47 protein-coding genes and 1 pseudogene (2 of these 48 running past the window's edge) are annotated in these 57,671 nt (G+C 71.2%); 13 read left to right on the top strand and 35 right to left on the bottom strand.

Annotated elements, in window-relative coordinates; all coding sequences use genetic code 11:
- Both KIS93_RS60760 and KIS93_RS60765 read right to left on the bottom strand, forming a co-directional pair.
- Positions 1 to 876: the 5' end (the start) of a flavin-containing monooxygenase gene (locus KIS93_RS60760; RefSeq protein WP_080038460.1), read on the bottom strand. Its footprint begins 1,065 nt before the window's first position; the window shows 876 of its 1,941 coding nt (coding positions 1-876); it begins with the start codon at positions 874 to 876; its stop codon lies beyond the left edge, outside the window.
- 29 nt (positions 877 to 905) lie between these two features.
- Positions 906 to 1,700, bottom strand: coding sequence for an IclR family transcriptional regulator (locus KIS93_RS60765; protein WP_080038459.1), 795 nt, complete (start codon positions 1,698 to 1,700; stop codon positions 906 to 908).
- A 180-nt stretch (positions 1,701 to 1,880) separates the two neighbouring features.
- On the opposite strand from KIS93_RS60765, the gene KIS93_RS60770 reads away from it, so the two are divergent.
- Positions 1,881 to 2,504, top strand: coding sequence for a TetR/AcrR family transcriptional regulator (locus KIS93_RS60770; RefSeq protein ID WP_080038458.1), 624 nt, complete (start codon positions 1,881 to 1,883; stop codon positions 2,502 to 2,504).
- Here the strand turns inward: KIS93_RS60770 and KIS93_RS60775 are convergent.
- The 11 genes from KIS93_RS60775 to KIS93_RS60820 all read right to left on the bottom strand — a co-directional run bounded on the left by KIS93_RS60775 (position 2,496) and on the right by KIS93_RS60820 (position 15,995).
- Complete coding sequence (locus KIS93_RS60775) at positions 2,496 to 3,707, bottom strand: CaiB/BaiF CoA transferase family protein (RefSeq protein WP_080038457.1); 1,212 nt, start codon at positions 3,705 to 3,707, stop codon at positions 2,496 to 2,498. The genes KIS93_RS60770 and KIS93_RS60775 overlap by 9 nt on opposite strands.
- On the bottom strand, positions 3,704 to 4,729 hold the full coding sequence (locus tag KIS93_RS60780) for an acyl-CoA dehydrogenase family protein (RefSeq protein ID WP_080038456.1): 1,026 nt from the start codon (positions 4,727 to 4,729) through the stop codon (positions 3,704 to 3,706). The genes KIS93_RS60775 and KIS93_RS60780 overlap by 4 nt, the downstream gene beginning before the upstream one ends.
- A complete protein-coding gene (locus KIS93_RS60785; protein WP_080038455.1) occupies positions 4,726 to 5,877 on the bottom strand; it encodes an acyl-CoA dehydrogenase family protein in 1,152 nt (383 codons plus the stop codon). Before KIS93_RS60785 ends, KIS93_RS60780 begins: the two co-directional genes overlap by 4 nt.
- A 78-nt stretch (positions 5,878 to 5,955) precedes the next feature.
- Positions 5,956 to 6,639, bottom strand: a complete 684-nt coding sequence (locus tag KIS93_RS60790; RefSeq protein WP_080038454.1) for a GntR family transcriptional regulator — start codon at positions 6,637 to 6,639, stop codon at positions 5,956 to 5,958.
- Positions 6,640 to 6,699: 60 nt separating this feature from the next.
- The gene (locus KIS93_RS60795) at positions 6,700 to 7,449 is read right to left on the bottom strand and encodes an SDR family NAD(P)-dependent oxidoreductase (RefSeq protein WP_222108155.1); all 750 of its coding nucleotides are present in this window, start codon (positions 7,447 to 7,449) and stop codon (positions 6,700 to 6,702) included.
- Between the two features lie 31 nt (positions 7,450 to 7,480).
- A complete protein-coding gene (locus KIS93_RS60800; RefSeq protein WP_080038453.1) occupies positions 7,481 to 7,849 on the bottom strand; it encodes a VOC family protein in 369 nt (122 codons plus the stop codon).
- Positions 7,850 to 7,941: 92 nt separating this feature from the next.
- On the bottom strand, positions 7,942 to 10,356 hold the full coding sequence (locus KIS93_RS60805; RefSeq protein WP_080038452.1) for an alpha-L-rhamnosidase: 2,415 nt from the start codon (positions 10,354 to 10,356) through the stop codon (positions 7,942 to 7,944).
- A gap of 94 nt (positions 10,357 to 10,450) precedes the next feature.
- Positions 10,451 to 11,923 (bottom strand): glycoside hydrolase family 43 protein, encoded by a 1,473-nt coding sequence (locus KIS93_RS60810; protein ID WP_080038451.1) that lies wholly within the window; start codon positions 11,921 to 11,923, stop codon positions 10,451 to 10,453.
- A 68-nt stretch (positions 11,924 to 11,991) separates the two neighbouring features.
- Positions 11,992 to 12,987, bottom strand: a complete 996-nt coding sequence (locus KIS93_RS60815; protein WP_080038450.1) for a LacI family DNA-binding transcriptional regulator — start codon at positions 12,985 to 12,987, stop codon at positions 11,992 to 11,994.
- Between the two features lie 48 nt (positions 12,988 to 13,035).
- On the bottom strand, positions 13,036 to 13,986 hold the full coding sequence (locus KIS93_RS64200) for a beta-galactosidase small subunit-related protein (protein WP_222108156.1): 951 nt from the start codon (positions 13,984 to 13,986) through the stop codon (positions 13,036 to 13,038).
- Positions 13,935 to 15,995: a glycoside hydrolase family 2 TIM barrel-domain containing protein gene (locus KIS93_RS60820; protein ID WP_222108157.1), complete on the bottom strand. Its 2,061-nt coding sequence runs from the start codon at positions 15,993 to 15,995 to the stop codon at positions 13,935 to 13,937. Before KIS93_RS60820 ends, KIS93_RS64200 begins: the two co-directional genes overlap by 52 nt.
- Before the next feature lie 310 nt (positions 15,996 to 16,305).
- On the opposite strand from KIS93_RS60820, the gene KIS93_RS60825 reads away from it, so the two are divergent.
- From KIS93_RS60825 to KIS93_RS60840, 5 genes are read left to right on the top strand one after another with little or no spacing between them, the layout of a single operon-like run.
- Positions 16,306 to 17,484, top strand: a complete 1,179-nt coding sequence (locus tag KIS93_RS60825; RefSeq protein ID WP_080038449.1) for a glycoside hydrolase family 1 protein — start codon at positions 16,306 to 16,308, stop codon at positions 17,482 to 17,484.
- Between the two features lie 28 nt (positions 17,485 to 17,512).
- Positions 17,513 to 18,832: an MFS transporter gene (locus tag KIS93_RS60830; RefSeq protein WP_222108158.1), complete on the top strand. Its 1,320-nt coding sequence runs from the start codon at positions 17,513 to 17,515 to the stop codon at positions 18,830 to 18,832.
- Between the two features lie 21 nt (positions 18,833 to 18,853).
- Positions 18,854 to 19,687: a glycoside hydrolase family 3 protein gene (locus KIS93_RS67070; RefSeq protein WP_246005565.1), complete on the top strand. Its 834-nt coding sequence runs from the start codon at positions 18,854 to 18,856 to the stop codon at positions 19,685 to 19,687.
- Positions 19,636 to 21,081, top strand: coding sequence for a glycoside hydrolase family 3 C-terminal domain-containing protein (locus tag KIS93_RS67075; protein WP_246005566.1), 1,446 nt, complete (start codon positions 19,636 to 19,638; stop codon positions 21,079 to 21,081). The genes KIS93_RS67070 and KIS93_RS67075 overlap by 52 nt, the downstream gene beginning before the upstream one ends.
- A 13-nt stretch (positions 21,082 to 21,094) precedes the next feature.
- Positions 21,095 to 23,731, top strand: a complete 2,637-nt coding sequence (locus KIS93_RS60840; protein ID WP_222108159.1) for a glycoside hydrolase family 3 N-terminal domain-containing protein — start codon at positions 21,095 to 21,097, stop codon at positions 23,729 to 23,731.
- 7 nt (positions 23,732 to 23,738) lie between these two features.
- Here the strand turns inward: KIS93_RS60840 and KIS93_RS60845 are convergent, their stop codons facing one another.
- The 9 genes from KIS93_RS60845 to KIS93_RS60885 all read right to left on the bottom strand — a co-directional run bounded on the left by KIS93_RS60845 (position 23,739) and on the right by KIS93_RS60885 (position 32,832).
- Positions 23,739 to 24,836 carry an IS630 family transposase gene (locus KIS93_RS60845; protein WP_222108160.1) on the bottom strand — a complete coding sequence of 366 codons (1,098 nt, stop codon included), beginning with the start codon at positions 24,834 to 24,836 and terminating at the stop codon, positions 23,739 to 23,741.
- A 1,369-nt stretch (positions 24,837 to 26,205) separates the two neighbouring features.
- Positions 26,206 to 27,309: an SDR family oxidoreductase gene (locus KIS93_RS60850; protein WP_080038446.1), complete on the bottom strand. Its 1,104-nt coding sequence runs from the start codon at positions 27,307 to 27,309 to the stop codon at positions 26,206 to 26,208.
- Between the two features lie 15 nt (positions 27,310 to 27,324).
- On the bottom strand, positions 27,325 to 27,780 hold the full coding sequence (locus tag KIS93_RS60855; RefSeq protein ID WP_080046702.1) for a MerR family transcriptional regulator: 456 nt from the start codon (positions 27,778 to 27,780) through the stop codon (positions 27,325 to 27,327).
- Between the two features lie 90 nt (positions 27,781 to 27,870).
- Positions 27,871 to 28,167 carry a WhiB family transcriptional regulator gene (locus tag KIS93_RS60860; RefSeq protein ID WP_281262023.1) on the bottom strand — a complete coding sequence of 99 codons (297 nt, stop codon included), beginning with the start codon at positions 28,165 to 28,167 and terminating at the stop codon, positions 27,871 to 27,873.
- 81 nt (positions 28,168 to 28,248) lie between these two features.
- Positions 28,249 to 28,665 carry an STAS domain-containing protein gene (locus KIS93_RS60865; RefSeq protein WP_186405148.1) on the bottom strand — a complete coding sequence of 139 codons (417 nt, stop codon included), beginning with the start codon at positions 28,663 to 28,665 and terminating at the stop codon, positions 28,249 to 28,251.
- A 73-nt stretch (positions 28,666 to 28,738) separates the two neighbouring features.
- Positions 28,739 to 30,043: an FAD-binding oxidoreductase gene (locus tag KIS93_RS60870; RefSeq protein WP_080038445.1), complete on the bottom strand. Its 1,305-nt coding sequence runs from the start codon at positions 30,041 to 30,043 to the stop codon at positions 28,739 to 28,741.
- Positions 30,040 to 30,939: an LLM class flavin-dependent oxidoreductase gene (locus KIS93_RS60875; RefSeq protein WP_186405149.1), complete on the bottom strand. Its 900-nt coding sequence runs from the start codon at positions 30,937 to 30,939 to the stop codon at positions 30,040 to 30,042. The genes KIS93_RS60870 and KIS93_RS60875 overlap by 4 nt, the downstream gene beginning before the upstream one ends.
- 272 nt (positions 30,940 to 31,211) lie before the next feature.
- Entirely contained in the window at positions 31,212 to 31,871 is a 660-nt protein-coding gene (locus tag KIS93_RS68200) for an alpha/beta hydrolase fold domain-containing protein (RefSeq protein ID WP_080038444.1), read from the bottom strand.
- A gap of 214 nt (positions 31,872 to 32,085) precedes the next feature.
- On the bottom strand, positions 32,086 to 32,832 hold the full coding sequence (locus tag KIS93_RS60885; RefSeq protein WP_080038443.1) for an SDR family oxidoreductase: 747 nt from the start codon (positions 32,830 to 32,832) through the stop codon (positions 32,086 to 32,088).
- Between the two features lie 142 nt (positions 32,833 to 32,974).
- Here KIS93_RS60885 and KIS93_RS60890 point away from each other — a divergent pair, with 142 nt between their 5' ends.
- Positions 32,975 to 33,451 carry a hypothetical protein gene (locus KIS93_RS60890; protein ID WP_080038442.1) on the top strand — a complete coding sequence of 159 codons (477 nt, stop codon included), beginning with the start codon at positions 32,975 to 32,977 and terminating at the stop codon, positions 33,449 to 33,451.
- Entirely contained in the window at positions 33,448 to 34,266 is an 819-nt protein-coding gene (locus KIS93_RS60895) for a carotenoid biosynthesis protein (RefSeq protein WP_080038441.1), read from the top strand. The genes KIS93_RS60890 and KIS93_RS60895 overlap by 4 nt, the downstream gene beginning before the upstream one ends.
- A gap of 113 nt (positions 34,267 to 34,379) precedes the next feature.
- Here the strand turns inward: KIS93_RS60895 and KIS93_RS60900 are convergent, their stop codons facing one another.
- Positions 34,380 to 35,192 carry an SDR family oxidoreductase gene (locus KIS93_RS60900; RefSeq protein ID WP_080038440.1) on the bottom strand — a complete coding sequence of 271 codons (813 nt, stop codon included), beginning with the start codon at positions 35,190 to 35,192 and terminating at the stop codon, positions 34,380 to 34,382.
- A 92-nt stretch (positions 35,193 to 35,284) separates the two neighbouring features.
- Between KIS93_RS60900 and KIS93_RS60905 the strand changes: the two genes are divergently transcribed.
- On the top strand, positions 35,285 to 35,869 hold the full coding sequence (locus KIS93_RS60905) for a TetR/AcrR family transcriptional regulator (RefSeq protein ID WP_080046698.1): 585 nt from the start codon (positions 35,285 to 35,287) through the stop codon (positions 35,867 to 35,869).
- A gap of 3 nt (positions 35,870 to 35,872) precedes the next feature.
- Here the strand turns inward: KIS93_RS60905 and KIS93_RS60910 are convergent, their stop codons facing one another.
- The 10 genes from KIS93_RS60910 to KIS93_RS60955 form a co-directional block, all read right to left on the bottom strand.
- A complete protein-coding gene (locus KIS93_RS60910; RefSeq protein ID WP_080038439.1) occupies positions 35,873 to 38,776 on the bottom strand; it encodes an ATP-binding protein in 2,904 nt (967 codons plus the stop codon).
- A gap of 144 nt (positions 38,777 to 38,920) precedes the next feature.
- Positions 38,921 to 39,886, bottom strand: a complete 966-nt coding sequence (locus KIS93_RS60915) for an alpha/beta hydrolase (RefSeq protein ID WP_080038438.1) — start codon at positions 39,884 to 39,886, stop codon at positions 38,921 to 38,923.
- Positions 39,883 to 43,734: a S8 family peptidase gene (locus KIS93_RS60920; protein WP_155127012.1), complete on the bottom strand. Its 3,852-nt coding sequence runs from the start codon at positions 43,732 to 43,734 to the stop codon at positions 39,883 to 39,885. Before KIS93_RS60920 ends, KIS93_RS60915 begins: the two co-directional genes overlap by 4 nt.
- 196 nt (positions 43,735 to 43,930) lie before the next feature.
- Positions 43,931 to 46,186, bottom strand: coding sequence for an ATP-binding protein (locus KIS93_RS60925; protein WP_222108161.1), 2,256 nt, complete (start codon positions 46,184 to 46,186; stop codon positions 43,931 to 43,933).
- Positions 46,187 to 46,357: 171 nt separating this feature from the next.
- On the bottom strand, positions 46,358 to 46,999 hold the full coding sequence (locus KIS93_RS60930) for a sigma factor-like helix-turn-helix DNA-binding protein (RefSeq protein WP_186405150.1): 642 nt from the start codon (positions 46,997 to 46,999) through the stop codon (positions 46,358 to 46,360).
- Positions 46,977 to 47,687, bottom strand: a complete 711-nt coding sequence (locus KIS93_RS60935; protein ID WP_080038434.1) for an alpha/beta fold hydrolase — start codon at positions 47,685 to 47,687, stop codon at positions 46,977 to 46,979. The genes KIS93_RS60930 and KIS93_RS60935 overlap by 23 nt, the downstream gene beginning before the upstream one ends.
- Positions 47,688 to 47,841: 154 nt before the next feature.
- Positions 47,842 to 48,102 (bottom strand): AfsR/SARP family transcriptional regulator, encoded by a 261-nt coding sequence (locus KIS93_RS60940; protein WP_186405151.1) that lies wholly within the window; start codon positions 48,100 to 48,102, stop codon positions 47,842 to 47,844.
- A 419-nt stretch (positions 48,103 to 48,521) separates the two neighbouring features.
- Positions 48,522 to 49,700 (bottom strand): MFS transporter, encoded by a 1,179-nt coding sequence (locus KIS93_RS60945; RefSeq protein ID WP_080038432.1) that lies wholly within the window; start codon positions 49,698 to 49,700, stop codon positions 48,522 to 48,524.
- A gap of 78 nt (positions 49,701 to 49,778) precedes the next feature.
- Positions 49,779 to 52,532: a helix-turn-helix transcriptional regulator gene (locus KIS93_RS60950; protein ID WP_222108162.1), complete on the bottom strand. Its 2,754-nt coding sequence runs from the start codon at positions 52,530 to 52,532 to the stop codon at positions 49,779 to 49,781.
- Between the two features lie 873 nt (positions 52,533 to 53,405).
- Positions 53,406 to 53,648, bottom strand: coding sequence for a hypothetical protein (locus tag KIS93_RS60955; protein WP_080038430.1), 243 nt, complete (start codon positions 53,646 to 53,648; stop codon positions 53,406 to 53,408).
- A 235-nt stretch (positions 53,649 to 53,883) separates the two neighbouring features.
- Here KIS93_RS60955 and KIS93_RS69595 point away from each other — a divergent pair.
- Positions 53,884 to 53,998: pseudogene (locus tag KIS93_RS69595) on the top strand (transposase); the annotation flags it as partial.
- 47 nt (positions 53,999 to 54,045) lie between these two features.
- Here the strand turns inward: KIS93_RS69595 and KIS93_RS60960 are convergent.
- Positions 54,046 to 55,821 carry a sensor histidine kinase gene (locus KIS93_RS60960; protein WP_080038429.1) on the bottom strand — a complete coding sequence of 592 codons (1,776 nt, stop codon included), beginning with the start codon at positions 55,819 to 55,821 and terminating at the stop codon, positions 54,046 to 54,048.
- Positions 55,811 to 56,500 (bottom strand): response regulator transcription factor, encoded by a 690-nt coding sequence (locus KIS93_RS60965; RefSeq protein ID WP_080038428.1) that lies wholly within the window; start codon positions 56,498 to 56,500, stop codon positions 55,811 to 55,813. Before KIS93_RS60965 ends, KIS93_RS60960 begins: the two co-directional genes overlap by 11 nt.
- 92 nt (positions 56,501 to 56,592) lie before the next feature.
- Between KIS93_RS60965 and KIS93_RS60970 the strand changes: the two genes are divergently transcribed.
- The 3 genes in view from KIS93_RS60970 to KIS93_RS60980 are tightly spaced (at most 59 nt apart) and all read left to right on the top strand, a layout consistent with a single transcriptional unit that may run on beyond the window.
- Positions 56,593 to 57,345 carry a L,D-transpeptidase gene (locus KIS93_RS60970; protein WP_080038427.1) on the top strand — a complete coding sequence of 251 codons (753 nt, stop codon included), beginning with the start codon at positions 56,593 to 56,595 and terminating at the stop codon, positions 57,343 to 57,345.
- 22 nt (positions 57,346 to 57,367) lie between these two features.
- Complete coding sequence (locus tag KIS93_RS60975; protein ID WP_080038426.1) at positions 57,368 to 57,568, top strand: hypothetical protein; 201 nt, start codon at positions 57,368 to 57,370, stop codon at positions 57,566 to 57,568.
- 59 nt (positions 57,569 to 57,627) lie between these two features.
- A protein-coding gene (locus tag KIS93_RS60980; protein WP_155127009.1) for an aspartyl protease family protein crosses the window boundary here: on the top strand, positions 57,628 to 57,671 show its 5' end (the start). 1,282 nt of this gene lie beyond the right edge of the window; only the first 44 of its 1,326 coding nucleotides appear in the window; it begins with the start codon at positions 57,628 to 57,630; its stop codon lies off the right edge, out of view.

Raw genomic sequence — 57,671 nt, forward strand, 5'->3', positions numbered from 1 at the left:
GCCGTCGATGTCGGGGATGGCCGCCGCGTTGAGCACGCCTGTCGCGGTGACCACGGCGTTGGCCCGGTGCGTGCGCACCGAGCCGTCCTTGTGCCGGACGGTGATCTCCCAGATCTGGTCGTCCTCCTGCCAGCGGCAGCCGAGCACCTTGGCGGAGAAGGTGATGTGCGGGTAGAGGTCGTACTTGCCGGCCACGTGGTGCAGGTACTGCAGGTACTCCGGTCCTGTCGGGTAGTACTTCGACCAGCGCGGGTTGAGCTCGAAGGAGTAGGAGTAGAAGTGGCTCGGCGTGTCGACGGCCGCGCCCGGATAGGTGTTGCGCGACCACGTTCCGCCGAGGTCGTCGCGTTCTTCGAACACCTGGTAGCGGAAGCCCGCCTGACCGAGTTCGATCGCGGCGTTCAGGCCGATCATGCCGCAGCCGATGATCGCGACGGTGAAGCCGGCCGGCGGCTTGCGGGTGGCCGGGACGACCCGGCGGGCGGGCTCGAAGCCGCCCTGCTCGCGCAGGTGGGGGACGTACTCCTCGCCGACGGTGTCGTCCACGCACAGCTCGGCCATCCGGCGGAACAGCGCGTCGTCCGGTACGGCGATCCGGGGGATCAGCGGTCCTGCGAGCAGGTGCCGGGCGCGCTCGCGCACCTCGGCCGCGACCGTCGCGGGGTACTCCCCCATGATCGCCTGGGTGCGGCTTCGCTCCTGGTCGAGTCTGGCCCTGAACTCGTCGAGGAGAGCGGTGTCCCCGCTGTGGTGGACCAGCGCCATCAGCAGGGCGCCCGGCTCGGCGACGTCGATGGCCGCGTCGAGGGCCCGGCGGTCGACGTCGGTCACCGGTGCCAGGACGTAGGTGGGCTGGTCCGGGGATATCAGCGTCATGGGTCGGTGGTTCCTTCGCATGGGGGGTTTCAGCAGGCGCGGGTGATCGCTGGGACACGCGCGGGGCGGCGGGTCAGGCCGGAGGCGGCGTACCAGATGTCCATGGCGGCGATGCGCACGGCGTCGCCGGCTTCCTGGACCGGCACCGTCTCGGCGGGCCCGCACAGCGACAGGGCCGCGCGCAGGCTGCCGCCGGATGGGCCGATGGAGGCCGCCACCGCGGTGATGCCCGCGGTGCAGCCCTGGACGTCGACGGCGACGCCGCCGCGGTCGCGCACACGTTCCAGGTCGCGTCGCAGCTGGGTGCGGGTGCGGACGCCGTACACGGTGGCCGGAGGGGGGAAGGTGAGGTCCGGCCAGTCGGCTTCGGTGAGGTGTGCGAGGATGGCGCGGCCCGCGGCCGAGTGCGCGGCGGGCTGGCGGCCCCCGGGACGCCAGGTCTCCCCTCTCTCCGGCCAGTCGCCGATGCGCTCCAGATGCAGGACCTCGCCCGACAGCAGCGTGCTGAGGTGCACCGTCAAGCCGGTGGAGCGGTGCAGGGCGTACATGAACGGAAGGCACGCCTGGTGCAGGCGCTCGCGCTGGACGACCTTGCTGCCCAGCTCGAACATGCGCAGGCCCAGGCGGTACTGGTAGCCCTGCCGTTCCACCCAGCCGAGCTCCACCAGCCGTTGCAGGATCCGGTGCGCCGAGGAACGCGGCAGGTCGGCCTGCCGCGCGATCTGCGCCAGGGTGAGCCGAGGGTGACCGTCGAAGACCTGCAGCAGGGACGCCACCCTGTCGATCATGGTGATGGGTGAGCCAGGGCTCTGTGCCGTGGTCATGCTCCGCCTCCCCGGCCGCATCGCCGGTTGCACATTGTGCCTGCATGGCACAAACTGACACCTCGTGAGCTTACGACCCGGTTGCAGCGGTGTAAACACATTGGATCCAGTTTCCGCATACGAAATGCGGATCGGGATGGTGCCGAGCCTCTGGGAGACTGAGGCTGTGAGGTGTTGCCCATGACCAAGCCCATCCGGCAGAGCTTGACGGAGCGGCGTACCGAAGAACTGCGCATGACGATCGCTCGCAAGGCGGCCGAGATCTTCGTCTCCGACGGCGACACCTCGGCGACGGTCGAGCGCATCGCCGAGGCGGCGGGCATCGCCACCCGCACGTTCTACCGCCACTTCCCGGTGAAGGAGGACGTCGTCCGGCCGCTGTTCCGCCACAGCTCGCAGCTCGTCATCAGGGCTCTGCGGGAGGCCCCCTGCGAAGGGGATCTCATCGAGGTGCTGGTCGGGGTGTGGATGTCGGCGCTCGAGGAGGAGACCGTCGGTCCTTCCGAGCGCCGCTTCCTGGCGGTGATGGCGGCCAGCCCGCAGTACCGGCTGCGCTGGATGGAGGTCGACGAGGAGCTGTCCGAGGCCGTGGCGGAGTTCCTCGGCAAGCGCCTCGGGTGGGGCGAGCGCCCGCTCGAACGCTCGCTGCCCGCCTACCTCGTGGTGCAGGCCACCCGGCACGTCTTCATGCGGTGGATCACCTCCGACTCCGGCCAGGACGTCGCCGACCTGCTGCGGGAGGCCTTCCGCATGGTGCTCGACGGCGTCCGCACGGTCGCCGCCGCCCGGGCCTCGTCAGGGTGAGTGCGGCCCGAAGGCCCCCGAACGGCCCAGCGCCGAGATCCGCTCCGGGCTGTAGCCCAGCCCGGTCAGGACGCGGCGGGTGTCGGCCCCTGCCGCCACGGGGGCACGCGGCGGCGCCGCCGCCGACCGGCTCAGCTTGATCGGCACCCCGATCCCGCGGTACGTCCCGTCCTGGACGACCATGGCGCGGTGGCGGGTGTGCGGCGCGGACAGCGCGCCGTCGAGGTCGTGCACCGGGCTCGCCGGCACGCCGCGCGCCGCCAGCTCTCCGGCGAGGTCGCCGGCATCGCGGCGCAGGAAGAGCGGCTCCAGTTCCGCCAGCAGCTCCGCCCGGCGGCTGACCCGGTCCTTGTTGCGCCGGAAGCGCGGATCGCCGGCCAGGTGCGGGCGTCCGAGCACCTCGGTGAGCGCGGCGAACTGGGCGTCGCTGGCGGCGGCGACGAACAGGCGGCCCGGCCCCTTGCCCTGCCCCTTCGTCCGGAACACCTGGTAGGGCGCCACGGTCGGGTGCGCGGCCCCGGTCCGTTCGGGCACCTGCCCGGACTGCAGGTAGGTGGCGGAGTGCGGGTGGAGGATCGACAGGACCGCGTCGAACAGTGTCACGTCCACGAGCTGGCCCCGCCCGCTGCCGGCGCGTTCCAGCAACGCCAGCAGCACGCCCGCGAACGCCTGGTGCGCGGCGGTCAGGTCCACGATGGGCACCCCCACGCGCAGCGGGTCGCCGTCGCGTTCGCCGTTCAGGCTCATCAGCCCGCCGTAGGCCTGCAGCACGGCGTCGTAGCCGGGCAGGCCGCCGAGCGGGCCGTCGACGCCGTAACCGGTGATGCGGCAGTAGACCAGCCGGGGGAACTCCCGCGCGAGCCGGGACTCGTACCCCAGCCCCCATCCCTCCATCGTGCCCGCCTTGAAGTTCTCCACGACCACGTCCGCCCGGGCGATGAGATCGTGCAGCACCTCACGGCCCGGCGGCGTGCGCAGATCGAGCACGACGTTGGCCTTGTTGCGGTTGAGGCCCTGGTAGTAGGCGCTGGTCGTCTCGGCCTCGTCGACGAACGGCGGGCCCCACCGGCGGGTCTCGTCACCGGCGGGCGCCTCCACCTTGACCACCTCCGCGCCGTGGTCGGCCAGCATCTGCGCGCACAACGGCCCGGCCAGCACCCGGCTGAGGTCGAGCACCCGCACGCCGCGGACGGCGCCGCTCACCTGGCGTCCCCGGTCAGCAGCGGCCACCAGGCGCGGTCATGGAGGGCGGCGGCCAGGTGGTCGTGCCAGTGGCTCTCGTTGCCGAACTCCTCGCGCCAGGCCCACAACCGCGTGGTCACCGCCCCGAGGTGGTGCTCGCTGGAGTAGCCGAGCGCGCCGTGCAGCTGATGGCCGATCGCGGCGACCTGCCGCGCGCCGGCCGAGGTGGCCGCCTTCGCCGCGGCGACGGCCACGGCGGCGTCCGCGTCCTCGTGCTCGACCGCGGCCACGGCGGCCTGCGCGCTCACCTGCATCGCGGTGACCTGCGCGGCCAGCGCCGCCAGGTGCTGCTGCACCGCCTGGAAGCGGGCCAGCGGGCGGCCGAACTGCTCGCGTTCGGTGACGTGGCGGCGGGCGGAGACCAGCACCGCGCGGGCCGCCGCCGCGAGCTGGACGGACCTGGCCAGCGCGCCCCGCCTCAGCAGCGCGGTGGCGTCCAGGCCGGGCGGCGCGGCGGCGGACGCGGCTGCCACCACTCCGTCCAGGACCAGCAGGTCGCGCGGCTCGCCCGCCAGGTTCTCCGCCGTCACCAGCTCCGCCCCGGCATCGCCAGGGATGACGGCGACCAGGTTCTCCTGCGCGCAGCGCGCCATCGTGACAACGTGGCCGGCGTGCCGGGCCCACGGCACACGCAGGCGCCCCGACAGCCGCAGCACACCGTCCTGCCGGTGCCCGCGCGCCTCGTCGAGCGAGGCGACGGTCATGCCCGCGGGCACGGACAACCCCGAGCGGGCCAGCAGCCAACCGGCGAGGAAAGCGGTCTCCGCCACCGGCACAGGCACGGCGTGGAAGGCCGCGGCATCCACCACCACCGCCAGCTCGCCAAGACCGCCCCCGCTGCCGCCGGCCTCCTCGGGAACGCCGACGAGGTGGAATCCGCCCTCGCTCAGTTCCTTCCACGCCCTGCCGGTACGGTCCTCGCCCCGCCGGTCCAGGATGGCGGTCACCGCGGCGCGGATCTCCGCGCGCAGATCGTCGTTCACCGGACCCCCAGTCCGCGCGCCACGACCGAGCGCAGGATCTCGTTGCTTCCGCCGCGCAGGGTGAACGCCGGGGAGTGCAGGATCGCCTCGGCGAGCAGTCCTTCCAGGCCCGGCCCGTGCTTGCGGGGTTCGATGCCCGCCAGCCTCCGCACGGTCTCCACCACGTCGGCCTCGAAGCGGGAGCCGAGATCCTTCACCAGCGCGGCGGCGATCTCGGGCGGCCGCCCCTCGGCCAGGGCCGCCGCCACCGACAGCGACATCTGGCGCAGGGTCCAGGCGCGTGCCGTCAGCCCGCCCAGCTCCCGCTCGGCGGACGCGTCGCCGTGCTGCCGCACGTGCTCCGCCCACGCTCGCAGGAGCGGCACCGTGCTCATGTAGCGTTCCGGCCCGGACCGTTCGTGCGCCAGCTCGGCGGTGACCTGCCGCCAGCCCGCGCCGCGCTCGCCCAGCAGGCTGTCCTCGGCGACGACGGCCGCATCGAAGATCACCTCGTTGACGTGGTGCTCCCCGTCGATCGTGCGGATCGGCCGGATCTCGACGCCCGGCGCCGGCAGGTCCACGACGAACTGCGACAGCCCCGCGTGCCGGTCCCCCGGCGAGCCGTCCGTGCGGGCCAGGACGACGATCGCGTGGGCGAAGTGCGCCCCGGTCGTCCACACCTTCGTGCCGGTGATCTCCCAGCCGCCGTCGACCTGCCGGGCGCGGGTGCGTACGGACGCCAGGTCGGAGCCGGCGTCGGGCTCGCTCATCCCGATGGCGAAGTAGCACTCGCCGCGGGCGATCGCCGGCAGGTAGCGCTCGCGCTGCGAGGGGCTGCCGTGCCGCAGGATGGACGGCGCCATCTGCCGGTCGGCGATCCAGTGCGCGGCGACGGGCGCGCCCGCGGCCAGCAGCTCCTCGGTCACCACGAACCGCTCCAGCGGGGAGCGGTCATGGCCGCCGTAGGCGCTCGGCAGCGTCATGCCGATCCAGCCGCGCGCGCCCAGCCGGCGGCTGAAGGCGGGATCGGCCACCGACATCCACGCGTCGCAGCGCGGGACGAAGGTGCCTGCCGCCAGCTCGCCGTCCAGAAAGCTCCGGACGTCGTCGCGAAGCCGTCGCGCGGCTGCACTGAGGCGGTGCGGGGGAAGATGGATGCTCGTCGTCAACCGGACTCCTCCTTCGGTCCGGTTCACGCTATGGGGCCGGAGCCCGCCCAAGGGGACGATGTTCCGTTGAGCGGACGGTCAGCGTGCCACGCCTGGGGCCAGCATCAGGCTCAGCTGGTCCGACGATCCCGCGCGATGCGTGTCCATCAGCTCCACCAGCCGCTCCACGTCTCCGGCTCCGAGCGCGGCGACCATCTCCCGGTGCTCGGCCAGGATCCGCGCCCGTCCCGCCTCGTCGTGGAGGTAGACCGCGTGATAGGGCAGCGCCCACGTCCAGACGCGCTTGATCTGGCCCACGACGAGGTTCAGCTCGCTCAAGTCGAAGATCGCGAAGTGGAACCGGGTGTTGAGGACGCGCATGCGCGGCAGGTCGGTCTCGGCGGCGGCGCGCTCGACCTCCTCGGCCAGGGCCGCGATGTGGTCGAGCTCGTCGGCGCCGGGCCGGGGCAGGCTGCGGATCACCTCCGTCTCCAGCAGCCTGCGCATGAGATACACCTGGTCGAACTCCGATCGGCTCAGCCGGGTCACGGCGAAGCCGACGTGCTGCTCGTGCACCACCAGGCCGTCGGCGGCGAGCTGGCGCAGTGCCTCGCGCACCGGCAGCCGGCTGACCCCGAGGGCGGCCGCCATGTGCTCCTGCCGGATCTGCTGGCCGGGCAGCAACTCCCCCGACACGATCATCTGGGTGATCTCGTCGACCACCCGGGCCACCACCTGGCCGGCGGCAGGCGCGGCGGTGGGTGAAGTCTTCCTGGACGGCATGGCACTCCTCACGATCCCCTCCACCGTAGGGGTTGAGCCGCCCCGCACGCGCCGCGGGGCTCAGTTCGTGACGCTGCCGCCGTTGAGGTTGAGGGTCTGGCCGGTCATCCAGGAGGCCTCCGGCGAGGCGAGATAGACGACGGCCGCTCCGACGTCCTCCGGAGTGCCGAGCCTGCGGGTCGGGATGCGCCGCGCGAACTCCTCCGTGCTGTCCCCGGCGGCGTTGCTCTGCAGCCCGAGCGCGAGAGAGTTGGCGGTCACGCCGAACGGGGCGAACTCCTGGGACAGGTGCCGGATGAAGCCCTCCACCCCGCTCTTGGCCGCCCCGTACAGCGAGATGCCCGCCGCCGAGCCGGTGCGCGCCGCCCCGGAGGAGATCTGCACGATCCGCCCCCAGCCCGCCTCGCACATGTCGTCGGCGACCGCCGACACGCAGTTCATCGCCCCGAACAGGTTGATCTCCACCGGCGCCCGCCACCGGTCCGGCGCCAGCGTGCGGAACGGCCCCTGCCCGAAGTCGGCGGGGATGCCCGCGTTGTGGACCAGGATGTCGAGATGACGGCCGAACTCCGCGCGGGCCCGCCCGACGCCGTCCCGCACCGCCTCCAGGTCGGTGACGTCGAAGACGACGGGCACGGCGCGTCCGCCCGCGGAGGTGATCTCCTTGCTCACCGCTTCGGCGCGCTCCGGCACCAGGTCGTTGACCGCCACGGCGGCGCCCTGCGCGGCCAGCGCGCGGGCGATGCCCGCACCCGCGTTCTGACCGGCTCCGGTCACCAGCGCGGTACGGCCCGACAGATCGAACATCATGTCTTCCCTCTCCTCTGCCTTTTCTGACGGGTCACTGGTGCTGGAGCAGTTCCACCAGGTGTCCGTCGGGGTCCTCGACCTGCGCGACGGTCACGCCGGCCTGCGGTACGGCCCTGGGTGCGACCCGTACGACTCCCCCGGCGCCTTCCGCCGCCCGCACCACCTGCTCGACGTCCTCGACGACGAAGCCGAGCACGGCCTCACCGGGCTCGGGGCGTGGCTGGTGCGGGCGGTGGAGCAGGATGAGGGCAGGCTCCTCGTGGCCCGGGGCGCACAGGATCACCTCCTCGCCTTCCCCGGCGGAGAGCCGGTGCTTGGTGACCAGGCCCAGGGCCGCCGAGTAGAAGGCCACCTCGGCTTCGAGATCGCCGACGAGGAGCTTGGTGAACGCGAGGGCCATGGTGCCTCCTGACACGTGGTGAGTCCGGGCGCGAAGGCCAGTACACCGGCCGGTGGGCGGCAGCGGACGCGGGTGTTCCACTGATTGGGAACTCACCGCGAACCTTCCAGCACGGTCTCCAGGTCGTTCCGCAGCTCTTCGGAATCACCGGGGACGAAGCCGACGATCTGGTTGAGCGAATATGCGGCCGCCTCGGGGGCGGTGCCGTCGAGGGGGATGCCGGGGAAGTGCTTGGCGAACACCTCCGTCAGCGCCCGCCACACCGCCAGGTCGCCGGCGAGCGTCTTCAAGGGGGTGTCCATGGTGTACGGCTCGCGGGGGCCGTCGCGGCCGGGCAGTTCGCAGTCGAAGGAGTGGCTGCCGCCGGTGATCTCGGCGGTCCGGCCGTCAGGCAGCTCGACCAGGGCATCGGTGCCGTCGGGAATCCTCACGTCGAGGGTGAACCGGTCGGTGACGCGCCAGCCGACGCGGACCTCGCCGTGGGGAGTCGTGTGGGTGAGGGTGGTGTGGGTGAGGCCGCCTCCGGGCTGGGGGGCGATGCGCATGCGCCGGTAGCCGGGTTCGAGCGGGGTCAGCCCGCCGACGGTCTTGTGCAGCCAGTCGCAGACCGCGCCGAGGGCGTAGTGGTTGAGCGAGGTCATGCCGGTGGAGTTGAGGCTGCCGTCGGGGCGGACGGCGTCCCAGCGCTCCCAGATCGTGGTCGCGCCCATGGTGACCGGATACAGGAAGGAGGGGCAGCCGGTCTCCAGGAGCATGAGGTACGCCTCCTCCAGGTGACCGGTCCGGCTGAGGGCGGGCAGGATCAGCGGGGTCCCGGCGAAGCCGGTGGAGATCCTGAATCCGGCCTTGGCGACCAGCCGGGCCAGGCGGGTGCCGGCGTGCGCTTCCTGGGCCGGGTCGAGCAGGTCGAAACAGATGGCCAGCGCGTAGGCGGTGGCGGTCTCGCCGGCGACGCGGCCGTTCCTGGTGACGTATTCGGCGCGGAAGGCCTCCCGCGTCCTTTCGGCCAGCGACGCGAAGTGTGCGGCATCGGCGGTGCCCAGGATCCGGGCGGTGTCGGCCATCTCGCGTGTGGTCTTGGCCAGGTAGGCGGCGGCCACCAGATGCCGGTCGGTCTTGCCGCCGCCGGCGTTCTCCGGGGGCGCGTCGGGGTCGAGCCAGTCGCCGAACTGGAAGCCGCTGCTCCACAGCCCCTTGTCGTCGAGCCTGGTCTCGACGTCGCGGATGAAGGCGGCCATGGAGTCGTAGCCGCGCCGCAGGATCTCCTCGTCACCGTACTCCTGGTACAGGACCCAGGGCAGGCTGACCGCCACGTCGCTCCACAGGGCGGTAGGAGAGGAAGGGGTGGACAGCACGTCCGGCACCACCCAGGGCACGTAGCCCTTCTCCCGCTGCTCGGCGGCGAGGTCTTCCAGCCAGGAGCCGAGAACGTCGCGGACGTCGTACAGGAAGGCCGCGGTGGGGGCGAAGGCGTTGAGGTCGCCGGTCCAGCCGAGCCGTTCGTCGCGTTGCGGGCAGTCGGTCGGCACGCCGACGAAGTTGCCCCGCATCGACCAGACGGCGTTCGCGTGCAGGCGGTTGAGCAGGTCGTGGGAGGTGTCGAGCCAGCCGGTCCGGCGCATGTCGCTGTGCACCACCACGGCTTTGACCTCATCGAAGGGGCCGTCGATCTCGGCGTAGCGGAAGCCGTGGAAGGTGAAGCGCGGCTCCCAGACCTCCTGGCCGCCGCCGCGCAGGGTGTAGCGATCGGTGGCTCTGGCCGTGCGCAGGGTTTCGGTGTCGAGGGCCCCGTCTCGCAGGAGCTCCGCGTGCCGGATCGTCACGCTCTGGCCCGCCTCACCGGTGGTGGTCAGCCGGATCCAGCCGGAGATGTTCTGGCCGAAGTCGATGATCGTCCTGCCGTCCTTGACGGACGTCTCCACCGGGATCAGCTCTTCGACCCGGCGGATCGGGGTGGCGACCGTGGGGACGAGCGTGCCGAGGTCCCAGTCGAGGAGCTCCACCGGCGACCAGGCGCCGGTGAACCCGGGCAGGTTCCAGCCGTCCGGTTCCCGGCGTGCGTCATAGTCTTCGCCGTCATACAGGCTCGCGGCCAGCACCGCGCCGGTGCCGGCCGTCCACTGCTCGTCGGTGGTGACGATGACCGTCTGCTCGCCGTAGATGAGTTCCAGCCGCATGTACAGGGCGGGCCGCTGGGTGTAGTGGTGGCTCTCGCCCTCGTAGCCGAGGCGGCCGGCGGCCCAGCCCTCGCCGACGATCGCGCCCAGGGCGTTGGCGCCCGAGCGGATCAGCGGGGTGACGTCATGGGTGCTGACCTGGAGCCGGTGCCGGTAGGAGGTCCAGCCGGGCGCCAGCACTTCGTCGCCCACGCGGGTGCCGTTGAGGTACGGCTCGACGATGCCCAGGGCGGTCACCTGGAGCCGGGCGTGGTCCGGCGGCCCGCCGGAGGTGAACTCGCGCCGGAAGTAGGGCGCTTCGGCGGGGAACGGCGCTGTGACGAACGACATGAGGCAAGCTCCTCAGCGGACAGGGGTGAAAGACAGGGTGCGGTGGTGATGGAGGGTGGGCGCGGGGCCGGCGCGCTGGGGCGCGAGCCGCCCGTCAGGGGTGGGCGCGGTAGGAGACCTGGTGGAGCACGACTTCGCCGGCGACCGGCTCGACACCGAACGTGCGACCGGTGAAGCCGCCGGCGACTTCCGTTGACAGGTAGCGTCCGTCGAAAGCGCCGAGGACCTGCGGCGTCCCGTCAGCGGCCAGGACCGCCAGCTCCACGATGTCGGGCTGCGGCGGCGGCATGAGGCCGGCCGCCGCGGGCTCCCTTACCGAGATGCGCAGCCTCACGCCGTCGCCCGGGGGAACCGGCACCCGCGCGACGGTCGTGCTCGCGGGCCCGATGACGAGCGTGGCCTCCACCGTCCCGGCGTCGGCTGTGAGCCCGTACCAGTGGGAAGCGTCGATGCCGACGAGCAGGCGCCCGCTGCCCCGGGAGGTGTCGAGCCGGGCCTCCGCGGTCCACTCGGGATCGCGTGCTCGTGCCGCGAGCACCGGCCGCGGCTCGCCTTCGGCAGGCGCTGTCAGCACCAGGCGGCCGGGCGCCTGCCACCTGGCGAACGTGTGCGGGAACACGTTCGGCGACACCCAGCGCGGGTCGAGGTCAGGCGAGTCGAACCGGTCGACGAACGAGTGGTCCGGCGGATCGGGGGTGAAGCGTTCCTCATCGACCACCGGCCAGCCGTCGATCCACTCCACGCCCGCGATGAACGTCTCGCGGCCGTTGACATGGAACATCGGGCTCTGGCCGCGGGGACGTACCCCGAGGTACACCATCGCCCAGGAGCCGTCGGCCAGCTGGACGAGGTCGGCATGGCCGGTGTTCTGCACGCGGTGACTCGTGCTGCGATGGGTGAGGATCGGGTTGGCGGGCGCCGCCTCGAAGGGCTCGTCCAGGGAGCGGGAACGTGCGATGGTGACCGCGTGCCCCCGTTCCGTGCCGCCTTCCGCGAGCATGAGGTACCACCAGCCGTCACGTCGGTAGAGGTGGGGGCCCTCCGGATAGGCCAGCCCGGTGCCGGTCCAGAGCACCCTCGGCGGAGCGAGCAGCTTGCCTGTCGCGGGGTCGATCGGCGCGCTGGTGATGCCGGTCAGCTCGGGTCCGGACGACGCCCAGGTGAGGTGGCATGTGCCGTCCTCGTCCCAGGCGAGGTCGGGATCGATCCCGATGGCTGCGCCCACATGGACCGGCTCCGACCAGGGACCGGCGGGATCATCGGCGGAGACGATCAGCTGGCCGCGGTGGAACTCCACCACGTTCGTGGTGACCAGCCAGAACCTTCCCTCGTGGTGGCGGAGCGTCGGTGCGTAGATTCCTGTGCTGGCCGGGGCGGCGCGGACGTTCAGCTGGCCGGGACGTCGCAGCGCGTTGGTCACCGGCGTCCAGGTCACCAGGTCGGTGCTGCGGTGGATCGGCACTCCCGGCGCGTACTCGAAGCTGGAGTTGGCGATGTAGTAGGTGTCTCCCGCACGGCAGATGGTCGGGTCGGGGTGGAACCCGGCGATGATGGGGGTTGTCGTCATGAGGTGGCTCCTGGGCGGCCTCTGTCGCGAGGCCGCTCTGTCGTCCCCGAGGGGACGAGGGGTGCGGATTACCGCCGGGTGGATTCGCGGACCACGATGGCGGCGTGCAGGTCTGGCGGCGCTTCGGGCAGGGGGCGATCCTCGGCCGCGTGCAGGGCCTGGTCGGCGAGGTAGTGCCCCTGGCCGACGTTGTCGATGCTGACGCTGGACAGCGACGGGTAGAGCATGCCGGCCATGGGCGTGTCGTCGTGACCGATGACCGCCAGATCGCCGGGGACGGACAGCCCGGCCCGCTGCGCGGCGGCCACGGTCATCGCGGCGATGTCGTCGTTGAAGGCGGCGACGGCGGTGATGCCCTGCGCATGCCATTCCCGTACGGCTCGGACGACGCTGCCGTCGCGGTGATCGACGGGTCGCAGGTCGAGCAGCTCGGCGCCGAGCCGGTCGGCTTCCTCGCGTGCCGCTGCCGCCCGTCCTTGGGCCAGCAGGGAGAAGCGCTCGTTGACGCTGGTGGCGAAGGCGAGCCGCCGGTGACCTTGCTCGTACAGGTGCGCGATCTGCAGGTGCGTGCCTGCGGTGAGCGTGGGTGAGGACAGTACGGCCTGCTCCTGCTGCAGCACCGGCAGGATCTTGGTGATGCCGCTGGCCTGCATGGAGGTGCGCTCGGCGGCGCTGATGGCCGTCCAGGCGATGACGACGTCCGGGTTGAGCAACTCCCACAGGGGCCGGGCTTGACCTCCTTCGTGGCGGGTGTAGGTGACCAGGGCGTAGCCGGCCTCGTCGAGGACGTGGGAGGCGGTCTCCAGGGTCAGGCGCAGGCTGTGTTCCATCGGCCAGTCGGGCAGCACCAGCAGGATGATCATGCTGCGTCCGCTGGCGAGGGCCTGGGCTGCCCGGTGCGGCCGGTAGCCCAGGCGAGCGGCCTCGGCCATGACCCGCTCGCGGGTGGCGGCGGGGATGCTCTGCCCGGGGGTGTTGTTCAGCACGTAGCCCACAGTGGCGCGGGACAATCCCAGCGAGCGGGCCACGTCGGTTGCGGTGACTCGCTTTTTGCGTTGCGTCACGGGAGCTTCACCTCTGAGGAGGGCAGGGCTTGCACGCGTAAGTCTTTCTCATGATCTCACGCAGGCCGCAGGTGCGGGCTCGGCGTCGTCTCGGTCGGCCGCTGAGAGCGTCAAGCGCCACTGCCAGCGGTATTCAGGCTCTGACAGCCGGTGCGCGGGCCGGGTGTCGGGGCCCAGCAGCCCCGTGCCGACACCACGGTGCGCGATGTCGAGATGGACGACGGTTTTGGCGCTCGGCCGCAGTTTCCACCAGTGGCCGGCTGTCTCCAGCTCGCTGACCGAGTGCCGGCTCACGTTCATGTGCAGGGGTGTCGCGTGCAGGGTCCGCACGGTTCCGGCGGGGCCGGACAGCCGCAGTTCGGTGACCTCCCCGCGGGTGCCGTTCTCCTGCGGCTTCAGGTAGGGCACGGCGAGCTCGTCGATCGGGCTCTCCCAGGCGGCGAGCAGGGCCGAGGCGCGCCGGTCGGGGTAGTTCTCCCAGGGCCCCAGCCCGACCCAGCGGGCCTGGTCGAAGCCGTCGGCGAGCTCGAACTCCATGCCCACCCGCAGCCCGTCGGCACCGGTGCCGACCAGCGTCACGTGCTCGTCCAGGAGGTAGTCGCCCTCCTCCAGCACGGTGACTGTGCGGGTGTGCACGACTTCGTCCCCGAAGGCGGCGCGGTAGCGGATGGTCGTCGTGGCCCCGCCGGCGCGGACGTCGATGGGGGTGAGGTGGAAGAAGCCGCTGCGGACGAACCGGTTGTCCAGGGCGAACGACTGGTCGTTGTCGGTGAGGGCCCGCCAGAGCGACAGCTGCGGCGCCCGGCGCAGCAGCGGGTGACGTACTTCGGCGGGGCTGGTGCCGGTGCCGCGGGGAAGGCGCGGCAGCGGGCGGGGCATGGTGACCTGATGGGCGGAGATTTCCGTTCCCGCCGGCGCCCACACGGCGTCCTGTCTCGCGTGCACAGTCACGGTGAGGGCCAGGGCGGTGCCGAGCAGGGCGCGGATGGTATCCGGCAACGCGATCGCGGTCTCGGCGCCCGGGGTCGTGGGGGCGCGGCGAGCGTGACCGCGCCTGCCGGCCCGGCCTCGGTCTCCACCTGGAGTCGCAGCTCGTAGGCGTCGAGACCGGCGAAGGTCTGCCGGTTGCGGATGCGCAGCGTCCCGGCCCTGGCCTCCTCGGCGCTCGAGGTGATGCGGATCGGGCTGAACAGGCCGCGTGCCTCGTACAGTGCCGGTTTGGGGGTGAGGTCGGGGAAGACGACTCCGTTGAGTAGCGTGATGCCGTCGTTGGGCTCGTCGCCGAAGTCGCCGCCGTAGCGGTAGCGGCCGTCACCGTCGGGGTCGAGCGCGTGGTCCTTGAACTCCCAGATGAAGCCGCCCTGCAGGCCCGGCAGGCTCTCGAACAGCCGCCAGTACTCGGCCAGGCCGCCGGTCGAGTTGCCTTGGGAGTAGGCGTACTCGCACACGATGACCGGCCGGTCGGCCCTCGGGTCGGCCGAGAACGCCGCCAGCGCCTCGAACGAGGGGTACATCGGGCACACCAGGTCGGTGGCGGCGTGACCGGCGTGCCAGTCGCGCGCGATCGCGCCTTCGTAGTGCAGCGGCCGGGTCGGGTCCGTGCCGCGCACCCATGCGGCGGCGGCGTCGTGGTTGGGGCCGTAACCGGTCTCGTTGCCGAGCGACCAGATGATCACGCAGGGATGGTTGCGGTCGCGCAGCACCATCCGCGAGACCCGCTCCACGAACTCGGGCAGGTAGCGCGGGTCGTGGGCGAGCGTGGTGGTGAAGGCATGCCCCTCGATGTCGGCTTCGTCGATGACGTAGAAGCCGATCTCGTCGCACAGGTCGAGGAAGTCCGGGTCGTTGGGATAGTGCGAGGTGCGGATCGCGTTGACGTTGAATCGCTTGAGCAGGGACAGCTCGGCCAGCATCAGATCCCGGGAGACGACGCGGCCGGTGCGCGGATCCACATCGTGGCGGTTGACCCCCTGGATGAGCACCCGCTCGCCGTTGACCAGCAGATCACGCCCCTCGGTCCGCACCCGGCGAAAGCCGATCCGCAGCCGTGCCGTATCCGCCACCTCGCCCTCAGGAGAGATCAACTGGACCAGCAGCTCCTCGAGATGCGGCGTCTCCGCGGTCCAGGGCCGCACGTCGAGCGCGTCGAGGGTGAACACCGCGGTGCCCGCCTTCTTCCCGGAGGGCATCACGTGCTCAGCCACCGGGCGCAGCTCCGCGGGTATGGGGGCGCCGGCCGCGCGCAAGCTGAGCAGATCCATGACACCGTCGGCAACGCCCAGCGGCTCGGGCCGCTTGGTGCGATCGGTCAACGGCGGCGCGAAGGCCGGTTCGACAACACGCGGGGTGATCCTGCGCGTCTGTGTCCGGCCGAGCACCGAAATGCGCGCCGACCAGCCGGTCTCGTGGAGATGGTCCAGCCCGGCCGTGGCCACTGTCACGCGTAGGCTTCCGTGCTCCGCCTCGTAGTCCGCGACGACGGCGACGTCGGCCACATGCACCTGCGGCACGGAGTACAGGAACACCGTCCGGGACAGGCCGGATTGCCACCAGTGGTCCTGGTCCTCCAGGTAGGTGACCTCCGACCATTTGGCCACCTCGAGCTCGATCGTGTTGGAGCCCGCCGTCACGACGTCGGTGATGTCGAATTCGGCCGCCAGGTGCGAGTCGGTGCTGGTGCCGACGGCGTGGCCGTTGACGGTGACGCTCAGGTGACCTTCGGCCGCACCGACGTGCAGAATCATCCGGCGTCCCGCAGACGGCGCCAGATCCACCGTTCGCCGGTAGACACCGGTCGGGTTGGCTTCCGGGACGGCGGGGGGCACCTCGTCGAACGGCATCGCGATGTTGAGGTAGTGGGGCGGGTCGGCCTTCTCCCTCATGGTCCACAGGTCCGGCACCTGGACCCGCTTCCACTCCTGCTCATCCGGCAGGAGACGGAACTCCCACGTGCCATCGAGAACGATGTCGGGGGCCCGGCGCAGGGCGCTCATGGGCAGGCGTTTCAACGGAAGTCTCCTTGAGTGGGTGCGGGCGTCGCCACGCATGGCCGGCGCGGCTCGGCGTCCCTGACGCATGCCCCGCGTCCCACGCGCCTCCGCCTGCCGGGCGGACGAGGCCCCTCACTGTAGGCAGGCTAACTTTCGCGCGCAAGTACTTGTGCGTGAAAGTTGAGGAAGCTACGGTAACCGGCAAGCTTGCACGCGAAAGTTGCCGCTTGGCTCGCCGACGCGACCGGAGTGGTCGCCCCCAGCGAAACGCGCTGCCCACCCGCCGCGGACGCTCGGCCGTTCATCAGTACCGACCCCGGAGAATCCGATGTCCCGATCCTTTCCGAACGGCTTCTTGTGGGGAGCCTCCACCGCTGCTCACCAGATCGAAGGCAACAACCTCAACAACGACTGGTGGCAGCTGGAGCACGCCGCCGCGGACCACGGGGTGCAGTTCAGCGGGGACGCGGTGGACAGCTATCACCGCTACCAGGAAGACATGCGCCTGCTGGCCGATGCGGGCTGCAACGCCTACCGCTTCAGCATCGAGTGGTCCCGGATCGAGCCGAGTCCCGGCAAGTTCTCGCGAGCCGAACTCGCCCACTACCGCCGCATGATCGACACGGCTCTCGGGCTGGGTCTCACCCCTGTGGTCACGCTGCACCATTTCACCCATCCGATCTGGTTCGGCGAGCGCGGGGCCTGGCTCGGCGACGGCGCCGTCGACGCGTTCTGCCGTTATGTCGAGCAGGCCTGCACCATCCTCGACGGCGTCGCGTGGGTCTGCACGATCAACGAGCCGAACATCGTCGCCGTCAACCACGGCCAGCAGCGACGCCTCGCGGAAGGCAAGGAGTACCAGTTCGTCGGCGCCCTGCCCGACGCCGAGATCGGACAGGCCCTCATCGCCGCCCACCGCGCCGCCGCGCCACTGGTCCGCGCCGCGACCGGCGCCAAGGTCGGCTGGACGGTCGCCAACCAGGCGCTCCTGCCCGCCCCCGGCTGTGAGAGCAAGCACGCCGAGGTGCAGCACATCTGGGAGGACATGTACCTCGAGCCTGCCCGCGGCGACGACTTCGTCGGTGTGCAGTCCTACACCAGCCAGCTCGTGGACGACAACGGCGTCGTCCCGCACCCCGACCACCCGGACAACACCATCATGGGCTGGGCCTACCGGCCCGACGCGCTCGGCATCGCCGTGCGGCACACCCGCGACGTCGTCGGCGACGTCCCCATCGTCGTCACGGAGAACGGCATCGCCACCTCCGACGACTCCCGGCGCGTCGCCTACACCCAGGGCGCGCTCACGGCGCTGCACGAAACCATCAGCGAGGGCGCCGACGTGCGGGGATATCTGCACTGGAGCCTGCTCGACAACTTCGAATGGGGCCGCTGGGAACCCACCTTCGGGCTCATCGCCGTGGACCGGGAGACCTTTGAACGCCGGCCCAAGCCCAGCCTTCGCTGGCTCGGACAGATCGCCCAGGCCAACGCCCTGACGTTCTAGCCCCACCCCGTTCGCCCATGGAGGCATCGTGACCACTCCTACCCCTCCTGCCGAACCGCCGCAAGCCGCCGCCGAGGCGGTCCTCGCCGGTCACGAGGAGCTCATCGCAAGCGTCGCGCCCCCGGAGAACCCGCCCCGTGTCGGTGTCTGGACCATCGCGGTCTACGCGCTGACGATGTTCGGCTTCCAGCTGACGTTGCTGCTGCCTGCTCTGTTCAGCCTCGCCTACAAGGTGCAGCTGATCGATCCGGCGGGCAAGGATGCGAGCCTGGGCTTCGTTCTCGGCGTCGGCGGGCTGATCAGCCTGCTCGTGGGCCTGCCCGTGGGCGTGCTGAGCGATGGCACCCGGCTGGCATGGGGCCGCCGGCGGCCCTTCCTCGCGGCGGGTCTCGTGCTGTCGGCTCTCGGCGCACTGATCATCGCCGTAGCCCCGGCGATCACGTTCATGCTGGCCGGCTATGTCGTCGTGGGAGTGGCCAACGCCGCGATCGGCACCGCCATCAACCCGTTCCTCGCCGAACAGGTGCCGGCGGAGCAGCGCGGCACGGTAGGGGCGCTCGGTGGAGTGACCGCCGCGGTGGCCGGCGTCGGGGCGACACTGCTCGGCAGCTTCCTGACCGGAAACATCCTTGTGCTGTTCCTGACTCCGGTGGCCGTTCTCGGCATCGCGGCTCTGCTGTACGTGGTGGTGATCCCCGACCGGCCGGCGTCCGAGGACGTGCGGGTCGGATCGATCCTCGAGGTGTTCGGGAACATCTGGTTCAACCCGCTCAAGCACTCGGACTTCGCGCTGGTCTGGCTGGGGAAATTCTGCCTGTCGTTCGGGTCCACGTTCTTCAGCACCTACCAGCTGTACCTCCTGCAGGATCGTCTGGGCCTCACCCCCGAACAGGCGGGACGTCAGCTCGCGGCCGTCGGCGGGCTCAGCCTGCTGGCGCTGGTCGGCTCCTCCATCGCCGGCGGGACGCTGTCCGACCGGTTCAAGCGGCGCAAGCCGTTCATCTTCCTCGCGACCGGGCTCATCGTGGCCGGCCTCGCGGTCGCCGCGAGCGCACCCTCGATGCTGCTCTTCGCCGTCGGCGGGATCCTGCTGTCGGCGGGCACCGGAGCGTTCAACTCGGTCGACCTCGCCCTCGCCTCGGACGTCATGCCCGAGAAGGACAAGGCGGGCAAGTACATGAACATCTACTACCTGTCCGGCACCCTGGCGGGCGTCCTCGCCCCGCTGATCGCCTCCGTGATCCTGCGGCTCGGCGGCGGCGGGAACTACGGCGGCCTGTTCTTGTCAGGCGCGGTCCTCGGCCTCGGTGCCGTGGTGACCGCGGCCAAGATCCGCAGCGTGCGCTGATTCTCGATCCCTGGAGTACCTGTGACACACGAGCAGCACCCCGCCGCCCTCGACGGCATCCCGCTGGAGAAGAAGGTCACCCTGCTGTCCGGCCGTGACTTCTGGACCACCCGGAGCCTGCCGGAGGCAGGCATCGACGGCGTCACCATGGCGGACGGGCCCCACGGGCTTCGCAAACAGTCCGGAGAGCACGACCACCTGGCCATGTACGACAGCGACCCGGCCACCTGCTTTCCTCCGGCGGTCGCCGTCGGAACCAGCTGGGACGTCGACGTCGCCGCGCGCGTCGGCGCCGCCATCGGCCGGGAGGCGGTCGCCCAAGGGGTCCACCTCGTGCTCGGGCCCGGCGTCAACATCAAGCGCTCCCCGCTGTGCGGACGCAACTTCGAGTACTACTCGGAGGACCCGTACCTGTCCGGAGCGCTCGCAGCGGCGTTCGTCCGGCACCTGCAGGCGCAGGGACCCGGCGTGTCGGTCAAGCACTTCGCCGCCAACAACCAGGAGACCAACCGGCAGACGATCAGCGCGGACGTCGATCCGCGCACCCTGCGGGAGATCTATCTCCCGGCGTTCGAGCACGTGGTGCGCGAAGCCGAGCCGGCGACGGTCATGGCGGCCTACAACAAGATCAACGGTGTCTTCGCCTGCGAGAACCGCTGGCTGCTGACGGACCTGCTCCGCGAGGAGTGGGGTTTCACGGGTGCGGTCGTCTCCGACTGGAACGCCGTCGTCGACCGCGTCGCCGCGCTGCGGGCCGGTCTCGACCTCGAGATGCCGGGGGCGACGCGGGCCGCGACCACGAGGTGCTCGAAGCCGTCCGCGCCGGCGACCTCGACGCGTCCGTCATCGACTTGAGCGTGCGCCGCATCGCGGGGCTGGACGCCCGGCGCGGCAGCCGTACGGCCGGGGTCGACCTTGATGCTCACCACGCACTGGCCCGGGAACTCGCCGCCGAGTGCGCCGTCCTGCTCCGCAACGAGCACGACACTCTCCCTTTGAGAGGCGGCGTCCGGATCGCCGTGCTCGGTGCGCTGGCCGAGCACCCCCGGATACAAGGTGGGGGCAGCGCGCACGTGAACGCCTACCGGGTCGACGTCCCGGTGGAGGAGATCCGGGCGGTGGCCGCGGCACACGGATCGGCCGTTGCCTACGCCACCGGGTACCGCCTGGACGAACCCGGCTCGGAGGAACTCGTCGCCGAAGCGGTGGCGGCGGCCCGGCAGTGCGACGTCGCCGTCGTCTTCGCCGGGCTCAGCGAGCGCTGGGAGTCCGAAGGCGTCGATCGCGACTCGCTCGACCTGCCCGCCGAGCAGGTCGAGCTGATCCGCGCCGTCGCCGGCGTCGCCCCGCGGACGGTCGTGGTGCTGTCCAACGGCGGTGTCGTCTCGCTCGAGCCGTGGCACGACGACGTCGACGCCGTGCTCGAAGCCTTCGTCCTGGGGCAGGGTGGCGGGCGCGCGATCGCCGAGCTGCTGCTCGGCGTGCGCAACCCCTCGGGCCACCTCGCGGAGACGATTCCGGTGCGTCTGCACGACCACGCCAGCTCGCTGAACTTCCCGGGCGAACAGGGTCACGTCCGCTACGGCGAGGGGATCTTCGTCGGCTACCGGCAGTTCAGCACGTTCGGCACCCCGGTCCGGTACCCGTTCGGCCACGGGCTGTCGTACACGACCTTCGTCACCCGCTCAGTGTCGGCGCGGGTGACTGGCCCGGACAGTGTCACGGTCGAGGTCGAGGTGGAGAACACCGGCGGGCGGGAGGGCAAGCACGTCGTACAGGTGTACGTGGCGACCACGGCCGGCCCGGTGCGGCGCCCTGTACGGGAGCTACGAGCGTTCACGAAGATCGAGCTCAGCCCCGGGCAGAGAGAAACCGTCCGGTTCGAGCTCGGCCGGCGGGCGTTCGCGTACTGGGACATCGACGCCGGCGCGTGGGTCGTCGCGCCGGGCACGTACGAGGTGCAGGTCGGCCCGGACGCGCACACGGTCGAGGTGACGGCGAGCGTCGAACTGGCCGGTGAGATCGTCGCCCGGGAGGTCACGCTCGACTCCACCATCGGCGCCTGGCTCGAACACCCCGTCATCTCGGCGCCCACCCTGCAAGCGCTCGGATTCGCGGACGCGACGATCTCCGAGGAGCACATGGCGATGGTCAGGTCGATGACCATGCGCCAGTTCATCACCATCTCCGGCCTGGACCTGCCCGTCGAACGGCTGCAAGAGCTGGCCGCGACCTCACGTACACACTGAAAGGACATTCATCTTGCGTTCCGAACCGCCCTACCGTGACGCCTCGCTGCCGGTCGCCGACCGGGTCGCGGATCTGCTCGGCCGGATGACCCTCGAGGAGAAGGCCGCGCAGCTCGCCGCGCCCACCGCACCGGCGATCGACGTCCACGACCCGCCGCCCACCGGATGGGGGGCCGTCGTCGCGGCGCTGTCGACCCTCGAAAGGTCCCCGCGCGAGAGTGCCGCGGCGGTCAACGAACTGCAGCGCAAGCACGTCGAGGACACGCGTCTGGGCATTCCCGTTCTCGTCGCCGAGGAAGCTCTGGTGGGGCTGAAGATCCAGGGCGCGACCATGCACCCCGATGCGATCGCCCAGGCAGCCACCTGGGACCCGGAGCTGATCGAGCGGATGGGCACCGCGATCGGGACGCAGATGGCGCGCACCGGCGTCCGGCAGGCGCTGTCGCCGCTGGCCGACACGGCGCGGGACCCACGCTGGGGGCGGGTGGAGGAGACCTACGGAGAAGAGCCGTACCTCGTCGGCTCGATGGCCACCGCGTTCGTCCGCGGCATGCAGGAGGCCGATGCCGGGACGCCGCTCGTCGCCACGGTGAAGCACTTCCTCGGCTACAGCGCCGGCGCCGGCGGCCGTAACACCGACTCGGTCTCGATCGGCCCGCGTGAGCTGCGCGAGGTGCATGCGGTCCCGTTCGAGATGGTGATCCGCGACGGCGGGGCACGCGGCATCATGCCGGCGTACGTCGACATCGATGGCGTTCCGGTGACCGGTTCGCGCGCGCACCTCACCGGCCTGCTCCGCGACGAGCTGGGCTTCGACGGGCTGGTCATCTCCGACCTCGGCGCCGTCAACCAGCTCCACACCAAGCACGGCACCGCGCACAGCGACGCCGCCGCCAGTGCCCAGGCCGTGCGCGCCGGGGTGCACCTGGACCTCGTCCCCCGGCTGGCGACCGGCCATCTGATCGAGGCGGTCGAGTCCGGGCTCCTGCCGATGGCCGACCTGGACCTGGCGGTGAGCACGGTCCTGCGGACGAAGTTCGAGCTGGGGCTGTTCGAGCGGCCCTACGTCGATCTGGAGGCGGTGCCGGAGACGCTCGACTCCGCCGAGACGCGTGGCCTGGCCCGTGAGATCGCCGAGCGGTCGGTCGTCCTGCTCCGCAACGAGCCCGTCAACGGCGTTCCCCTCCTTCCGCTCGATCCGGGCACCGCGACGATCGCGGTGATCGGCCCGAACGCCGACCGTCTGCTGGGGCAGCTCGGCAACTACAGCTACCCGGTGCTCGACAGCATGGCCAAGCGGTTCGCGCTCGCCGCGGACCCGACGGCGCGCGCGGACGAGGCCGCCGAATTCGGCGGCTCGACGGGAGCGGACCGGGCCCGCCTGATGGTGGAGTCCGTCCCGGTGGTCACCTTTCTCGACGGGATCCGCGACCGGGCCCGCGGGGCGACGGTGCTGTACGAGCCCGGCTGTCCCATCCAGGACGAGGACCGCTCGGGCATCCCCGCAGCCGTCGAAGCGGCGAGGTCCGCGCAGGTCGCGGTGGTCGTCGTCGGAGACCAGGCGGGCATCAACGCTTTCGGCACCGTCGGTGAGGGCCTGGACAGCGCCACGTGCGAGCTGCCCGGCGTGCAGCGGGAACTGGTCGAGGCGGTCGCGGCCACGGGCACGCCGACCGTCGTCGTGCTCAGCCACGGCCGCCCCTACTCGCTGCGGTGGATGACCGGCTCCGTACCCGCGATCGTCACGAGCTGGTTCGGCGGGGAGGAGGCCGGCAGTGCCGTGGCCGCCGTGCTCTTCGGCGACGTCAACCCCGCAGGGCGGCTGCCCGTCTCCTTCCTCGACTTCGCCGGCAGCGCGCCCCTGCCCTACTGGCGAGCGGCGCAGACTCCCGCCTACGTCGAGGGACGCGCGGGGGCCACGTTCCCGTTCGGGCATGGCCTGAGCTACACGACCTTCGCCTACCGTGACCTCGACATCAGCCGGCCGGAAGTGCCGGCCGACGGCGAGATCGAGCTGTCGTTCACGGTGGCGAACGTCGGGGATCGCGCCGGTGACGAGGTCGTCCAGGTGTACGGCCAGGACGTGATCGCACGCAGCGTGCGGCCCCGCCGCAAACTGGTCGCCTTCCGGCGGGTGTCGCTGGAGGCCGGTGCCGCGGTGCGGGTCACCGCGACGGTGCCCGCGAGCATGTTCGCGCTGTGGGATCCCGAGGAGGGCTGGCTCGTCGAGCCCGGGAAGATCAAGCTCTTCATCGGCGGGTCGTCCGCGCAGATTCACCTGCGCACGTCGGTCACGCTCACCGGCGGCGTTCACCACCCCGGCGCGGACCGTGCTCTCACCAGCTCGATGTCGGTGATCCCGGTCGACCCCGAGACGGCGGCGCGCAGCGCGGCCGCGCGTGCCGCCGCGCTCCGCACAGCGGCTCCGCTCTCCGGCGACAACACCGTCCTGGAGTGGCTCGAGCACCCGGTCGGCGGCGACCTGCTCCGTGGCCTGCTCCAGGGGGCCGACGAGGAGACGCTCGCGCCGGCGTTCGGCATGTCCCTCCAGCAGATGGCGCTCTACAGCGGCGGCCGGATCGCTCCCGAGACCGTCGAGCGGCTCGTCGCGCAGGTGCACGCGCAGATGACGGCGCCACAACGCGCCTAGTGGCCTGTCACGCAACCTTGGCCGGGTAACTGGTCCAGCTTCGGAGGGGTGAGCTGGCGGCGAAGCTGGTCTTGGGTCGGGCGCGGGCGTTGCGCCAGCGGACGTAGCCGCCGATTGCCGCGTTCTGCTCGGTGTGGGCGCGGTGGTCGGTGCCATTGAGGGCGTAGTAGCGCAGTGCGGCGAACTCGGATTCGATCCAGTTCAGCCACGAGCCGTAGGTGGGCAGGAACACCAGCTCGATGTCGTGCCCGGCGGCCCAGGAGCGGACTTGGGGATGCTTGTGCGGCGAGTAGTTGTCCATGATCACATACAGCCTCTCGCCGGGCCACCGCGAGCGCAGAGTCTTGAGGAAGGACAAGAACTCGCGCCACCGCTTGCGCTTGCGGATGCGGTAGTACAGCCGGCCGGTGGCCAGATCGAGTGCGGCGATCATCTGCATCACGCCGGGATAGCGGTGGTAGGTGGCGCGCAGCCGGGCCGGGCTTTTCGCCGCTCGCCACCGCTTGCCCGGGCGGGGCATCAGGTTCAGCGGGCCGAACTCATCGACGCAGATCACCCTCCCATCGGTGGGCGGGTGATCGTATAACTCCAGCACGCGCTGCATCTTGGCGATGAACTGCGGGTCGTTAGACGCCTTCCAGGTCGTGGTGGTCTGCCAGCTCACGCCGCCCTTGCGCAGGATGCGCCGCAGGTGCTCGCGGCTGAGCGTGGCCACCACACCGCGGGCGATCAGGTGCTCGGCCAGGGTACGCAGACTCCAGGTGGACTGGCCGGTGATACCCCATTCGGCGGGGACCGTCCGGGCGATCAGGCAGATGTGCTTGCGCGTCTGCTCACTGATCACCGCCGGCCGGCCCCCGCTCCATTTTAGGTCCAGCGCATCCAACCCCCGCTCGTTGAAGGCGTGGATGACATCGCGCACATAATCCTCGCCGACCTGCATCAGCGAGGTGATATCCGGCACGCTCTGGCCTTGGACGGACATCATCACCACGATCGCCCGGCGCAGTTTGACCGGGTCCTTCGCGGTCCGGGTGATGCGCTGAATCTTCCGGCCCTCCTCCATCGACAAAGGCCGGACGAACACATCCGGTGGACGAGCCACAACTATCTCCCAGCTTCAGAGGCAGCCAGCCTTACGGGTTCACCACCCGAGATCAATTACCCGTTCAACGTTCCGGGACAGGCCACTAGCAACTCGCTGATCACCGAGCCGGCGCTGCTTTCCGACGACAAGGTGTGACCCGATGAGATTCGACCGATCGCACGCCTCGCGCCGAGGTGGCGTGCGGCTCGGCGAGTGAGGTCATGTCGTCTCCCTCCTGATGGCGTCGCCGGGGCGGGCGCGCGCGTCCTCACTGGTGAAGTACCTCGGACGTGACGCGCTGCTGCATCTCCTGGATGGCGGCCTTGCCGGAGAAAGGCATCCACGCGTCCATCAACGCCATGCTCCTTGTGGAACGTGGTACAGGATTCGCGTTGACGCGAACCAGGCCCGCGGTCGAAGAGTTCAGCGTCGCTGAGCTCGCCGCTGAGCTCCAGTCCGCTCGCGTGCGCCTCGAACTCAGGGACCTCCGTCCATCCTCCAGACGTGGATGGAGGGAATACGTCTCCGACGTATTCGCTGTCATGCGTGTACATCAGTTTGCCGGGATCAGCTTCTTCCACGAAATAGGCCTCCAGTACGCGCTGTCCTTCAGCGCTCAGCGCCTCTATCAGGTGCGGCGGCAATACGCCGCTGATGGTGAGGATGGCGGACCAGCCGGTCGAGTGCTCTCCCACCGGGCGATCTCGGCGCCGTCTGCTGTGTCCACCCATTGGCAGCTGAACCACGATCCCAGACCGTGTTCGATCGGCAGGTCCCACTGACTTTTCTTAGGAAGGGCGCGTGATGGGTGGCGACATGGTATTTGTCGTAGAACGCCTTCAGCGCGCGGCCGTGCATGTGATTGTGACCGCCGTTGACGGCCCGAATGGAGTTCGGCGGCCGCGCGCCACCTCCGGGTAGACGCTGGTGTAGGTGTCGCGCGTGAAGGTGGGGAAGCATGCCCGAGCCTCTCCTGCACGATCGTCAAGTCGACCCTGGCGACCGACATCAGGGACACAGCGGGCGGCCGGGCTCGTCAGTGAAGACGAATCCGCTGTCTTGCCAGATCGCCCTCGTCGGCTTGCACAAGTGGGTCGAGGACGCCTGCCAGCACCTCGCAGCCAAGCGGCCGCTGTCGAGCGTCGCTCGCCGACCCGGCGGCTCTGCGCAAGTCGGCTGGGTGGAGCACACCCGCCAAGGCCTTGCGGCATGGCCTGCCGCCCCGTGTCCAACGGCCGCTGCTGCGCGGAGTGTGGTCCGCCTCGCCTTGGTGGCGTCGAACGTCGGCCTCGGCGGTGCGGTGATGCCACCACGGCGGGCGATGAGGAGTCGCCCCGGCAGGAGCAAAAAAGGATCGGGAAGAGCGAGCTTCCGGACGCCTGCCGGATCAGGCCTGATCGTGCGCCGCCGGCCGAGGAGCCGGTTGACCGTCGATCAGCCCGTGCCGGAAGAGGCTCTCGGCGGTGTCGACGATGGTGGTGACCACGTCGCGTGGCTGCCAGCCGAGCAGCTTGCGGGCCTTGTCGGTGCGCAGGGCGGGGATCTTGCCCAGTTGGGTGAGAGCCTCCCGAAGGGCAGGATTGGTGCGCGCGGCTTCGCGCAGTTGCTCCGCGGTCAGCTCCCGGACGGGTACCCGGGCGGCGCGCTCGCCCAGGTGCTCGGTGAGGATGTTCGCTATCCGCAGGAAGCTGATCGCCTCACCGCTGCTGACGAGGAACCGCTCCCCTGCGGCCTCCGGGGAGGTCATCGCCCGCACATGGACGTCGGCCACGTCACGGACGTCCGCCACGCCGAAGTACTGCGGCGGCACGACCGCGAGTGCTCCCTCGATCATCGCCTTGACGAAGGCCACGGAGACGGCCAGGTGGTCGTTGAGGACCGGGCCGAAGATGCCGGTGGGCGCGATCACTGTCAAGTCCAGGTCACCGCCCTGGGTCTGCATAAAGTTCCATGCTGCCCGCTCGGCGACGGTCTTGGACTTGATGTACGGGGTGAGGTCGTCGTCAGGGTCGGTCCAGTCGTTCTCGTCGTACTCGTCGCCCGGCTTGCGGGTGTAGCCGATGGCGGCGAAGGACGACGTCATCACCACCCGCTCGACACCCTGGTCCCGTGCCGCCCGCAGGACGCGCAGCGCGCCGTCACGAGCGGGGACGATCACCTCGTCCTCGTGCCGCGGCTGCCCCGCCGGGAAGGGCGAGGCCACGTGGAGGACGTAGGTGCAGTTCCGCGCCGCCTCGTGCCAGCCCTCGTCGGCGTTCAGATCGGCCTGGACGACTTCCAGCCGTTCCCCGGGATCGGGACCGGCACCGGCCGCTGTCGCACGGATCTGGCCGGCCCGTTCCAGCGACCGCACCGTCGTGCGCACCCGGTAACCGGCCCGCAGCAAGGAGCTGATCACATGCGACCCCAGATAACCGTTACCTCCGGTCACCAGAACCAGCTCTCCGTCGCCTGGCCCTTCGGCCTGCTGAAGGCCCGTACTGTGGGACATGTTGTTCTTCTTTCTTTATCGAAGGTCAGCAATGGTGCTGGTGATGTCCTGCACGACCTGGCGTTCCCTGGCGGTGTCGCCGTCCTGGCGGGCGGCCCACAAGTCGGCCTTGAGCTGCAGGTAGCGCAGCCGAACCTGCATGTGCTCGATTTCCCGCGCCACCCGCTCGGCGTTCCTCAGGAACAGATCCCGCATGTCGGCCGCGTTGCCCTCGGCGCCATCCAGGTACCGGAGGTAGGCGCGCATGTCCTGCACGCTCATCCCGGCCGCTCGCAGGCAGCTCAGCGCCTCGATCGTCTCGACGGCCCTGCTGTCGTAGCGCCGGTGGCCGCTGCTCTCGTCTCGAGGTACCGGGCCGATCAGGCCGATCTTCTCGTAGTAACGCAGCGTCGGTTCCGACAGGCCACTCACCCGAGAGACGTCCTGAATCGACACCGCGGAGACGGTTGTGCTCTTCCCCGTCGTTGCCATGTCCACAGCCTGCATCACCTCAAGCGCTTCAAGTCAAACGCCCGGTCCGGGCGCGTCGGCGGGGGCGTGTGGGGTGGTCCCGGCGGACGGTCATGCCGTGGCCGGAGCCTGTTGCCGGCGGGCGCGTAGCCGCCGGCGTTCCGCCGGGGTGGTACCGCCCCACAGGCCGTCCGGTTCGCCGGTGCGCAGGGCCCAGTCGAGACAGGCCGGCTGTACGGGGCAGGCCTGGCAGATGCGTCGTGCCTGATCGTCGGCCGGGCCCTGTTGCGCGGCCTCCCCGGTGATCGGGAAGAAGAGGCCGGGATCGGCATCCTGGCAGGCGGCGCGGTTCATCCAGCGCAGGGGTGGGCGTGGAGCGTGATCGTGGCGAGTTTGCTGCAGCGTCATGGTGGCCGCCTGTCATGCGTGGGTGTGATTCGTGCGGGGTGCGCGGGCGAGCTGCCGGAGAGCCGTACTGGCCGCCAGGGTTCACCTCGTCCCTGGGCAGGCGGTGATGGGCAGGGCGGTGAGGGCCTGCTCGACCGTGCCGACCATGGGCAGGAGCGAGTGCATCCGGACAATGTGCAGCAGCCTGGCGGGTACGCCATGCGCCCCCGCCAGGAGTACCACCGCGTCGTCCGCGGCCGCCTGCCGAGCGCTGGCGATCAGCACCCGCAGACCGGAACAGTCCAGGAACAGCAGGCGGGTCAGGTCGAAGACCACATGGTCGCCGGGCCGGCGCACACCATGGACGTAGTCGGCCAGCCGGCCGCTGACGGCAAGGTCGACCTCGCCGCCGACCGCGATCACGATCGTGCCGGGCAGATGCCGATGGCTGAGCGTGATCGTGGTGACGGAGGCCCTCGCCGGGCCGGTCGGAGGGTTGTACTGGCTGGAGGCATCCATGTGTGCACCAGGGTGCTTCCGCGTGGCGTCCGTCGGCCATGGCCGCGCCGTGAACAGGATTCGCATGTGCGGCTCAGAAGGCGCGCAAGATGCGGTCGGGGTCGTAGCGGTCCCACAAGCCGATGACGCGTTCGCCTGTCGCACCGGGGTAGATACGCGAGAAGGCCTCCGGGCCGGGGCGGCTCTCGAAGCCCGTGTACGCTCCGTCGACTCGTCCGGCCAGCGGGTGCCAGGCGGCGTCGAGTTCCACGCCACCGTGCGGCGGGAACGTCGAGACGATGACCAGGGTGTTCTGATGCCGGTGCGGATAGGCGGTCGCGTCGGCCGGGACGTCGTTGACCGCACCGCCCACCGAGCGCAGCTGGACCAAAGGGTGCGCGGGCAGGGTCGCGGTGGCCGTGAGGGCCGCGGCGTCATCGTCGGTCATGGCCGTGAGCAGGCCGTTGGTGGTCGTGCTGGGCTGCTGGCCGGTGTTGGGGTGCAGGTGCGCGGTGGAGACCAGAGCGGGGTACGGAGCCAGCTGCGCGTGCAGGTCGAGCAACCCGGTGCCGATCTTCAGCAGCGGTTCGACCGCTGCCCGCAGGCGAGGCTCGTCCGCATCGGCGACGACGGCGGTGATGGCGGCGATCAGAGCCGAGCCATGAGACTGGAGAGTGACGGCAGTGGTCAAGTCGCGGGTGGCGGACGCCATGTGCTCGGCCCATTGCCGCAGCGCGTGGCCGTCCCGGTCGATCCGCACGACGATCTGCGCGTATCCGACCTCGCGCAGCTCCATTGCCTCGATCTCGAACGCCACCACGATGCCGGCCCCGGACCCGGCGCCGCGAACCGCCCACAGCAGGTCCGGCTCGTGCTCCGCGTCGGTCCGCACGGTCGTGCCGTCGGCCAGGACCACCTCCGCCGCGCGGATGTGGTCGATGGTCAGTCCGTAGCGGCGGGCCAGCCAGCCGATGCCGCCTCCGGTGGCCAGGCCGCCGACACCCACGTTGCCGTGATCACCCGAGCTGATCGCCAGCCCGTGCGGCGCCAGAGCCTGCGCGACCGTGGCCCAGCGGGCGCCGGCCTCCACCCGGACGAGCCGCGCCTCGCGATCGAGCACCTCGATGCGGTTCAGCGCCGACAGGTCGATGACCACGCCGCCGTTGTTGGAGGAACGCCCGGACAAGCCGTGCCCTCCGCTGCGCACGCTCAGCGGCAGGCCCTGCTCGCGGGCGAAGCGCAACGCTGCGACGACCTCGCGGGCGCTTTCGGGAATCAGGACGGCCGCGGGCTCGGCCATCGTGGTGTACGTGGAGCTCAGGAGGCGATATCGCGCGTCCCCAGGGGTGACGATTCTGCCTTCCAGCTCGGGCGGAACCGTGAACGGCTTCGGCGTCATCGTCGTCCCCGGATCTGGCCGACTCGCTCCCGGACGGCGGGGACGACCTCGGCCGCGAACACCTCGAGCTGGGACAGCGGTGCGGTCATCGGCCAGAAGACGAACGTGTCGAAACCCAGCTCGGTCGCCCACCTGGCGAGCGTCTCCGTCCAGAGCCGCACGTCGCCGACCAGGCCGCGGCCGCCCCGCACATCGCCGATCACGCCGATCACGTTGTAGACCCGGCGGACCGCCGCCGGGTCGCGCCCGGCCGAGCGAGCGGCGTCATCGATGATCTTCTGTTTGGCGGGGACCTCGTCCGGGGGGACGTAGATGTTGAGCGGCGAGATCCAGCCGTCGCTGGAGCGGCCGGTGACGGCGAGCATCCGGGGCCCTTGGCTGCCGAGCCACAGCGGGATGGGCGACGCCGGGACGGGGCCGGCGGTGTAGCCCTCGATCGTGTGCTGGTCGCTGCGCAGCCGGACGGCGCCACCGGTCAGCGCGGCGCGCATGATGTGCAGCGCCTGTTCGGTGTAGGCCACCATCTCGCGGCCGGTGCGCCGTCCGCCGCCCATCCCGGCGATGGCGTCGGCGAACGCCCCGCCGCCGACGCCGAGGATGATCCGGCCTTCGGCCAGTACGCCGAGCGACGCTGCGGCGTTGGCCAGCATGGCCGGCGGACGCAGCTGCAGATCCGCGACATCGGTGAGGAACGAGATGCGCTCGGTCTGCGTGGCGAGGTGTGTGATCAGCGTCCAGGCGTCCAGGTGACCGGGCTGGTAGGCGTGGTCCTGCACGGCGAGGAAGTCCAGGCCGCCGTCCGCGGCGGCCCTGGCCAGCTGCCTGGTCCGGGTGAGCGCGTCGGCGTCGGGATCGAGACTCAGCCCGAAGCTCATGGGGTGTCCGTAGTCGGTCACGATGGCAGCTTTCTGGGGTGTTTCATGGTTCTCCTTGGAGGAACGACACGTTCGGGTGGTCTTCATGGCGCGGTCGCCGCACCACCTGCGCGTCATTGAGTAGGTCTACGGTGGAGGTTGATGATCGCCACTGGGCAGGCCGCCTGACGCAGTGCCGTCTGGCTGACCGACCCCTTCGTCAACGCGCCGAACTCGGAAGGGTGGCGGGAGCCGACATGCGGGCAGGGTCGGAGTCCTGGGGCTCGGAGATCCCGCGCTGACATGCGCGAACGTCACGACGTTCGCGCCGCCGGTACGCCGTCAGGGGCACCATGCCGCTGGCCATATGCCTCGATGGCGGACTCTTCCTGGCCGCGCCGTGCGCGGTTCCTGCTCAGCGCCGAGGTCGTGGTCGGTGAGGTCGACGTCGAAGGCGGCGATGTTCCCGTAGGCGGGGGTGCCGTCGCGGCCGTGCACGGTGCCGTCGTCGCCGGTTTCCGCATGCCGGCCTTGCCGGTGTGCAGGGCGGCCTTCAGCACTGCGACGGCCTGGGCGACGGCGGCGCCGGCGGCCTGAGTGGAGCGGACCGGGTTGAGCATCATGAAGTCGTGGATGATGCCGTTGTAGCGGACGCTGGTGGTCGGCACGCCGGCGGCGGTGAGCTTACGGGCATACGCCTCGCCCTCGTCGCGCAGCACGTCGTTCTCGTCCACGATGACGAACGCGGGCGGCAGCCCGGCCAGGTCCTCCAGGCTCGCGCGCACCCGCACCTCTCCGGCCCGGGCCGGCACGGTGATCCATTTGTCGTCGACGCCGGGCTTGTCGATCGGGGCCGCTTGCAGGTCGTCCAGCACCTTGCGGGCGCCGTCGGGCCCCAACTCGTACAGGAACGGCGGCTTGGAGGTCGCGTCGGCGATCTCTTGCGCCGCCGGCTCCAATACGTGCTTGCTCATGAGGAGCTCCCTTTCACTATCAGATGGTGATGAGCCGGACAGGGAAGCGAGCGGCTCATGGGCGCGGCGCGGAGGTTCCGTCCGGCAGGCCCTCACCCCGCCGATCTTCAGACTGTCACCGCGCGACTCCGCCCGAACCCGGGGAAGGCACTGGCGGACTCCCTGGGGGAGCACCGGACCCAGGGATCCCGTCGTCACGTGGTAGCGGGCCTGGTCATGCGGGCGTCGCGGAGGTCTTCTCCCTGAGCCAGTCGGCGAACGTCTGCGTGCCGCGGGGACCGGGGCCGGTCGGAAGCAGGCGGCCACTGCTCGTCCCGCCGGGAAGGTACAGGGGCAGCACCGGCCGTCGGCGGGCGCCGCCCGCGGCGATGAGGCGCCGGGCCATGTCGACCAGCGACTCGACCCGCGGGCCGGCGAGCTCGGGCGCCATCTCCTGCGGCGCCTCGAGGGCGAGGCCGGCGAGGGCTTCGGCCACTTCTCGTACGGCGACGGGCTGGATCCGGGCCGCCGGCACCACCGCGATCGGCCCTGGCACGCCGCTCAGCACCTGACCCGCGAAGTCATGGAACTGCGTCGCCCGCAGAATGGTCCACGGCACCGCGCCGCTCCGGACGATCTCCTCCTGCCGGAGCTTGCCCGCGTAGTACGGGTTCCTTACCCGATCGACCCCCACGATCGACAGCGTGACGAGGTGCCGTACCCCGGCTCGCTCAGCCGCTCCGACGAGGTGTCGCCCCGCCCTGTCGAAGAAGTCCACCGACACCGGCTTGCGGAGCGTGGTCACGTTGCTGACGTCGATGACCGCCTCCACCCCGGCCAGTGCCGCATCCAACCCGGACCCGTCCAGCAGATCGACGCCCTGCCGGCGCGACAGCACCGTGGGCGCGTGCCCGCGCGCCCGCAGTGCCTCCACCACGAGCCGCCCCGTCATTCCGGTCCCACCGGCAACTGCGATCTTCATGACCACTCCTGTCTCTCGGCGCCGTACGTGAGAACGACGACCGGGGTGACAGATTTCGTGACACCTCTTCCACGGCCGGAACCACACCGTCCCCATTCGGGTGCCATGTCACGAAAGACGTCAGGGCAGGGGTCATAGGGGTATGCACTTTGGATCCGCCAAGAAGTGGCTGCGTGGTGGGCTGCTCGCCCTGGCCGCGCTGCAGACGGTCGCCTCCGTCTGGCAGTACGTCTTCCCCCGCTCCTTCTACGACGACTTCCCCACGGTGAGACTCGATCCCCCGTACAACGAGCACCTGATCTCCGACGTCGGGGGCCTCGGGCTCGCGCTGACCGCCATGCTGTACTTCGCCGCCTGGGTGCTCGACAGCAAGGTCGTCCTGTCAGCGCTCATCGGCTACCTCATCTATGCGGCCACCCACTTCACCTTCCACATCCGGCACTTCGACCACTTCTCCTTCCTCGAGGCCGTCGGAGTGGGCACCGGGCTCGGCCTGGAGGTGGCACTCGCCCTCGTGTTCCTCTGTGTCGGCTGGCGCGTGCACCGCGCGGAGTCCGCCGCGACCACCCGCACGGAGGCCGTGACCCGCCGCGACGTTTCCGATCAAGAGCCGGTATGAGAACCTTCTGGACCGCCACCACGTGGATCCTCGCCGCCGCCGCGGTGGTGCTGGCAGTGGTGCTGCCGCTCGTCGCCACGGGAGCGGCGGCCATCCTTCCGGTGCTGCTCCTGGCGGTGCCGATCGCGCTCATCGACGGCATCCGGCGGTACGGCTGGGGGACGCTGCTCTTCTTCGCCGCCGAAACGCTCCTGATCAGCAACTTCTTCGAGAACCTGAGCGTCGGGACCGGGTTCCCGTTCGGCCACTATCACTACACCGGTGGCCCGCAACTCATCCACGTGCCGATCTACATCGGCCCGGTGTATTTCGGCCTCGGCTATCTCTGCTGGCGCGTGGCCGAACTGCTGCTCGCCGGTGACAGGCGCCGGACCATGGACCTCTTCGGGGTGCCGGCCCTGGCCGCGGTGCTGATGACGGTGTTCGACCTGGGCAGCGACTCCATCGCCTCGACCGTGAACCACGTCTGGGAGTGGGAGCGCGGCGGCGGCGTCTTCGGCGTGCCGTTCACCAACTATCTGGGCTGGTGGCTGGTCACCTACCTGTTCTTCCAGGTTTTCGCGATCTACTTGCGTCGCCGCCAGGCGGTGGTCCGGGAGACGCCCCAGGCGCCGGCGCCGGTCGTGTACGGGGCACTCGCCCTGAACGCGGTGTCCTCTTTCCTGGCCGCCGAGGACATGGCGGTGACCGACCCGTCCGGAGCGGTGTGGAGCCACCAGGCCCTGGCGGAGACCATGATGGTGATCAACCTGTTCGCCGTTCTGCCCTTGGCCCTGCTCGCTCTCCGATCGGCCGTCCGGAACCGGCGCAGGTAGAGCATCCGCGCCGTGCCGAGCATGCCGAGCCGGTCGGCCGGTGCCCGCCATACGCCGCCGCGTCCGTTCCTTTGACGGTGCCGTGCCGCCGCCGCAGAGTGCCCAGCGGCAGGTCAGCCGGTGGCCAGTGTGACCTCCTTCCAGGCGGCGTAGTTCTCCTCCAGATCCGCGATCTTGCCTTGGACCATGGCGAGACCGAAGCCGCCTCCAACGGCGAGGCGCAACGGAGGCTGTTCGCTTCCGGCGATGTCGGCCACGGCCGACATCGCCTTCTCCAGGTCGCCGCGCACCGAAGTCTTCGCGAAGGCCGCCATGGCCGCCCGCGCCGGCTCGTAGTCGTCGAGCGTCCGCGCCGCTTGGCGGAGGTTCTGGAAGAACGGAGTGGTGAACCCGGCCGGCTCGATGATCGTCACGTGGATGCCCAGCGGGGCGATCTCTTTCGCCAGCCCTTCGCCGATGCCTTCGACGGCGAACTTCGAGCTGGTGTAGGCGGACATGGTCGGCAGGCTGACGTGGCCGCCCATGGAGGAAGTGATGAGGATGTGGCCCGCCCGTCGCTCCCGCATCTGAGGGAGGACGGCCTGGATGACGTTCACCACGCCGAACACGTTGGTCTCGTACTGGGTGCGCCACTGCTCGACGGAGACCTCTTCCAGGGTGCCCATCTGAGCGAAGCCGGCGTTGTTGACCAGCACGTCGATCCCGCCGAACCGCTCAGTGGTCTCGGCGACGGCGGTGCGAATGGTCTCGGGCGTGGTGACGTCGAGGGGCAGCACGAGGAACTGCGGGAGCCCGGCGAAAGACGGGTCCGCCTTCGTCGGGTCGCGCAGGGTCGCGGCGACGTTCCAGCCGCGGCGGGAGAACTGAAGAGCCAGCTCGCGGCCCATGCCGGTCGAGGTTCCCGTGATGAGAACGGTCTTGGTCATCGAATGCTCCGCAGGAACTATACAAATTACACAAAGAGTGTATAGGAAGCTTAGTATGTCTAGCCTGTGGCACTTCTCGTACCATGGACGCCATGGCCACCCGCAGTCCCGGCGATCCGCAACGCCGCGAGCACGTCCTGACTGCGGCCCTGCAGGTCTTCGCCCGCTACGGCTTCCGCAAGGCGTCGATGGACGAGGTCGCCCGCGCTGCGGACATCTCGCGTCCGGGGCTGTACTTCCTGTTCGCCACCAAGGAGGAGTTGTTCCGCGCCACGGTGGAGCACGAACTGCGGCAAGGCATCGCCGCGGTCACCGATGCGCTGTCGGCACCGCACCTGTCGCTGCGGGAGCGTCTGGTGGCGGCGTTCGACCGATGGCTCGGCCGTTACATCGAGCCCGGGGTCTCGGACGTCGGCGTGCTCATCGAGACGAGCGCGGCCCCCATGGGAGGCTTGCTCGCGGAGTACGCCGCCCGTTTCGACCTGCTGGTCGCCAAGGCCATCGAGCGGCAGGCCGATGCGATCCGCGCCGAGCACGGCACTCCTGAGGCGGTCGCGACCGTCCTGCACGCGACCGCGACGGGATGGAAACATCAGGTCACCGGCCGCGAGGAATTCAACGAGCGCATGGGCACCGCGATCCATCTCGTCCTTGAGGACCGGACGGCCACCGGCTAGACGTCAGGACATGGACGCCGCGCCGTCGAGCAGCGTGGCGCGAAGCTGTTTGCGGGACACGATGCCGAGCTTGCCGAACACCTTGCGCAGGTGCCATTCGACGGTGCGCGGGCTGATGAAGAGCTGGGAGCCGATCTGGAGGTTCGTCAGCCCTTCACCGGCCAGACGCGCTATCTGGACTTCCTGGGTGGTGAGAGTGACCCGCACCTCGGCGGTGCGCTTGCCGACCTTCTCACCGGTGGCCTGAAGCTCGCGCCGCGCACGTTCCGTGAACGCCTCGGCCCCCATCTGGCTGAACGTCTCGTAGGCGACGCCCAGGTGCTCACGTGCGTCCATGCGGCGGTTCTCGCGGCGCAGCCACTCACCGTAGAGCAGCCGGCTGCGGGCGAGCGTCATCCGGGCCCCGGTGCGTTCGAGCCGCTCGATCGCCTCACGGTAGAGAGTCTCGGCGGCCGGGCCGTCGCTCACCTGGGCACGCATGCTCGCCGAGGTGCCGAGTGCCCAGCCGGTGCCACTCGCCTGCGCCATCTCATCGATTCTCCGGGCTGCGTCGGCGGCGCGGGCCGGCCTTCCGCTCCGAGCCGCCGCCTCGACGAGCTCGATCAAGGAGCCGATGGCCGGGCTCGCGAGCTCCTGTGCATGCCTGGAGCCTCGCTCCGCCGCGCCGTACGCCTCCTCGTAGCGGCCGAGACCGTTGTAGAGCACCGCGCTCGCCCATTGGGCGGCGATGTCCACCTCGCCTTCCCCTTGCGGAGCCACCTCTCGCATGACCGCTTCGATCACGTGACGGGTCGCGGTTTCCCGGCCCTTCCAGGGCTCCAGCACCAGGGCCGTGTACTGGGCGAGGAAACGGCTGCCTGTCGCCTCGCCGATCGTCACCGCCTCGGCGAGCAGCCTCTCGGCCGCGGCGAGCTCGCCGGCGGCGGCCCGATTCGCCACGAGCATGTGGAGAGCCGATGGCAGCACCGACAGAGCGCCCGTCTCACGCGCCAGCTCGACGAGCTTCGCTGAGAGCGCCGACCAGTTGTCGAAGTCCCAGACAAGGGGGGCCATGTGACACGCGAACGAGAGCCAGCCAAGACCCTCTTCCCCTGGGATCCCTTCGACGCGGAAGGCGTCCAGGGTCTGCCGCACCACTGGCACGCCCTCCGAGTAGCCTTTCGTGGCCACCATGGCCACGCCACTCAGCAGCGCCTCATGACGCTCCGGTGGCGGCCCCGGCGGTGCGGCGAGCACTGCCAAGGCGACGTCCGCCACCTGCGCGCCGCTCGTCGGACGGCCGGCCATCGTGGCCGCGCTCAGTGCGTCACGGTAGGTTGCGCGAGCCAGCCCGGGGTCCAGCGGCTCAAGGCGCTTGCCGGCCTGGTACAGCAGCGGCAGGGCGGCGTCGGCGCTGGTGGAGGCGAAGACGATCTGGGCTCGCAACAGGTTGGAGTGGGCGAGTCCGCGTTCGTCCAAGGGGCTGAGCTCCGCCGCGTCCAGCAGGTCGAGCGCGGCGTCGTACCCACCGGCCCGGTACTTCGCCCGTGCCGCTGTCAATGCTCTGGTTCCGCGGCGGGCGGGATCGGGTGTCAGCTGGGCCGCTCGCTCGAGGAACGCGGCTGCCGCGGCGAGTCCGCCACGCGTCTGTGCCCGGTCGGCGGAGTGCTCCAGCTCGGCAGCCACGATCTCGTCGAGGCCGGCTGTGGCGTTGGCCAGATGCCATGCGCGACGTGCCCGGTCGCCGTGCAGATCGATGGCGTCAGCCAGCGCACGATGCGCGTTTCGACGGTTCTCCGGGGTCGCCATGCGGTAGACCGCCGAGCGCACCAGGGGATGCCGGAAGCGCACCAAGGTGCCGATGGTGATCAGCCCCGCGCCTTCGGCCGGCGTCCCGGCGGCCGCTTCGATGCCCATCAGCTCCGCCGCGCGCGTCAGCAAGGCCACGTCGCCTGTCGGCTCTGCCGCCGCGATGAGCAGCAGTTGCCGTGTCTCTGCCGGCAGCGCCTCGACGCACTGCAGGAAGTCCGGCTCGATCCGGTTCACCAATGGCCGCGCGTCAGGCCACCCGAACCCGCCCGCCTGCTCTGCCGGCGTCGATCCTGGAAACGGATCGAGGAGCGCCAGCGGATTTCCCCGCGTCTCGGCGATGATCCGGTCGCGTACCTGCTCGTCAAGCCGCCCGGGCGTCACCGAGCCGAGCAGGGCGCGAGCGTCGCTGTCACTCAGTCCGCCCACTTCGAGCTGCGGCAACCCCACCCAATCGGTGGGGAGGAACGGCTCACGCATCGCCAGTATCAACCCGACCGGCCCGGCGGGCAGGCGTCGCGCGACGAAGGCGAGGGTCTGCAGGGAAACCCGGTCGAGCCACTGAGCGTCGTCGACGAGGCAGACCAGCGGCTCCTTCTCGGCCACGTCAGCGAACAAGCCGAGTACGGCGAGCCCGACCAGGAAGCGGTCCGGTGCGGCTCCCGCGCTGAGGCCGAACGCCGTGCCGAGAGCATCGCGCTGCGGCTCCGGCAGGCGAGGCAGACGATCCAGGAATGGGGCGCACAACTGATGCAGCCCGCCGAAGGTCAGCTCCCTTTCCGCCACGGTGCCCGCGGCTGTGGCGATGCGGGCGCCGGACACGCTGTCGCGCGCGTATTCCAGGAGCGCCGACTTGCCCGCTCCCGCCTCACCGTGGACCAGCAGCGACCGGCTCTCACCGACGCGGACCGCCGAGAGGAGCCGGTCGAGCGCGTCGCACTCGGCCTGCCGTCCCAGCAGCACATTGCCGCGCCGTCCAGCGCTCGCGTCCCGGCGGCGCAAGCCTCCCGCGGAGCGGCGGCGGAAAAGGTCCCGCCACGGTACGTCGGCGCCGCCCCCATGATGAACGGGTCTCGCGCCGACACCACCGATGTGACCGAAGGCTGACTCGACAAGCATGCCCGCTTCCCCTCTCCCCCTGGGCATCCGACCGCGAACCGCCGGCCGGACAGGCCGCGCGTTGCGCGGGTTTCACAGGCCCATGCAACCAAGCACGACCGAGCAGGACCATGCAGGAAATACGCAGGATGTGGCTCATCGCTTTCAGGCGCCGAAGGCGGAGCGGAGCATGGCGACCGCCTGAGCCGTCGCCGCGCGCCCGGCGCACGTGTCGCTCAGCTCGTTCAACGTCATGAAGCCGTGGATGGTGCCGTCGTACCGCACGGTGGTGACGCGGACGCCGGCGGCACGCAGCTTCGCGGCGTAGGCCTCGCCCTCGTCGCGCAGGACGTCGGCCTCGCCGACGACGACGAAGGCGGGCGGGAGGCCGGTGAGCTCGGCCATGGTGGCCCGCAGCGGCGAGGCGGTGGCCTCTCGCCGCCGCCCGGCGTCCGGCAGGTACTCGTCCCAGAACCGCGCCATCGCCCGGGCGGTGAGGAGGTACCCCGTGGCGAAGTCCCGGTAGGAGCCGGTGTCCATGACGGCGTCGGTGATCGGGTAGTACAGGGACTGGTGCACGAAGCGCACGTCGCCCCGCTGTTTCGCCATCAGCGTCAGCGCCGCGGCCATGTTGCCGCCGGACGAGTCGCCGGCCACCGCGACGCGGTCCGGGTCGAGGCCGTACGCGGCGCCCTGCCGGCCGATCCACCGCGCGACCGCGTACCCCTGCTCGATCGCCACGGGGTAGCGCGCCTCGGGCGCGTTGGTGTACTCGACGAACGCGACCGCGGCGCAGGCGCCGACCGCGAGTTCGCGGACCAGCCGATCGTGGGTGAACGCGTTGCCGAGGACCCAGCCGCCGCCGTGCAGGTAGAGCACCACCGGCAGCGGTGCCGCGGCGCCCCGTGGCCGGACGAGGCGCACCGCGACCTCCCCCACGGAGGCGGGCACGGTGACCCACCTCTCGTCCACCGGGAGCAGGTCCACCGGGTCCGACTGCAGATCGTCGAAGGCGGCGCGTGCCTTGGCCGGTTCCATCTCGTGCAGGGACGGCATCCGCCGCAAGGCGCGGTCCAGGAATCGCCGGCAGGTGGGCTCCAGCACGACTCCGGTGGTGGCCGGGACTGTCATGTCTTCTCCGAGGTGAGTGTCGCGGACAGGCCGTACGCCCGCTCGATGGTCTGGGTGGCCGAGCCGCCTGCCTCGTCCGAGGCGGTGACCCGCAGGGAGACGTAACCGCTGGTGTCGGCTAGGGCCGGATGCGTCACCTCGACGCGGTAGCGACCGTCGCCGCGGTCGATGACCCGCTTGGCAGGCCGCCAGGTCGCGCCGTCGTCCACGGAGTACTCCACCGTGACCCGCTTCACCTCGGGTGCTCGGCGCAGCGTGGAGTGCGCGCCGGCGCGCAGCTCGAAGGTGAAGTGCTTGCCGGACGCGGCCCGGTTCAGCAGGTCGAGTGGCAGGTCGTAGGCGAACTGGAGCGCCGGTTGGAACGCGCACGACGTCCCGGAGGAGCAGGTGTACCCGCGCGGCGTCCCGGTGGGCGGGGTGGAGGCGAACGACCTGGTCGTGCTCACCCTCCTGGACAGGACGCGGCCGGTCGTGTCGGTCGACTCCAGCCGGTAGGTTCCCGCCTTCCCGGGGACCGTGAAGTAGCGGGGGCGATAGCCCTGGATCGCGGCCGCTTCCTGGCCGTCGACGAACAGTTTCGGCGCCGACGTCACCGGGTTCGGATCGCTGTAATGGCGTGATTCGGAGTCGCGCCATTGCTCTCCGGGTACGAACCGGTCCCCGTCGCGGCACAACCCGCACGGCAGCGCGACCGGGTGCCCGGCAGGCACGTCGGCGGCTCCCGGCACCAGCGGCGCCTTGAACCACCGTTCGGTCAGGCGGCGGTCGCGCCGGGTGAACAGGTCGTCGGTCTTCAGGGTCAGCGACTCGTTCGTGATCTCCCTGGTCCAGATCACGTCGCCGGTGGCCGGGCCGAAGTACTCGGTGCGGTGTTGCGAGCGGATGGGCTGGTTGTTGATGCTCACCAGCACGAACGGCTCAGTGGTGGACGTCAAGATGTTCGCCCGCATCTGGGCGTTCGCCTTGTCGGCGTGGTAGATGGCGTCCACCCGGACGAGGTCCTTCATCTTCGCCTTCGGCGGGCGCGCCGGCACCTGACCGGGCGAGTCGTAGCGCAGGTTGTAGAGCACGTCCGGGCCTGCGTACGGCTCCAGCCGCAGCGACAGCGGCCCCCGGCCGAGCGCCGTGCGCACGGCCCGGCCCTCGGCGGCGCTCAAGCCCAGCCGCAGGGACGGCCCGTCGGGGACGCGGGCCCGGCCGCCGTCCACGTCGAGGTAGCCGAGGATGCCCGCGGCGCCGCGGCGCGCCGCCTCGGCTCCGGCCGCGTCCATGGCTTCGGCCGCCGACGCGTACGGCCGCGCGGCGTCCCCGGCGGGCACGCCGGCCAGCACGATCTTGCCCGCCACGTCCACGCCGTCGAAGTCCTCCGCCCGTCCCCGGCCCACGGCCACGATGGGGTGGGTTGCGGGCGCGGTGAGCGCGCGCATGGAGTCCGGGCTGTACGCGGGGTGCAGTGTCAGGTCGCCGGCTTCGACCTTGGACAGGACGGGCGGCTCCATGGCCCATTGGTGCGCCAGGCGGCTCGTGCCCGTCCTCGGGGCTGTGACCGGCGTGACGTACAGGTCGTAGCCGCCCGACACGGACCAGTACATGCTGAAGCCAGTGGGATGGTCGTCGGGGTCGTTCGGATCGGGGTTGTGCTGATAGCGGACGGTGCCCGCGCCGTCGGCCGGCTTCGGCAGATCCGGTCTGATCCTGACCGTGTCGCGGGCGTCCAGGGTGACGGTCTCGTCCCCGTCGACGTCGACGGTTTTGATCACCAGGGTTTCGCGGTTGGCGAGCCGCCGCTCGTACAGGGAGCCGAACAGCTCGTATTCGCCCGCCGGCAGGCGGAACTCGCCGTTGCCCGCGTAATCGGTGCTCAGGGAGGAGAACCTGTAGGAGGTGAACGGGTCTTCCTGGCTCGCCGGCAGTTTCACCGGAAACACGGTCACCGCGGGCCGCTGGTAGGCGTAGCGACTGTAGAACTCCTTGGTCCCGTAGGAGTTGACGAGCGACAGCTTGACGCTGTGCTTGACCGCTTCGGCGTAGTAGCCGAACGGCGTCACCACCCGCGCCTGGCCGGCCTGCGCCGTCACCCAGCCGCCGTACACCCCCCTCGCGCCGGCCTGCGGGTGCGCGGTGAGGTCCACGGTGGCGGTGCCGTTCGCGGGCACCGTGACGTTGTCCGCCCCCAGCTGCACCGCGCCGTCCGGGGCGGGGTTGCCGCTCCAGCCGCGGGTGAGGAGGGAGAGCGCGAGCGTGACCGGCTCCGCTCCGAGGTTGCGGTAGGTGATCTGCCGCGTGGCCGGGCCGTCCAGCTTGCGGAAGTCGACGGAGGAGGTGGCGAAGACGGTCTGGGTGACCGCGCGGGCCACGTCCACCCGGCCGCTGCCCTGGTCGAACCAGTTGAGTCCGTCGGCGCGCACGGCGGTGGAGGTGAGCGCGTCGCGCAGCTCGGCCGCCCGCCACTCGGGATGCTGCTGGGCCAGGATGGCCGCGGCCCCCGCCACGTGCGGGGAGGCCATCGACGTGCCGCTCGCCATCAGGTACCTGTCGTCGCCCGGGATGCCGGGCATGGTGGCGCCAGCGGCGCGGGCGGCCACGATGTCCACGCCGGGCGCGACGAGGTTCGGCTTGACCGCCGCGTCGCCCAGGCGCGGGCCGCGGCTGGAGAAGTCCCCCAGCTCCGTGCCGGTGACCTTGTCCACTCCGCCCACGGCCAGCGCCTCGTCCGCCGCCGCCGGGGAGTTCACGGCGAGCGCCGCGTACCCGTTGCCCGCCGCCGCCACGAACAGGGTCCCGTGCTTCCTCGTCAGGGTGTTCACGGCCTGGCTGATCGGGTCGGTGCCGTCGCCGCAGCACCAGCCGAGGCTCAGGTTCACCACCGCGGCTCCCTGCTCGGCGGCCCACTGCATGCCCGCGATGGTCGACGACGACATGCCGTCGCCGTTGTCGTCGAGCACCTTGCCGACCAGCAGCGTGGCGGCGGGGGCCACGCCCCTGTACGTCTCCCCCGCGCCGGCGATCGTCGAGGCGACATGCGTACCGTGCCCGACCTTGTCGGCGATACCGGAGGTCGGGCTGAAGTTCCGGGTGGCCGAGATCCGGCCGGCGAAGTCCGGATGGTTCGTGTCGATACCGGAGTCGAGGACCGCGACCTTGACGCCCTTGCCGTCGTACCCCATCTCCCAGGCCTTCGGCGCGCCGATCAGCGGCACGCTCTGGTCGAGCGAAGCGTGCGTCTTACGGTCGAGCCAGACCTTGGCCGGGCCGCTCGCCGAGCGCTGGGCAGAAGGCCGATCGGTACGCAGGCCCGCCCAGAACGCTCCCGCCTGTCCGGTGTCCACGCTCATCGCGACGCCGTTGATGCTGTCGAGGACGCGGACGTTCTCGCCGGCCGGCAGGGCGCCCGCGGACCTGGACAGCGTGGCGGGGGCCGGATCGCCGGCATAGGTGACCAGCAGCGGGATGGCCTCGGTGAGCTGGTCGCGGGCCAGCGTCTCGACGTCGAACAGCTCCTCGTCCAGGGTGCCGGCGGCCACCATGCCGGCGGCGTCGGAGGGCAGGACCAGGTAGCCGCCGTCCTTGCTGGGCAGCGTGGCGAAGGTGACGGCGGCCCCGTCCGGCCGGGGGGCCGGACGGACGGCGATGGCGGGCGGGCCGCCGTCGTCGCCGGGGGTGTACTCGACGGCGTCGCCGGTGATGAGGGTGAGGGTGGCCGGGCCGGGCGCGGTCCCGGTGTCGACCGGCGCGGCAGCCTGTGGTGCCGGGGCCGCGTGCGCAGGCGGCGGGGCGGCACCAACGGCGGCGAGCACGAGGGCCAGGCCGCTCAGGGCCGCGGTTAACGGGGACGGTAGAGAGGGCACGGCCCATCCTTCCGGTCAGAGGGGAATGTCGTTCGGGAGCGCTCCCGCCCGCCGGCCGTCATGAGGGCCCGGGTCGGGTACGCGACCGGCACCGGGGCCGCAGCCGGCTTCCGTCGCGAAAGCCATGCAACCAGCTCCGCCAGGGCCGGGACCATGCAGGAATAACGCAGAATCGATCCGCGTGCGCGAGGTGTGCTCAGTCGCCGAGAGCCGCCAGCTGCGCCTTCGCCTCGTCCATCGTGCGGGGGCTGGTCACCACGTCGTCCTGCAGCAGCTCGATCCCGGCGGTGAGATGCTCGCGGGCCTGCTCGGCCGCGCCCAGCGCGGCATGCGCCCTGCCCAGCACCAGGTGCACATGACCGATGTACCAGCGCCTGCCCATCTCGGTGGACGAGGCCAGGGCCGGAGTCGCCGCGTCGATCGCCTCCTGCCAGCGCTGCGCGTCGGCCAGCGTCCTGGCCAGGCCCAGCTGGACGGCCGCCCGGGTCGCCTGCGCCATCCCGGGCGGGACCGGGCGCCCGTCGATCTCCCGCAGCACGGCCCTGAACTCCCGCAGAGCCTCGTCGACTCTGCCAAGGCCGGCGAGCGTCAGCCCTGCTCCCACGAAACTCTGCAGGAAGGTGATGTGCGCGCCGGCGGTGTCGGCCAGCTCCCGCGCCCGGGAGTACGCCCACAGGGCCTGGTCGAGGTTGGAGGCGACCCGCCAGACCTCGCCCGCGCTCCATATCGCCTCGGCCTGCTCCTTCACGGCGCCGAGGCTTTCGGCGAGCCGGTAGGCCTCCATCGCCAGCGCCGCGCTCTCCTCCAGCCGTCCCACGCCGAGCACCGCCCAGGCGTAGTGGTTGAGGTGCCGGAGCTCTCCGAGTCGGTCGGGCAGCCGGGCGGCCGCGGCGCGCGACAGCGCGAAGACCTCCACCCACTGGCTGCTCCAGTGATCCATGGTGCCCGCGAACCAGTAGATCGCCTCACCGAGTCCGGCCACCTGCTCGTGCCGGCCGGCGGCGGCCGCCAGTCGCAGCGCCGCCAGCCAGCTGTCCCGTTCGACCTGCAACCAGGCGTGCGCCTCCTCGGGCGAGGCGATCGCGACCAGGCCCTTCCCCTCGGCCGGCGGCTCGCCGGCTTCGGGTTCGAACCATCGCCCCGCCATGGTCGCGGTCTCCAGCAGCCAGTCCGTCATCGACTGCTCGGCCGCCGCCCTGACCTCCGCCGGCTCCTCCTCGCGCAGCCGCTGCGTCGCGTAGAGCCGGATCAGGTCGTGGAAGCGGTAGCGGTCGGCGCCTTCGTGCTGCAGCAGGCCCAGCTCGACCAGCCGGTCGAGCTCGTCCTCCGCGGTGAACAGGTCCGTCCGCGTGAGCACCGCGGCGATCGGCGCCGCGAAATCCACCGAAGGCACGTGGGCGAGCCGCCGGAACAGGGTCTTGGCCCTCGACGACAGCACCGCGTACGACAGCGCGAACGCCGCCTCCACCCCCACATCGCCCACGGACAACTGCGCCAGCCGCCGGTCCTCGTCCGACAGCCGCTCCGCCAGGTTCTTCATGGTCCAGCCCGGCCGGCTGGCCAGCCGGGTGCCCGCGATCCGCAACGCCAGCGGCAGGTTCCCGCACAACCGGGCGACCTCGACGACCTCGCCGCCCGGTGCGCGGGCGGAGTCGTCCCGTACGATCTTCCGCAGCAGCTCGGCCGACTCCGGCGGCGACAGCGGTGCCAGCGCGATCCGCGACACCGTCTCCAGCCCCGCCAGCGTGCGCCGGCTCGTCACGATCGCCATCCCGGCGCCCGGCCCCGGCAGCAACGGCCGCACCTGCGCCTCGTCGGCGGCGTTGTCCAGCACCAGCAGGCAACGCCGCTCGGCCAGCAGCGCCCGCACCTGGCTGGCCCGCTCCTGCTCGTCCTCGGCGATCGCGCCCGGTTTGACGCCCAGCGCCCGCAGCAGCCGATCCAGCACCTCGACCGTCGGCATCGGCTCGGCGTCGGTGCCCCGCAGGTCCACGTAGAACTGCCCATCGGGAAACTCCCCACGCAACTGCTCGGCCGCCCGCACCGCGCACGCCGTCTTGCCCACCCCCGCCTGGCCGTGCACCACCACCACCGGCGTCGGCCCATCCGCGGCCGCCTCCCGCCCCCGGCGCAGCAGCAGCTCCAGCTCCGGCACCCGGCCGACGAAGTCGCCCAGCCCACGCGGCAGTTCGTACAACCTCGGCCGCCCCACCCGGTTGCCGGACCGTTCCGCGCGCGCCAGCTCGACCAGCTCGGCACGAGCGGCGTCGCCCAGCTCCAGCGCGTCGGCCAGGGCTACGAGCGTCCGCTCCTGTGGCGCCCTGGCCCGGCCGCGCTCCATGTCGCTGATGGCGCGCCCGCTCACCGTGGACGCCTCCGCCAACGCCTCGATCGTCAGGCCGGCCGACTGCCGCAGGGCTCGCAGCTGCTGCCCGAAAGATCTGTCCGACACTCGTGCCTCCATAACGCAGTAACCCTGCGAACCTAAGAGCTACTGCCGGTGATCGGCTATGGGAACCTGCCCGCCAGGAAGGTCTGGGTGAGCTGCTGACCTGGTCAAACGCATACATGGTGGGGAACATCACAGTTTTGACGGGGAAATAGGTCGTAGACAGCAGGCCGGTCAGTTCGTTCGGGCGAGATCGGCCAGCGCCGCCAGATCTCCACGACGGGCGGCGTCGAGGAACACCGTGAGCAGACGGGACTTCTCCGCGCCCCGCACGGAACGGTCGGGGCCGGACGCCAGCCGCGCGCGGGCGCGGCGGAGCACCTGGCGCGTGTGCGGCTCGGTGAGCCCGAGCAGCTCACCGACGTTCCGGTAGGGCAGGGCGAACGCCTCGCGCAGCAGGTAGGCCACGCGTTCGCGCGGGCCGAGCCGGACCACCAGCACGGCCATCGCCGCTCGCAGCTCATCGGTGTCCTCGGCGATCTGGGCCGGGTCCGCCCCCAGCTCAGGAGGGTCGTCCAGGGTCAGCCCGGCCGGAATCTGGTGCCGGGCGTACGCGCATCGCGTTCGTGTGATCGACAGGCGCTGCGTGGTGCAGGCGAGAAAGGCACGCGCGTTGCGGACGACCGTGCGGTCGGTGCGGCTCCATCGCAGCCAGGTGTCCTGGACGACGTCCTCGGCGTCAGTGGTGGTGACGATCCGGCGGGCGATCTGCAGGAGCATGGCGCGGGCTTCGAGAAAGTCGGCGAGGGCGTCGTCCCCGTCCGGGCCGGCGACGCCGCTGGAGCGTTGGCCGCTAGATGTGGGCAGCCGCTTCACGGATCACCTCGCAGACCGGGCCTGGCTGCGAGACCGCGACGGCGTGCGAGGCGCCGTCGATCTCCCGTAGCTCGCGTGCCCTCGCGCGCTGAGCCATGTACCGCGACGCCGAGGCTGGGATGTTGCGGTCGGCGCTGCCCCAGACGAACCAGTTGGGGATGGTGCGCCAGGCGGCGATGGGGGCGTCCAGGGCGTCACCGAGGGCCCGGTCGGTGATCGGCCGTTGGGTGGCGGCCATCAGAGCCGCGGCGTCCGGGTTCACATCGGCGGCGAACTGATGGGCGAACCTCGCCGGTTCGATGGATCGGTCGGTGCTGCCGTCGGCGAGCGGCGTGCTGGTGAGAGTGCTGGCGAGGGTGCTGCCCGGGAACGTGAGTGAGAGCCGCGCCGCGCTCTCCCCGGGCTCGGGGGCGAAGCCGGCCACGTAGACCAGGGCCTTGACGGCGGGGTTGCCTGTGGCCGCCTGGGTGATGACCATCCCGCCGTAGGAGTGGCCGACGAGCATGACCGGCCGGGCCAGGCCGGCGATGGCGTCGCGCAGGTGGCCGGCGTCCCCGGCCAGGCTGCGCAGCGGGTTGGCGACGGCCAGCACGGGCAGGCCGTACCGGGTGAGGCGTTCGATGACGCCGTTCCAGGCGGCGGACTCCGCGAACGCGCCGTGTACCAGGACGATCAGTGGTTCAGCCATGACGGGTCAGCCTTTCTGCGCTGCGAGATTCGGGGCCACCATCGGCATGAGGTGCCTCCTGTGAGGTGAACGAGCTGGTCAGCACGGTAGGAGGCGGTAGTGCGCCCTCAGTTCACATCGAGTGTGTGCTGCGGACCACACCGGCCGGCTCATGTCACGAACCGGGCCTGCCGCGCGGTCGACGTGGATGGCGGCACGGGCCTCCCGCCGCATGCCGGATCAGGTGCGAGCCGACCTTACGGACCGGCAGACCCGGCTCGATCAGCCGGCGCAGCGTCCCGATGTAGCGGTGGACCACGTTGACCGCGCTGGCCGGCGGATCCCGCTCCCAAAGGGTGTCCACCATTTCCGCCAGGCCGACCACCGTTCCCGCCCGGGCCGGCAGCAGGTCGCCGTCGCCCCGGCGGGCCCGCACCGGTCCGAGGATGCTGAACCGGGTGGCCGCCATCATCGTGCCGCCCGCCGTTCTTCCATCAAGCTCGACATGACAACCCCCTCCGGTCCCCTTCGTCCTGGCGTCGCCTTCAGCATGTCGGCGCCGTCCGGCCGAATCATGAGTACGACGACGTACGCACGACCTTTCAGCAATGCCTACGACGCGACTCGGGTGTGGAGGCGTACGCCAGCGGCCGGGTCCTGACCTGCCGGTCCATCCCGGCGCACGCGGGGGCCGCTCCGGGTTCTGTCACGGAAACGGGTCGCGGCGTGGTCGACAGGGCATGAGTGACATCGCCTTCCCTGGGACGAGCGACGGCGGACCGCCCGGCGGGGTGCGGCGCGGATGCTGGGGATGTGATGAAGGGGCCATCCGGGCGGGCCCGGCTCCCCCGTGGGTCAGCGCACCGGCTCGACGTCCGGCGAGCGCGACATGCGGCCGGTGGACACGGCCAGCAGCACGGCGGCGGCCAGCAGCGCGGGGAGCAGGAGAAAGGCCCGGTGGGGGCCGAACAGGTCGGCGAGCCCTCCGAGGGCCACGGGCGCCACGGCGAAGGCGAGGGAGTTGGCGTAGTTCGCGACGGCGGCCGCCCGGTCGGCGGCGCCGGGTGCCGCCGACATGGCCAGCGACAGGACGAGCGGGAAATGCATGGCGTTGCCGAGCCCGATGACCAGCAGCCCGGCCCCGGCGAGCCACCCGACGGTCGAGGTCCAGAACACGACGAAGCCGGTCGCCGACAGGGCGAAGGCGCTCAGTACCAGCGGCACGGTGGAGACGCGTGCGGCGATCACGCTGCCCGCCACCCGGCCGATCAGCTTGCCGAACACCATGGCCGAGATCAGCGTGGTGGCGGTGGCCGCGGTCACGCCGGCATGGGTGCGCAGGACCGAGGCGGACCAGAACGCCACGCACGCCTCGATGGCGCCGACCACGACCAGCAGCAGCCAGGCCGGCCAGTAGGGCCGGGGCAGCCTCGGCCGGGAGGCTCCCCGGCCACGCGCGGCGTCGTCACTGTCCGGCAACCGGGTGCCGGTCACCGCCGCGACGACGGCGACCAGGCCGATCAGTAGCAGGATCAGGACCAGGCCGAGCCGCCAGCTGCCCCATTGCCTCGCGGTGAACCCGGTGGCCAGGGGGGCGAGCAGACCGACGGCGATGGACACCGCGTACGCTTCGCTGATGGCGGCGGAGGCGGCCTTGCCGTGCCTCTCGGTGATGACGGCGGCCACCCCGCTGGCGACCAGAGTGCCGCCGAGCGCGCCGAGCAGCGCCGCCGTGAGTGTCGCGCCGAACGGACGCAGCAGGCACAACGCGGTGACGGCGGCAGCGAGGCCGCCGAGACCCAGCCAGGTCGTCGGGCCCCGGCCCAGCCGGCGGACGAGCGGCGTGAAGAGCAGACCACCGAGCACGCCGCCGGCGGCCATCGCGGTGCCGTGAAGCCCGGCCACCGCGGCAGAGGTGCCCTGTTCGTCGCGCAGAAGAGGGATGAGCGGGCTGAAGCCGTAGAGAAAGAACCCCCACCCGCCGAGCTGGGCATAGGCGAGGAAGGTGACACGATCACGTTTTACCTGCGACACAGGGGACAAATATCCGAGATTCGGCACATCCGCAATGCATCGTGTCCGCCGGACGCCGATCGTCGCAGCCGGCCGGGTTCAGCCGTCTCGCTGATCCGGTTCGTTTCCGACCTGGTTACCGAGCACCGCCGCCAGCTGGAAACGGTTGGCCACGCCGAGGCGCGGATAGATCCGGTAGAGGTACGTGCCGACCGTGCGGTGGGAGATGAACATGCGCTGGCCGATCTCCCGGTTACTGAGGCCGCGCGCGGCCAGCACCGCGATCTGCATCTCGCGCGGCGACAGCGAGTCGGCCGGATTCCGGAGCCGGTCGGCCTTGGTCTCGCCGGTCGCCCGAAGCTGGCTGCCGGCGACCTCCGCCCAATATCGGGCACCGAGCCGGTCGAAGCCGTCGCGGGCCTGACGCAACGGCTCGCGGGCATCGACGTACCGGCGCTGCCTGCGCAGCCAGCGGCCGTGATGAAGCTGCAACCGGGCACGCGACAACGGCCAGCCGGAAGGCAGCGCGGCCAGCGCGGCGACGTACCGCTCCTCCGCCTCGGCGTCGGGCGCGAGGACGGCGTCGGTGTAGGCGAGCGCGTTGATCATCATTTCCGACGGGAGGCGGGTCGCCAGCTCCGGCAGGTCGACGAGCACCTTGCGGGCTTCGTCCTCGGCACCCGCCGCGACCGCGGCATCGGCCAGGTCGGGGGCGACCGTCCACTGCATGAGGGAGTGGTGGTGCGGATCGGCGGGGTCGAAGATCCGGGAGAGCAGCCGGAACGCCTCCTCGGGCCGGCCGTCGATCAACGCCAGCAGGCCGTCGGTCTGCTGCGCGATCACCGTGGCGAACCGCATGCCGGGCAGCACCCCGCTGGCGCGCAGTTCCTCGTTCATGCCGGCCGCGATGCCGGCCTCCCCGCGCAGCGCCGCGATCAGCGCGGCGGTGGCCCGGCCGCCCAGGTAGGCGAACGGCTGCGCCGTCTCCCTGGCCAGCACACACGCCTCTTCGCTTTCCACCCTGGCCCGCTCCAGCTCACCGAGCCAGACCCGTGGCCACGCGGCGGCCAGGGCCCGGGTGAGCAGCCCCAGCCGGCCCTGGCGACGCCAGATCTGCGCCGCCTGGCCCGAATACACCGAACAGCGGGTGAAGTCGCCGAGCGCGCGCGCGGTGCTGCCGAGAAAGTACAGGCTCCACCCGTCCGTCGACTCGGCCGCGGCGCCGTCGAGCCGGGCCAGCACGTCGGCGCCCCACCGGAACGGCTCGGCGTGCGCCCGCACCGCCAGCGTCTCGGCGGCGTCCGGGTCGGGATCCCACCGATCGAGCTCGGCCGTCGTGGCCGCGCGGGCGGACGTCTCCCCGTCCTGGAAGAAGCAACGGACCGCCGCCCGCCACAGCAGGATCCCCCCGACCTTCGGCGCGCCGCCGGCGTACGCCTCGGCAGCGACCCCGACCAGATCGTGGACCCGCTGGTTGCGATCCTGCGGCTCGAAGAACCCGACCAGTTCGTCGGCGTTCATCAGGCGGCCGCGTTCCACCGGGCCGAGCATGCCGACGTCGACGCTCGCCAGCAGGGCACGGGCCGGGTCGGGGTCGCTCAGCTCGGTGGCCAGCTCCGCCGCTCGAATCAGCATGCCGGTACGCCGCCGTGGATCGTGGACCAGCCGGGCCGCCTGCCGCAGCGCCGGCAGAGCACCGGTGACGTTGCCGTGCGCCTGCGCCGCCTCCGCGAAGTGTTCCAGCCGGGTGGCCAGTTCCTCGTCGGGGCCGAGCGTGGCCGCGGCCTCATGGGCCAGTTTGCGGTCCGGGCTGCTCAGAGCCGAGGCGAGGGCACCGTGGACCGACAGGCGGTCGGCGATCGGCGCCCGCGTGTAGATGGCCGAGCGCATCAGGGGATGCCCGAAGCGGGGCACGCCGTCGGCGAGGGACACCAGCCCCGCGTCGGTCGCCTCCTGCAGTGCCGCCACCGTGGGCGCCACGCCGGTCAGGCCGCCGGCCACGTCCAGCAGGAGTTGCAGCGGCGCGTCCGGCTCGGCCGCCAGCGCGAGCAGGAACATCCGGCACACCGGCGTCACCCCGCCGGTCCGCGCCGCGAACGCCGCCTCCAGCCGCTGGGTCAGCGGCAACTCGTTGGGCTGCGCCGGCAACGCCTTCACCGCCTTGGGCAACTCGACGAGGGCAAGCGGATTGCCCGCGGCGCGATCCAGGATCAGCGTGCGTACGTGCGGACTCAGCCGTGGTGCGACGGTGTCGAGCAACGCCTGGGCGGACGGTTCGCTCAGCGGGCCCAGGGTCAGCTGTGGATGAATCTCGACCGGCGGAGCCCCGCCCGGGCTGGTCCTGGCCGCGAGCAACACCAGGATCGGCTGGTCGCCGACCCGTCGCGCCACGAAGGCCAGCACCTCCCTGCTGGGCAGATCCATCCACTGCAGGTCGTCGGCCACCACCAGCAGCGGCCTCCGATCGGCGGCGTCGGCGAGCAGTTCGAGGATCGCGAGGGCCACCTGGTAGGTGCCCGGCGCGTCCCGCTCGCCGCTGAACGCCGCCCGCACCGCCTCGCGATGCGTGTCGGCCAGGTCGTCGAGCTCCCCCCGCAGCGGCTGGACGAACTGGTGCAGGGCGGCGAACGGAAACCACAACTCGGTCTCCACCCCCACGGCCGACAAAACGGTGAAACCTCGGTTTCGTGCCTCGTCCTGCGCGGCGTGGATCAACGCCGACTTGCCGACACCGGCGGCACCGTGGACCAGCAGCGTCCCGCCACGCCCGGCTCCGGTGGCGTCCAGCAACTGGCGGACCGTGCCCTGCTCGGGCTCCCTGCCGATGAGATCCACGGTGGGGGGCTTTGTCACAAATGCCATTGTGCCAGCTCAAGCCGGGCACCCGGGAAGCGCTCGCCGCCCGGACGCCGTCGGCTGTGGCGGTTGTCTCATCACCTCAAGATCGGGCGTTCCACCATCTACGAGATGCCGGCCCCTTGGAGGGTGAGGCTCACAGCTCTGTCCGTAAAGCCGAGCAGCCCCATAGCTTGCGAAATTTGCCCACAAGGCTGGCCCGTTGCCCTGGTTGCCCTGGTCGTGCTGGGTCGCCCTGGTCGTCCGCCGACAGCTCGACCTGCACCCTGCCCGATCAACCCTGGGGCTCTCCCGTGAAGTGATGTCGCCGACCAGCGGGTATCGGCAGAGGCTGCATCGGGCATGAAGTCACGGCCGATCAGGTCTGGTCGGGCCTCAGCGTTCGGGTCGGGGATGGTGGTCTGCTGCCGGCGGCGCCGATATCGTCCGGCCAGGCCGAGCGCGCGTATCAGCCGGGCTACCTGCCGCCGGCCGCACCGCGTTTCATAAGGCGCGGAGCCATTGGTGGATCGCGGCGATGGTGAGCGTTGCTTCGAACTGGACGGCGAGCTTGTCCTATCGAGTGGCCATGGCACGGTTTTGTTTGAACTGGTTGATGCCGCACTCCACGGCGTGACGCCGACGGTAGAGGGCGGGGTCGAAGGCCGGTGGCCGTCCGCCGCCCTGACGGCGACCCGGATCTTGCCGGGAGGTTCCTGCTGCCGGTGACCGTCCTGGCGTGCGCCGGCGGCTGACGCGCGGACCCGGCGGCGATGAAAACGACCCACGTCGGCTGACGAATAGCGGCCCGCTCCCACCCCGGCCACAGGTCACTGAAGGACGACATCGTGATCGTCCTGCGCCATGCCGGGCTTCGTCTCCCCGGGGGCGTCAGTCGTTGTGATACCCGCCGTCAGGCTGATACCCGCCGTCAGGCTGATATCCGCCGGTCGGCGAGACGGGGGCAACAGATGCCTCCCAGGGGAACTCCCGCACCACGCTCGGCGCCGTCGCAGTCCTCTCGACGCAGCTTCCCGTGCACGAGGCCGCCTCTGCCGCCGTCCCACCGAACGTCATCACGGCCGTAGCCGCCAGACCCGCCATGGTCGTGGCGGTCACGATCTTCCTGATCATCCTTGCCCCGTTTCCAATTGTCCGACTGTCCCGCCGGACAAGGCCGCGACCCCCGCATGGAGCGGATGGCCGCGATGATGTCGGCGTCCAGGGCTGAAAGCTTCCCGGGCGACAGTCATTCTCCACGTGCGGCGCCCTCTTCCGGATCGCCTCCTGCACCTTACGGCTCTGTCGTTGGGCAGGTTGTAACCGAGGACACTGCCTCCACCCGCGCCAGGGAGCGTCCCACCTGACTGACCACTCCGCGCAACCCGGCCGTACGACGGATGAGTCGGCCGAGCTGAAGCGGCTGCGCCGGAAGAACGCCGAGCTCCGGCGCCGACGAGATCTTGAAGGCCGCGTCGGCTTTCTTCGCGTCGTCGTCTGCAGGATTCTTCGCCACGGCCAACGGGGCGCGTTAGTCCCGGATCTTCGTTCTGCGGGGCAGACGCAGGACGAACGTCGCGCCCCGGCCAGGCTCGCTGCGCACCGCCGCGGACCCGCCGTGCGCCTCGGCGAGCTGCCGCACGATGGCCAGGCCCAGTCCGCTGCCGCCGGTCTGGCGGCTGCGCGATTTCTCGGCCCGCCAGAACCGGCCGAAGACGTACGGCAGGTGCTCGGGCGCGATGCCCGGCCCGGTGTCGGCGACCTCGATCAGCACGTCGTCGGCGTCGCCGTGCGCGCGCAGGCTTACCCGCCCGCCGGCGGGCGTGTGGCGGAGCGCGTTGGTGAGCAGGTTGCCGACCGCCTGCCGCAGCCGTACCGGATCGGCGTCCAGGCAGGGGCGGCCGGTCACCTCGACGGTCAGCGCCGGCCCGGCGGCCGCGGCGCGGTGGACGGTCGCGATCTGCTCGAGCAGGTCGGCCACGTCGACCGGCTCGGGGTGCAGCTGCAGCTTGCCGGCGTCGGCGAGCGCGAGCTGCTGCAGGTCGTCGATGATGTGTTGCAGCACCATGGTCTCCTCGACCAGCGAGGCGGTGAGCGCCGGGTCCAGCTCGGCCACGCCGTCCTGGGTGGCCTCCAGCCAGCCGCGGATGGTGCTCAGCGGCGTGCGCAGCTCGTGCGAGACGTCGCTGACCATCGCCTTGCGCTGCTGCTCCATGCGGTCCAGGTGCTCGGACATCTCGTTGAACGCGGCGCCCAGCTCGCCGACCTCGCCCTTGGCGCGGACCGTGACCCGCGCCGAGCCGTCGCCCGCCCGCATCCGCCGGGCTGCGGCGGTCACCGCCCGCATCGGCCGCATCAGCCGGGTGGCGACGAGCACGCTGACCCCGACCGCCAGGACGAGGATCACCGCGGTGACGCCCGCGATGCCGTAGGGGTCGATGGCCGGCGTGCGGTCCTCCGGCGAGCCGATGTAGAGCAGCGCGGCCGGTGCGACGTACGGCTTCAGCTGGGCGCGGCGCGCGGCGGCCAGGCACTCGGCGGCCGACGGCGCAGCGGACGGCTCGCCGGTCTCGTCCAGCCACACCTCGACCCGGCCTCCGTGGCACTTGCGGACCAGGGCGGCGAGCTGGTCGAGCGCGCGCTTCTCGGTGGTGGTCGGCCCGGGCGCGTCCGGCGAGCACGACGGCGAACCGGGCGGTGACGCCGCGGACGCCACGCTGACGGGCGGGCCGGGGTGTTCGGCGTCCGGTGCCGAGGTGGCGGGACCGCCCTCGCGGCGGAGGTAGGGGCGGCCGCCAGGGCCGACGGCGACCGTGGCACGCCAGCCCTGATGGCGCAGGCACGCCGCCTGCGCGTCGACCTCCTCGCGCAGCCGGGCCCGTTCGGGCCCCGGCAGGAGGAACGGCCCGACCGCGCGCGCGTCGATCCGGTCGGTGGCCGCCCCGGGCACCAGCGAGACGTCGACGGCGAGCGGGTCGACGACGGCCGAGGCGCGCGCAGGCAGCGGCGGCCGGCCGGGCGCCGAGTCCGCGATCAGGGCGCCGCCCTCGGTCGCCAGCGCGACCCGCTCGCCGCTCTGCCGGGCCAGCTCGCGCACGGTCTCCTCGACGCCGTCCCACCGCGGGTGGCTCGCCGCGTAGCCGAGCAGCGCGTCGTTGACGCGGGCGTCGCGGGCGAGCGTCTGGCCCTGCTGCTGCCGGATCTCGCCGGACGTGCTGCGCGCCGCCAGCCACGCGGTCGCCACGATCGAGCACACCGCGATCAGCACCGAGCTGGCGACCAGCCGTACGAGGAGGCTATGGCGCACGGTCGCTGACCAGCTTGTACCCGACGCCGTAGACCGTGCGCAGCCGGACCGGCCGCTGTGGCTGCGGCTCGATCTTCTTGCGCAGGTTCTTCACGTGCACGTCGACCGTGCGCTCGGTGATGAAGCGGTCGTAGCCGTGCAGGTGCTCCAGAAGTTGTGACCGGGTGAAAACCCGCGCCGGGCACGCGGCCAGCGCCTCCAGGATGCGGAACTCCGCGGGGGTGCACTCCACCTCGCGCCCGTCCGCGAGCACCATGTGCCGCTCGCGGTCCACCGTGAGGCCGCCGACCCGGTACACCTCCTCGCCGCTCCCCCGCCTGGTCCGCCGCAGCAGCGTGCGCACCCGGGCCATCAGCTCGCGCGGGCTGTAGGGCTTGGTGAGGTAGTCGTCGGCACCGAGGTCGAGGCCGAGCAGCAGGTCGTCCTCCGTCGAGCGGGCGGTCACCATCAGCACCGGCACGTCGGACTCGGCGCGCAGCACACGGCACACGTCGAGGCCGTCGACGCCCGGCATCATCACGTCGAGCAGGACGAGGTCGGGGCGGCGGAGGCGGGCCTGCTCGATCGCGGTCCGCCCGTCGTGGACGACGGCCACGGAGTGTCCCTCGCGCTGGAGATAGCGGCGCAGCAGCTCCGCCTGTTTGGGGTCGTCCTCCGCGACCAGGACATTCGCGCACATTCCTTGGAGAATAGGCGACCCGAGACCGGCACCACGAGATCATCACATCGGCCTCACGGGTTCTTCACATTTCTTGGCGAGCATCTTTCGACATGCGCCACGTCAAGATCTACACCGGCGTCCTGCTCGCCGCCGGCCTGGTCGCCGGGGCCGCCGCTTGCGGCTCGTCGAGCGGTGGCACGTCGGGGCCCGGCCCGTCCAGGACCGGCCGACCGGCGGCTGCCGCCGAACAACAGCAGCGGCGGGGCGGTGCGGCGATAGCGACCGTGCGCGGCCGCCGGATCTCCGTGCACAGGCGGAAGGGCGACGGGGCAGCCTGGATGACGCTGTTCAGCCCCAATGAGATGGGGGCCACCCGGGTGTTCCTGGTCGAGGCCGAGGACGGCGACTGGCTCAAGGTGCTGCTGCCGGTCCGGCCCAACGGCAGCACCGGCTGGGTCAAGGCGTCCGACGTCAAGCTGACGTCCACGACCCATCGAGTGGAGATAGACCCGAAGACGTTCACGTTCACCGTCTTCGACGGCGAGAAGGTGCTGCGCACCGGCAAGGTCGCGGTCGGTGAGGGCGGCACGCCCACCCCGGCCGGCCGCTTCTACTTCACCGAGCTGCTCCGCCCGCCGAACCCCGACGGCGCCTACGGCGCCTACGCCTTCGGGCTGAGCGGCTTCTCCCCGACGCTGCGGACGTTCGCCGGCGGCCCCGGGCAGCTCGCCGTGCACGGCACGAACCAGGCTTCGACGCTGGGCGGCAAGGTCAGCCACGGCTGCGTGCGGGTCAGCAACGACGACATTACCTGGATGGCCGAGAACCTGGCGATCGGCACGCCTGTCGTCATCAAGGAATGAACCAGCAACGAAAGGACCGTCGATGCGCCTGAAGTCCCTCACGGCAGCGATCGCGCTGGGCACCGGTCTGGCCCTCACGGGTCTGGCCGCCGCCGAGGCCACCACCCCGCCCGAGCCGGCCTCCTCACCGGGGCACCTGAGCCCGAGCCACCCTGGCGACAACTTGCCGACCGCCGGGCCGCCCGGCAAGGCCATCCCCAAGATGCCCAACTACACCGGCTGACCCCTGGACCGCGCCGGGGCACGCCCGGCCTCGACAGATGATCATGAAAAGGAGAAGCCGTGACTGATGACCGAAGATGGAACCGGCGTTCGCTGTTGCGCAG

The sequence above is a fragment of the [Actinomadura] parvosata subsp. kistnae genome (assembly GCF_900323885.1).
In the GTDB taxonomy this organism is placed as follows: Bacteria; Actinomycetota; Actinomycetes; order Streptosporangiales; family Streptosporangiaceae; genus Nonomuraea; species Nonomuraea composti.

What these genes read in the sequence shown, in the direction of transcription:
- KIS93_RS60860 (WP_281262023.1), bottom strand. Translation starts at nt 28,167, where the DNA reads ATGACGCTGCAGCAAACTCGCCACGATCACGCTCCACGCCCACCCCTG.
- KIS93_RS60790 (WP_080038454.1), bottom strand. Translation starts at nt 6,639, where the DNA reads ATGCCGTCCAGGAAGACTTCACCCACCGCCGCGCCTGCCGCCGGCCAG.
- KIS93_RS60885 (WP_080038443.1), bottom strand. Translation starts at nt 32,832, where the DNA reads ATGAAGATCGCAGTTGCCGGTGGGACCGGAATGACGGGGCGGCTCGTG.
- KIS93_RS60825 (WP_080038449.1), top strand. Translation starts at nt 16,306, where the DNA reads ATGTCCCGATCCTTTCCGAACGGCTTCTTGTGGGGAGCCTCCACCGCT.
- KIS93_RS60770 (WP_080038458.1), top strand. Translation starts at nt 1,881, where the DNA reads ATGACCAAGCCCATCCGGCAGAGCTTGACGGAGCGGCGTACCGAAGAA.
- KIS93_RS60935 (WP_080038434.1), bottom strand. Translation starts at nt 47,687, where the DNA reads ATGGCTGAACCACTGATCGTCCTGGTACACGGCGCGTTCGCGGAGTCC.
- KIS93_RS60870 (WP_080038445.1), bottom strand. Translation starts at nt 30,043, where the DNA reads ATGACGCCGAAGCCGTTCACGGTTCCGCCCGAGCTGGAAGGCAGAATC.
- KIS93_RS60965 (WP_080038428.1), bottom strand. Translation starts at nt 56,500, where the DNA reads ATGTGCGCGAATGTCCTGGTCGCGGAGGACGACCCCAAACAGGCGGAG.
- KIS93_RS60865 (WP_186405148.1), bottom strand. Translation starts at nt 28,665, where the DNA reads ATGGATGCCTCCAGCCAGTACAACCCTCCGACCGGCCCGGCGAGGGCC.
- KIS93_RS60895 (WP_080038441.1), top strand. Translation starts at nt 33,448, where the DNA reads ATGAGAACCTTCTGGACCGCCACCACGTGGATCCTCGCCGCCGCCGCG.
- KIS93_RS60910 (WP_080038439.1), bottom strand. Translation starts at nt 38,776, where the DNA reads ATGCTTGTCGAGTCAGCCTTCGGTCACATCGGTGGTGTCGGCGCGAGA.
- KIS93_RS60915 (WP_080038438.1), bottom strand. Translation starts at nt 39,886, where the DNA reads ATGACAGTCCCGGCCACCACCGGAGTCGTGCTGGAGCCCACCTGCCGG.
- KIS93_RS60795 (WP_222108155.1), bottom strand. Translation starts at nt 7,449, where the DNA reads ATGATGTTCGATCTGTCGGGCCGTACCGCGCTGGTGACCGGAGCCGGT.
- KIS93_RS68200 (WP_080038444.1), bottom strand. Translation starts at nt 31,871, where the DNA reads ATGAGCAAGCACGTATTGGAGCCGGCGGCGCAAGAGATCGCCGACGCG.
- KIS93_RS60850 (WP_080038446.1), bottom strand. Translation starts at nt 27,309, where the DNA reads ATGTCCCACAGTACGGGCCTTCAGCAGGCCGAAGGGCCAGGCGACGGA.
- KIS93_RS60975 (WP_080038426.1), top strand. Translation starts at nt 57,368, where the DNA reads ATGCGCCTGAAGTCCCTCACGGCAGCGATCGCGCTGGGCACCGGTCTG.
- KIS93_RS60855 (WP_080046702.1), bottom strand. Translation starts at nt 27,780, where the DNA reads ATGGCAACGACGGGGAAGAGCACAACCGTCTCCGCGGTGTCGATTCAG.
- KIS93_RS60905 (WP_080046698.1), top strand. Translation starts at nt 35,285, where the DNA reads ATGGCCACCCGCAGTCCCGGCGATCCGCAACGCCGCGAGCACGTCCTG.
- KIS93_RS60810 (WP_080038451.1), bottom strand. Translation starts at nt 11,923, where the DNA reads ATGACGACAACCCCCATCATCGCCGGGTTCCACCCCGACCCGACCATC.
- KIS93_RS60955 (WP_080038430.1), bottom strand. Translation starts at nt 53,648, where the DNA reads ATGATCAGGAAGATCGTGACCGCCACGACCATGGCGGGTCTGGCGGCT.
- KIS93_RS60805 (WP_080038452.1), bottom strand. Translation starts at nt 10,356, where the DNA reads ATGTCGTTCGTCACAGCGCCGTTCCCCGCCGAAGCGCCCTACTTCCGG.
- KIS93_RS60800 (WP_080038453.1), bottom strand. Translation starts at nt 7,849, where the DNA reads ATGGCCCTCGCGTTCACCAAGCTCCTCGTCGGCGATCTCGAAGCCGAG.
- KIS93_RS60890 (WP_080038442.1), top strand. Translation starts at nt 32,975, where the DNA reads ATGCACTTTGGATCCGCCAAGAAGTGGCTGCGTGGTGGGCTGCTCGCC.
- KIS93_RS60970 (WP_080038427.1), top strand. Translation starts at nt 56,593, where the DNA reads ATGCGCCACGTCAAGATCTACACCGGCGTCCTGCTCGCCGCCGGCCTG.
- KIS93_RS60900 (WP_080038440.1), bottom strand. Translation starts at nt 35,192, where the DNA reads ATGACCAAGACCGTTCTCATCACGGGAACCTCGACCGGCATGGGCCGC.
- KIS93_RS60765 (WP_080038459.1), bottom strand. Translation starts at nt 1,700, where the DNA reads ATGACCACGGCACAGAGCCCTGGCTCACCCATCACCATGATCGACAGG.